Consider the following 57,671-nt stretch of genomic DNA (forward strand, 5'->3'; position numbering starts at 1 on the left):
GCCGCGCCGTCGAGGCGCCGCCCATCGCGCCGGAGGCGAGGCGCCCCCAACGCGAAAAGAGCGAAACCTATTACGACACCAAGAGCCAGGTCTTCTCGGCGCTCATCGACACGATCGACCTGTCGCAGCTGGCCAAGCTCGACCCGGAGACCGCGCGCGAGGAAATCCGCGACATCGTCAACGACATCATCGCGATCAAGAATTTCGCAATGTCGATCGCCGAGCAGGAGGAATTGCTCGAGGACATCTGCAACGACGTGCTTGGTTATGGGCCGCTCGAACCATTGCTCGCCCGCGACGACATCGCCGACATCATGGTCAACGGCTCCAAGAACGTCTACATCGAAGTCAATGGCAAGGTCGAGCAGACCGGCATTCGCTTTCGTGACAACCAGCAGCTTCTCAACATCTGCCAGCGCATCGTCAGTCAGGTCGGTCGCCGTGTCGATGAATCCAGCCCGATCTGCGACGCCCGCCTTCCCGACGGCTCCCGCGTCAACGTCATCGCTCCGCCCCTCGCCATCGACGGCACCGCGCTCACCATCCGCAAATTCAAGAAGGACAAGTTGACGCTCGATCAGCTGGTCAAGTTCGGGGCCATCTCGCCGCAGGGCGCCGAAGTCCTCAAGATCATCGGTCGTGTTCGCTGCAACATCGTCATCTCGGGCGGCACCGGTTCCGGCAAGACGACACTGCTCAACTGCCTCACCAACTACATCGACCGCGACGAGCGCGTCATCACCTGCGAGGACTCGGCCGAACTGCAACTGCAGCAGCCACATGTCGTGCGTCTGGAAACCCGACCGCCCAACCTCGAAGGCGAAGGCGAAGTGACGATGCGCGACCTGGTCAAGAACTGCCTGCGCATGCGGCCCGAGCGCATCATCGTCGGCGAGGTGCGCGGACCCGAAGTGTTCGATCTTCTGCAGGCGATGAACACCGGCCATGACGGTTCGATGGGAACGATCCACTCGAACAGCCCGCGCGAATGCCTGAACCGTATCGAATCCATGATCGCCATGGGCGGTTATTCGCTGCCGCAGAAAACCGTGCGTGAAATCGTCGTCGGTTCCATCGATGTGATCATCCAGGCGGCGCGCCTGCGCGACGGATCGCGTCGTATCACTCACATCACCGAGGTGATCGGGATGGAAGGCGACGTCATCATCACGCAGGACATCGTCCTCTACAACATCAAGGGCGAGGACGCCAACGGCAGGCTGCTGGGCGAGCATGTCTCGACCGGCATCGGCCGCCCGCATTTTTGGGATCGGGCTCGCTACTACGGCGAGGAGCAGCGCCTCGCCGTTGCGCTCGAGGCTATGGAGAAACGCGCTGACTGACGCGGCGTTGAGGGTTCTGGTCGATGTTTGGAATTGACGGCACCGTATTGGCGTTTGTCGTGCTCGCCGGCTTCAGCGCCGGCGCGGTCGCCTATGCATTCCTGTTCAACCAGATCAGCAACGAGAAACAGGCTGGCAAGCGGCTCGAGACGATCAAGGCCGCCGAGACGGACCGGTCCGTCGTCAAGGCCACCCGCGACCGCGCGACGGATGCAGCCAAGCGCCGGAAATCCGTGCAGGATTCGCTGAAGGAACTCGACGAGAAGCAGAAGACCAAGGACAGCGCCATCAAGAAGCCGCCGCTGAAGGCGCAACTCCGGCAGGCCGGGATGAAGGTCTCAATCGAGCGTTTCTACATCTATTCCGCCATATGCGGTCTCGCGCTGACGGTGGTCGCGTTCGTGGCCGGTGCGCCGATGCTTGTCTTGCCCGGTGTGTTGTTGGCTGGCGCGCTCGGCCTGCCGCGCTGGTTCGTATCGTTTCGCCGCGCGCGCCGGGTCAAGGCATTCCTCAACGAATTTCCAAACGCGCTCGACATCATCGTGCGCGCGGTCAAGTCCGGCCTGCCGCTGAACGATGCCGTACGCCTCATCGCCAACGAATCCCCCGAGCCGGTGAAGATGGAGTTTCGCCGCATCGTCGATTCGCAGCAGATGGGGCTGTCGATCCCCGATGCGACCTTGCGCATGCCCGAAACCATGCCGTGCACCGAGGCGAGTTTCTTTGGCATCGTCATCCAGATCCAGTCGCAGGCCGGCGGCAATCTGTCCGAGGCGCTGGGCAACCTTTCACGCGTGCTTCGTGATCGCAAGAAGATGAAAGCCAAGGTGCAGGCGCTGTCCATGGAGGCGAAGGCGTCCGCCGCCATCATCGGCGCGCTGCCCTTCATCGTTGCCTTTCTCGTCTATCTTTCCAGCCCCGACTATCTGATGCCGCTGTTCAACACCAGCGTTGGCAATCTGATACTGGGCTGTGCCGCTGTGTGGATGTCGATCGGCATCCTGGTCATGCGCAAGATGATGAACTTTGAAGTCTAGGGCCGCGGCATGACCGACCAAGTCATCAAATCATTGACGGATCCCAGCCTGCTGATCGCGCTGCTGGTCGCCATCGCCGTGTTCGCGACGGTCTTTACATTGCTGCCGGCATTCGGCGGAAACCAGCTCAAGTCGCGCATGAAGTCGGTCGCGCTGGAGCGCGATGAGCTTCGCGCCAAGCAGCGCGCGCGGCTCGCGAGCGAGGCCGATCGCCGCCGCAAGGGCCTGCGCGAGCAACAGTCGGTCGGCATGCGCAACATTGTCGATCGGCTCGACCTGCGGCGCGCACTGGCCGACGAGAGCACCTTGCAGAAGCTCAAGGTCGCCGGCTTTCGCGGACAGAACCCGCTGACGCGGTTTCTCTTTTTCCGCCTCGTGTTGCCTTTTGTCGGCTTCGCGCTGGGGCTGGTCTACATATTCGTGCTCGGAGGATTGCCCGACAAACCCCTGGTCATCCGGCTGTTCGTCTGCATCCTGGTCGCCTATGGTGGCTTCTATGCCCCGGTCGTCTATGTCAACAATCGCGCCACCAAGCGCAAGCAGTCGATCCAGATGGCGTGGCCAGATGCGCTGGACCTGATGCTGATCTGCGTGGAGTCGGGCATGTCGGTGGAAGCCGCGCTCCGCAAGGTCGCCGACGAGATCGGCGCGCAGTCGGTGGCTCTGGCGGAAGAATTCATCCTGACCAACGCCGAGCTCTCCTATCTGCAGGAACGCAAGCAGGCCTATGAGAATCTTGCGAACCGTACCGGTCTGGAATCGGTCAAATCGGTGTCGCAGGCGCTCGTCCAGGCCGAACGCTACGGCACGCCGGTGGCGCACGCATTGCGCGTGCTTGCCGCCGAAAGCCGGGACCAGCGCATGAATGCCGCCGAGAAGAAGGCCGCCGCCTTGCCGCCCAAGCTCACCGTGCCGATGATCCTGTTCTTCCTGCCGGTGCTTTTCGCCATCATCCTGGGTCCGGCCGGCATCCAGGTCAGCCAGCGCGGCATCTTCGGCACCGATCATCCGTCATCATCGACCAAGTAGCGGCGAGGCACGTAGGGACAAACGAAGAAGCCGCGCTGAACTCAGCGCGGCTTCTTCGTTCAATTGGGGCCTTCGTAGATCGTCGCCTCAGTTGGTTGCCGTCTTCGGCTTGTCCTGATCCTTGAGCTGCCTCCAGGCATTCTGTTGCGCAAGCATCTGCCTGAGATAAGCGACATTGGCCTGTGCCTGCTCGGGCGAGAGCTCCTGCGAGGCGATCTTCTCGGCTTCGTCGAAGCGGCCCTGCAGGCCGACGACCAGCGCCAGGTTCTGGCGCACGCGGCTATCGGCGTTGGGCTGCTGGGCGGCCGAACGCATATAGGTTTCCGCGGTGCGCAGATCCCCCTCCAGCACATAGGACATGCCGAGATTGGAGAGAACCGAGGGCTCGTTCGGCTTGAGTTCGAGCGCCTTTCGGTAAAGCTGGCGCGCATCGTCCTTCTGACCGAGCTGATCAAGGATGGCCGCTTCCGCCGACACCAGCTTCCAGTCGGGATATTCCGGTGTCTGTGCGCGGCGCACGGCGTCGAGCGCTGCCTCGAACTGGCCATTGGCGGCCAGCGCCTTGCCATAGGCGGCGAGCACGTCGCGATCCTTGGGATAGGCGATCGCCAGTTTGCGCATGACGGCAAGCGACTGGTCGGCATCGCCGTCCATCTGCAGCGCGGCCGCGAAGTTGGTTGCGATGCGCTTGTCGTTGGGATTCCTGGAGTAGGACTGGCCGAGGGCGGCCGTGGCATTGTGCACTTCTCCCGCCGACATGCTCTCCAGCGGCTTGCCGCTGGTACGAGCGATCGAGCCGGTAGTCATCCTGCTGGTTCCGCATCCGGCGACGCCCGCCGCGAGCGCCAGCATGAGGGCGGTGGTGGCGAGCCGTTTTCCTCTGGCATTCATTGTGCGGTTGGTCGGCATCGACACCTAAGCCTCCATTCATGCGCGGCCATTGCGTGGCCATCTTCCCTCCCGCAGAAATATTCTGTTAACCCTAACGGAGAGTTAAGAAACGCCGACTCGCGAAGGGTCGGCAGGAGAGAACATCGAATGCCTGTCGAACTCGTCGAGACGAAATTGCAAGGTGCGCTGCCGGTGCATCTGGTGGCCCGTGACGGCCTGGAGGCCGCGGGCCTTGCGCCATCTGCTGTCGCATGGGCCAGGGCCAACGGCTTTTCCGGCGAGGCAGGCAGGACGCTGGCCGTGCCCGGCGAGAACGGCGCACTTGCCGGCGCCCTGTTCGGCACCGGCGACGGGGAAGATTCACTCGCGCTCGGTGCACTGTCGAAAACCCTGCCGGAAGGCGACTGGCATTTCGCCTCCCTTCCTGCCGAGCCGGAACTCGCGGCAATCGCGCTGGCGCTCGGCGGCTATGTCTTCACCCGTTACGGCAAGAAGCCAGGCAAGGCGCTGCGTTTCGACGTGCCGGCCGGCGTCGACGCGGCGCGCGTTCGCCGCATCGCCGATGGCGTCTTCCTGGCCCGCGATCTGGTCAACACACCGACCAGCGACATGGGGCCGGATGATCTGGAGAAGGCGGTGCGCACCCTGGCCGCGGCTCACAAGGCCGAAGTCTCCGTCATCAAGGGCGACGAGCTGCTGACCCAGAACTTCCCGATGATCCACGCCGTCGGCCGCGCTTCATCAGGTGCGCCGCGTCTGATCGACATGATCTGGGGGCAACCGGGCGCGCCGAAGGTGACGCTGGTCGGCAAGGGCGTCTGCTTCGACACGGGCGGTCTCGACATCAAGCCGTCATCCGGCATGCTGTTGATGAAGAAGGACATGGGCGGCGCCGCCAATGTGCTTGGCCTGGCCTCGATGATCATGGCCGCCGGGTTGAAGGTGCGACTGCGCGTGCTGATCCCCGCGGTCGAGAACTCGATTGCCGGCAACGCTTTTCGACCCGGCGACGTGCTGGCGAGCCGCAAGGGCATCACTGTCGAGATCGGCAACACGGACGCCGAAGGCAGGCTCGTGCTCGGCGACGCGCTGGCGTTGGCCGATGACGAGGAGCCGCAGCTGCTGGTCGACATGGCGACGCTGACCGGAGCGGCCCGTGTCGCGCTTGGCCCTGATCTGCCGCCTTTCTATACCGGCGACGAGGCGCTGGCCTCTGACCTCGCCGCTGCATCGCTGGCGGTCGAGGATCCGCTGTGGCGGTTGCCGCTGTGGCGGCCCTACGATGCGAAGCTGTCGTCGAAGATCGCCGACGTCAACAATGTCACCACCGACGGTTTCGCCGGTTCGATCACGGCGGCGCTGTTCCTCAAGCGCTTTGTCGACAAGACGGCGAGCTGGGCGCATTTCGACATCTTTGCCTGGAACCCCGCCGATCGCCCGCATGGGCCCGCCGGTGGCGAGGCGCAAGGCATTCGCGCGCTGGAGCGGATCATCTCGACACGCTTTGGCTGATGGGGTGGCAGAGCCGGCAAATCGCTAAAAACTGAAACTGAAACGGAACCGAAACAATTTGCCGTCATGCTGGCGCGATGTCGATTGCGATGCGTCCGAGCCAGGCCTTGCGACTGTGGCAGCAAGTCATGCTGTCGCAGGTGCGCGACGATGCGCCCGACCTGACCACGCGCCAGACGGCGATCCTGTTCACCATCTATCTCGATCCGCCGCCGCACACGGTGCGCGGGCTGGCCGCCCGCCTCAACGTCACCAAGCCGGTGATCACCCGCGCGCTCGACACGATGGGCGCGCTGAAGCTGGTGTCGCGCCATCGCGACGAACTCGACAAGCGCAACGTGCTGATCAAGCGCACGGTCGAGGGCGCGCTCTTTGTCGAGCGCTTCGGCGATGGTATCATCGCCAGGGCGCTTGAACTGCCCATCTGACCATCTTGCCCATACAACAGGGTTGCCGATTTTGACTGCTCACGATGCCCGTCTCCACGCCTTCCGTTCCGACCTTGCCGACGCAAGGCTGAAAGGCGAGGTTTCCGCCGAGCGTTTTGTCGCCGGCCGGCCGGCGCGGATTTCGGCTTCGGTGGCAGACATCCGCAAGGCACCGCGCGCGGATGCCGGCATCAACACGCAAGCCCTGTTCGGCGACGATGTGCTGGTTTTCGAGGATGCCGAAGGCTGGGCCTGGATCCAGGCCGAACGCGACGGCTATGTCGGCTACGTCGCCGCAACCGAGCTGGGCGGACGGGAACACGCGCCTACCCATATCGTCTCGGTGCCCCGCACCTTTCTCTATCCCGGTCCGGATCTGCGCTTTCCGATCGCGGGACAGCTGTCGATGGGGTCGACGGTGACGGTGAGGGGAGCCGCCGAGACGCGCGGGACACACTACGCCGTCCTGCCGTCGGGCGAAGCGATCATCGCGGGTCACCTCAGGCCAATCGCAGAAATTGCCGCCGACTATGTCGCGGTTGCCGAGACGTTTCTAGGCACGCCCTATCTGTGGGGCGGCGCGTCCGGCTTCGGCATCGACTGTTCCGGCCTGGTGCAACTTGCGATGCGCATGGCGGGCAAAAACGTGCTGCGCGATTCCGACATGCAGGCGGCAAGCATTGGCGAGCCGCTCGAACCGGGTCCGGATTATGCCGGATTGCGCCGGGGCGACCTCGTCTTCTGGAAAGGCCATGTCGCTGTCATGACCGATGCCGAGACCATGATCCACGCCAACGGCCACACCATGCTGGTCTCGCGCGAAGGGCTGAAGGACGCCATCGCCCGCATCGGCTACCTCTATGGCGGCCCGACCGGGTTTCGAAGGCCGTGAGCTTCTTCCTCCTCTCGTAAACGGGGCGAGGAACGCTACGATCCCCTTTTGTTCCGATTTTCCTTGGCGATCGCCCGTAGCCGCGCTACCTCTGGCGCGTGACAGTTGAGCCGCGCCTTGCCGAGCAGAATGCCGCCATTGCCCTGCCCGAGCCATTCCTCCGATGGTTCGGCGAGAAAGGCTGGTCGCCGCGCGCCCATCAGATCGAATTGCTGGCGAAGGCTCAAAGCGGCCAATCGGTACTGTTGATCGCGCCGACCGGGGCCGGCAAGACGCTGGCCGGTTTCCTGCCCTCGCTCACTGAACTCGCCGTCAGGCCAAGGCGAAAGCCGGGGCAGGCGCATCGCGGCATCCACACGCTCTACATCTCGCCGCTCAAGGCGCTGGCCGTCGACATCGAGCGCAATCTCGGCAAGCCGGTCGAGGAGATCGGTCTGCCGATCAGCATCGAGACGCGCACCGGCGACACGCCTTCCCACAAGCGCCAGCGCCAGAAGCTGGCGCCGCCGGATATATTGCTGACCACGCCCGAGCAACTGGCGCTGCTGATCGCGGCAGGTGATGCAAAGCGCTTCTTCGCGGATTTGCGCTACGTCGTGCTCGACGAATTGCATTCGCTGGTGACGTCCAAGCGCGGACATCTCTTGGCGCTCGGCTTGGCGCGGCTGCGCAGCTTTGTGCCCGGCCTGCAGACGATCGGTCTGTCGGCAACGGTGGCCGAGCCCGACGAACTGCGGCGCTGGCTGGTCAGCCAGAATCCACCGGGCGACATGGCCGAATTGATCGTCGTCACCGGCGGTGCGAAGCCCGAAATTTCCATCCTCGATTCGGAGGCGCACGTGCCGTGGGCGGGGCATTCGGCCCGCTATGCCACGCCGGAGATCTACCGCGAGATCAAGCGCCACAAGACGACCCTGCTGTTCGTCAACACCCGCAGCCAGGCGGAGCTGCTTTTCCAGGAATTGTGGCGGGTCAACGAGGACACGTTGCCGATCGCGCTGCATCACGGCTCTCTCGACGTCGGCCAGCGGCGGCGCGTCGAGAAGGCGATGGGCGACAACGCGCTGCGCGCCATCGTCGCCACCTCGACCCTCGACCTCGGCATCGACTGGGGCGATGTCGACCTGGTTGTGCATGTCGGCGCGCCGAAGGGCGCCAGCCGGCTGGCGCAGCGCATCGGCCGGGCCAACCACCGCATGGATGAGCCATCCAAGGCGATCCTGATCCCGGCCAATCGCTTCGAGGTGCTCGAATGCCGAGCAGCGCTCGACGCCAATTATCTTGGCGCGCAAGACACGCCGCCGCTGGTCGATGGCGGCCTCGATGTGCTGGCGCAACATGTCCTCGGCTGCGCCTGCGGCGCACCGTTCCGTGCCGACGATCTCTACGAGGAAGTACGAACGGCGGCACCCTACACCAGCCTCGATAGGATTACCTTCGACCGCGTCATCGATTTCGTCGCCACCGGCGGCTATGCGCTGAAGAATTACGAGCGCTATGCTCGTATCCGCCTGAACAAAGACGGGTTGTGGCGCGTCTCCAACCCGCGCGTGGCTCAGCAATACCGGCTGAATGTCGGCACCATCATCGAAGTGCCGGCGCTCAACGTGCGTTACGTCAAAGCAGGCAGCAAAGGCTCGGCTACACGCGGCGGCGCCGTTCTCGGCAAGATCGAGGAGGCCTTCCTCGAAACGCTGACGCATGGCGACACCTTCATGTTCGCCGGCAAGGTGCTGCGTTTCGAGGGCATACGCGAGAACGAATGCTTCGTGTCGAACGCGCCCGGCAGCGACGCCAAGGTGCCCTATTATGGCGGCGGCAAGTTCCCGCTTTCGACCTACCTTGCCGAGCAGGTCCGCATCATGCTGGACGATCCGCGGCGCTGGAAGAAGCTGCCGGAGCAGGTGGCCGACTGGCTGCGATTCCAGGCCGACAAATCGGTTCTGCCCAAACGCGATGACCTGCTGATCGAGACCTTTCCACGCGGCAACCGCTATTATCTGGTCGCTTATCCCTTTGAAGGCAGGCTGGCCCACCAGACGCTCGGCATGCTGCTTACCCGGCGCCTCGACAGGGCCGGCGCCAGGCCGCTCGGCTTTGTCGCCACCGATTACGCCCTTGCCATATGGTCGCTGGGCGACATGGGCGCGATGTTCAAAGCCAGGAAACCGTCTCTCGGCGCATTGTTCGACGAGGACATGCTGGGCGACGACCTCGAAGCCTGGCTGGCCGACAGCTGGCTTCTCAAGCGCACCTTCCGCAATTGCGCGCTGATTTCGGGGCTGATCGAGAAGCGCCATCCGGGCCAGGAGAAGAGCGGCCGTCAGGTCACCGTGTCGACCGACCTGATCTACGATGTGCTGCGCAGCCATGAGCCGGACCATATTCTGCTGCAGGCGACGCGTGCGGATGCGGCGGCCGGCCTGCTCGATGTCAGCAGACTTGCCGACATGCTCTCGCGCGTCCAGGGTCGAATCATGCATAAGAATCTCGAGCAGATTTCGCCACTGGCCGTGCCGATCATGCTCGAGATCGGCAAGATGCCGGTGAACGGCGAAGCCGATGAAACACTGCTGATGGATGCGGCGACTTTGGTCGAGGAGGCCATGGGGCCGGAAATGAGCGAGGCATGAATTTTTCGCTGGCGCGCACGACGCTGATCGCCGAGGCCGACATGATAGGCATCGCCGGCGAGCGTGCGGTCTGCGATCCGCGCGGCGTGCTCTATTTTCCCGAACTCAGGCTGTTGGCGGTCTCCGACCTGCATCTGGAAAAAGGCTCGTCGCTGGCAAGGCGCGGCACGCTGATCCCGCCCTATGACACCGGCGCGACCTTGCTCAGACTGCAGGCCGTCATATCGGACTACCAGCCGTCGATCGTCATCAGCCTGGGCGACTCCTTTCACGACGGCGGCGGTGCCGAGCGCATGCATGCGAGTTTTCGCGAGCGGCTGGAAGCGCTGATGGCAGGCCGTGACTGGTTCTGGGTCGCCGGCAATCACGATCCGGAAGCGCCGGCCGATCTTCCCGGTGAAACGGTGCGGGAATTGGCCATAGGCTCGCTGCTGTTCCGGCATGAGCCGTCGAAAGCGCGCGTCGAGGGCGAGATCGCGGGCCACCTGCATCCCTGCGCGCGCATCGTCCAGCGCGGCCGTTCGGTGCGGCGGCGCTGTTTTGCCGGCGATGGCGGCCGCATGATCATGCCGGCCTTCGGCGCCTACACCGGTTCGCTTAACGTGCTCGATCGCGCCTATGCCGGGCTGTTTCGCCTGGAATCGCTGATGGCCTACATGCTTGGCAGCGACCGCATCTTCGCCATCTCCCGCTCGATGCTGCGGCCAGGCTGAGCAGCCCTATCTGCCGTAATATAGGGTGACCGTGTGCTTTGCCTCGGCGAAGAAAAGCCAGCGCTCGACCAGCATCCCGGCGAACTGGACGATCGCAGCGAGCACCGACGGGATCGCCCCAAAGGGCCACGGCAAGGCGAAAGTGGCCGCGAGCAGCAGAACGGGCAGGGCGAAGGCCAATCCCTGTGTGAGCATGCGCAGCTTCGCACCGTGCTTGCGCGCGATGCGAAAGCCCATTTCCTTGAGCAGATAGTTTTCCTCGGTATGCGGCCATTCCAGCGACCGTACCGTGCCGCCGGCCAAACCGGTCGCGGTGTTGGCGGTGGTCGGGATTTCGAGACGGTCATTGTGCCGCCAGGTCGCGAGCTTCCAGCCCCAGCCGGCAAGAGTGGCCAGCAGCGACAACGCCAGCACGGCCACCGAGCCGACGCCGAACCCCTGCAGCAGCGCGTTCAACAGAACGCTGCCGGTCATGGCCGCGAAGATCAGATAGGCCGGCAAAGTATAGCGGCTGTGCCATTGGGCGATCGGTTTCAGCGACGCGTAGATCATCCCGGTGGTGCAGACGGTGACGATTGCACCGATGGCGGCCAGCAATCCGGCAATCGCCACCCAGCCGCCAGTGCGGCCCAACAACACCCAGCCGAGCCCGAACAGTCCCGCTGGGATGAAGGTGATGACCGACGACACGCCTTCGCGCGACAGCCAGGAACTGCGCCATTGCGAGAACGCCCGCCAGGCGCGCTCCGGCCTGCCGAGATGGCCGGTCGAGGACAACAGTCCCGCCGCGATCAGGCCGAGCGCCAAACCCAGGCCGACGAAGCCGAGCCAGAAATCGGCCGGGACGATCTGCAATCCAGCCAGCACGCCGAGCAATGCCAGCAGGCCGTAGCCGGCACCTGTGGCGGTGGTGAAGAAGACGACGGAGAAGGCTGGATGCATGGTCAGTTCGAAAGCATGCGATCGACCCAGCCGAGGAAGCCGCCTTCGGCCCGCACCGGCTCCAGCGCCTTCGCCGGCACCGATGCGCCGCGCTGCGTATGGGTGCGCGGCGGCAGGTATTTGTTGGTCGGTTGATAGCCGAGTTCCGGCATCAGGTCGACGCCGCCGCGCTCCGCCACCAGTTGCGAGACGGCGGACTGGGGATCGCCGAGATCACCGAAATGCCGCGCGCTGGTCGGGCAGGCGGCGACACAGGCCGGCACGCGGTCTTCTTCGGCCAGGTTGTCGTTGTAGATGCGATCGACGCATAGCGTGCATTTCTTCATCACGCCGACATCGGTGTCGAATTCGCGCGCGCCATAGGGGCAGGCCCAGCTGCACAATTTGCAGCCGATGCACTTGTCCTCGTCGATCAGCACGATGCCGTCCGAGGCCCTCTTGTAGGAAGCGCCGGTCGGGCAGACGGTGACGCAGGCCGGCGTGTCGCAATGCAGGCAGGAGCGCGGGAAGTTCACCGTGCGCCCGCCCATCTCTGTCGTGTGCTCGTAACTGTGCACGCGGTTGAACCAGACGCCGTCGACATGGCCGCCATAGGGGTCGATGTCGGTCAGCGGCGCCATGTGACCGCCGGTGTTCCATTCCTTGCAGGCGGTGACGCAGGCCTGGCAGCCGACGCAGGTGTCGAGGTCGATGACCAGGCCGAGTTTCTTGCCGGTATGGGTAGGGAGGCAGGTCATTCGGCGGCCTCTCTTGCCTGGCGGAATTCGGCGCCGAAGCGGAGCGTGTCGGGCGAAGGCTCGAAATGCGGCGGTTGGCTGAAACGCTCGAATTGCGGCTCGGTGAACCCGGCCTCTTCCGCCCTGCATTTGACAATGCGCACGCGCAGATCGAACCATGCCGCCTGGCCGGTCACGGGATCGGAATTCGAATAGCGTTTGCCCTGCGCGTCGGCTGAGGTCTGGTCGCCGATGATATGGTTGAGCAGGAAGCCGCGATTGCTCTCGGCGGCATCATCTTTCAGCCCCCAGCTGCCGCGCCTTTTGCCGATCGCGTTCCAGGTCCAGACCGTGCTTTCATTCACCCCGTCGACCAGCTTGATCTGCCCCTTCACTTTGCCGTTGATGCTCTCGATCCACACCCAGTCGTCATCGACGAGACCGAGGCCGGCGCCGGTCCGGTGATGCACGAACAGCCGGTTCTGGCTGGTGATCTGCCGCAGCCACGCATTCTGCGAACCCCAGGAATGATACATGTGCATCGGCCGCTGCGTCAGCGCGTGCAGGGGGTATTTTTCGAGGTCGACCGCCGCTTCCTCGAATGGCATGTACCAGAACGGCAGCGGATCCATGTAGGTCTCGATGCGCTGCCGCTCGGCCTCCGGCGGCAGGACACGGCCATGGCCGCGTGCGGCGAGCCGAAAGCGCTGCAGGGGCTCGCAATAGAGCTGGAAGACGATCGGCTCGGCCTTCGGGATGAAACCCATCTGCACCGCGAAATCGAGATAGGAGCGGTTGGCCATCTTGTAGTAGCGCTGGTCGTCGGCGAAGTCGTGATGCCAGAAGCCGCCATTGTCGATGTAGCGCTGCAACTGGTTCGGATTGACCTCGCCCTTGCCGATCGATGTCCCATCCTTGCCGCGCCAGCCGGCCAGCGGTCCGATGCCCGGTGTGCGCTCGTGGTTGACGATATAGTCGGCATAATCGGCATATCTGGCCACTCCGTCCTCGCCGACGAAACCGGGTAGGCCAAGCCGCGCGCCAAGCTCGATCAGCACCGACTGGAACGGCCTGACGTCGCGATCAGGCTCGACGACGGGATGGCGGATGGCATCGCCCGGCCCGTCGGCATGGCTGATCGGCCGGTCGAGCAGGCTGATGCAATCATGGCGCTCGAGATAGGTGGTGTCCGGCAGCACGAGGTCGGCAAACGGCACTGTCTCGGAATAATAGGCGTCGGAATAGATGATGAAGGGGATCTTGTAGTTGCCCGCCTCGTCGTGGTCGGTCAGCATACGCATCGTCTCGACGGTGTTCATCGAGGAATTCCAGGCCATGTTCGACATGTACATCATCAGCGTGTCGATCGGATAGGGATCGCCGGCCCAGGCATTGCGGATGACGGTGTGCATAAGCCCATGCGCGGCGAGCGGCGCGTCCCAGGAATAGGCTTTGTCGATGCGGGTCGGCGTGCCGTCTTCGTCGACCAGCAGGTCGTCCGGCCCGCAGACGAAACCAAGCGGCATGCCGTCCAGCGGCGTCATCGGCTTGACCGTCTTGCCGGCGGGTTTCGGCCCCGGCGGCGCCGAACGGGGATAGGGCGGCTTGAAGCGAAAGCCGCCGGGAACATCCACCGTGCCCAGAAGCACTTGCAGCAGGTGGATGGCGCGGCAAGAGTGAAAGCCGTTCGAATGGGCTGATATGCCGCGCATGGCATGCATCGAAACCGGCCGGCCCTTGATCGTCTCGTGCCGGCGCCCGGCCCAGTCGGTCCATGCAATAGCCAGTTCGATCGTCTGTTCGAAGGCGACATGGGCAAGCTCGGCGGCGATCCGGCGGATCGTATCGGCCGGAATGCCGCAGCGCTGCGCCACCGCATCCGGCGCATAGCTGTCATCGAGATAGCGGTCGGCGATCAACTGGAACACCGGCGTGCAACGGCGGCCGCCGACTTCGAAGCTGCCGGTCAGCGCCGGCTTCGCTTCTGGGTCGGTTGCCTTGATGGCGGTTTTCTCCACCCTGTCCCAGGCCAGTGGATTGCCGTTGGCATCCCTGACGAACAGCCCATCGTCGGACGCGCCTGGCTCCTGCACGACGAGGACATGGGCGTTGGTGTAGCGGAGCAAATAATCGAGATCGACACGGCCGGCCTTCAGCAATTCGTGGATGAGCGCGAAGACGAACAGGCCGTCGGTACCTGGTCGGATGCCGATCCAGTCGTCGGCAATCGCGTTGTAGCCGGTCCGGCAGGGATTGATCGACACCACCTTGGCGCCGCGCGCCTTGAGCTTGCCCAGTCCGATCTTGATCGGGTTGGAATCATGGTCCTCGGCGACGCCGAACAGCATGAAATATCGTGTGTTGTCCCAGTCGGGCTCGCCGAACTCCCAGAACGAGCCGCCGATCGAATAGAGCCCGCCGGCCGCCATGTTGACCGAACAGAAGCCGCCATGGGCGGCGAAATTCGGCGTGCCGAACTGGCTCGCCCACCAACCGGTCAAGGATTGCGACTGGTCGCGGCCAGTGAAGAAGGCGAGTTTTTTTGGATCGGTGCGACGGATCGCCGAGAGCCGCTGCGTCGCGATCGAAAAAGCCTCCTCCCACTCGATCTCGCGGAACGCGCCGGAGCCGCGCGGGCCGGTGCGCAGCAGCGGCTTCTTCAGCCGGGCGGGGCTGTAATGCTGCATGATGCCGGAACTGCCCTTGCCGCAGATCACGCCGCGATTGACCGGATGGTCCTTGTTGCCGTTGATGTAGCGGACCTTGCCGTCCTTGATGTGCACGTCGATGCCGCAGCGGCAGGCGCACATATAGCAGGTCGTCTTGGCGATGCTGTCGGAAATGCCAGGCGAGGTGTCGACGCCGTCGCCTTCATCGGGCGCGCGCGTGTCGGCAAGCGGGCGTTGCGATGGTGCCGAATTCGCGCCGCGCGGCGTTGGATGCCTCATGATCCGGATGTGCCCGCGCGGCCGGCCGATTTGGCGCGTGTCTTCGGCCCGGGGCCGCGCATGTAGTGCTCTTCCGGGTGATAGCGATCGCCGGCCAGCCGTCTGCGGATGCCGCGGGTCCAATGCGCGAGAAGGGACTTGAACCGCCCGATCATTTTAGTCTCTGCCATTCTCTGGCGAATTTTTTCTAACTTCGCTTGAAAATGTAGAATGAAGCTATCGATCCGTCTAATCAGTTGTTCTTGTAAATTCGATCGATAATGGTTCTTAATGCTGACATGACCCTGGATCAGTTGCGCATTTTCGTCGCCGTCGCCGAACGCGGCCACATGACCAAGGCGGCGGAGCTTCTGGGCATCTCCCAGTCGGCGGCATCGGCCGCCATTCGCGCGCTTGAAGAGCAGCACGGCGTCCATCTGTTCAACCGGGTCGGCCGCAACATCGAGCTTGCCCAGACCGGCCACCGGTTCCTGCCGGAGGCAAAGGCCGTGTTGGAGCGGGCCGCCGCCGCGCGCAATGTGCTGGAACATGTCTCGCAGACGGTCGCCGGCAGCCTCTCCATCGCCGCCAGCCTGACCATCGCCAGCTACTGGCTGCCGCGCCGGCTGGCGTCCTTTCACGAGGCCTATCCCGCGGTGCGGCTGAGCGTCAGCATCGGTAACACGAGGCAGGTCGAGGCCAGCGTGCTGGATGGAACCGCCGATCTCGGCCTGGTCGAGGGGCGCACCGAATCCGACATATTGCGCCGGGCCAAGGTCGATACCGACCGGTTGATGCTGGTGGTTGCCGCGTCACATCCCGAAATCGTCGAAACCGCGCCGGGCCGTCCCGACATCAGGGGCCTGCGCTGGATCATCCGCGAGGGCGGGTCGGGCACGCGCGAGGTGCTGGAGGATCTGGCGCGGCGCGAGGGGATTTCGCTTGCCGATTTGCAGGTGTTCCTGGTGCTGCCAAGCAACGAGGCGGTTCGCCAGGCGGTCGAGGCGGGTGCCGGCGCCACCATCATTTCGGAGCTCGTCGTCGCACGCGCCGTCGCGGAAGGCAACCTGCGGTCCGTGCCGCTCGAACTGCCACAGCGCGACTTCGCCATGATCACCCACCGCGACCGCCAGGCAAGCCTGGCCCAGATGGCGCTGAAGGCGCATCTCGGCGCCGAGACGACCCGAAGCGGTTCAGCCTGATCAGCCGAACTTCCGGTAGTGTCTCAGTTTGAAATTTAACGGTGTGCCGCGCAGATTTCGCACTGGCAACTGTAGCCGGCGAAATGTCTCACGCCGACAGTTTTGCCTTTTGCACGATCTGCACGCGTAAAGATTTTTCTGAAAAGGCCTGTCTCGCCGTTCTCAACGTACCTTCTGAGCGCATACGAGCATAAATCAGCGATCTGCACCATGCGCGTAAGGCTGCTGTCAACGAACAATGGCGTCTCTATGATGTTGTCTATGGCGGTCCATAGCGTACCTTTGCTATGGAACTGACGCATCATTTCTGTGTGCTTTTTAGCGACGCTCTCATTGTTATCATGGACCAAAAGACCCAGCGGTTGCGACACACCCGTCTTAGCGGCAATCGATAAGTATTGCTGAAAGCGAGAAACCACCTGTTCAAGAGCCTGCTCGTCTATGGCCCGCCCGCCCGTGCGGGTAGGATCGAAATGGGTCTTATCAATGCATTCGGCGAAAAGTCTCGCATTGCCCCATGAGGCGATAGTGTCAGCTATTTGACCTAACGTTTCCAACCTTTCGTCCAGCGTGAGGTGAATATATGCCTCAGTGTGCCGGTAATTTTTTCTTGCTTGTCGATAGGCCTTCGCATTCTGAATCTTTTGCAGGTGGAGCAAATGTTTCGTTCGCTCCCGGCCTACCGACGCCCTGCGCGTAGCCCAGTCCATGCCGTCAAAATTGGGGATTTTGGCCTGTTCCAAGTACTTTCGGATCATCCAAGCAGTGTGAACTTCTTCATGCTCCAAGCCATACTTGGACAAAACCAGCGATATTTCCCGATCCGCATCGCGCCAATGCTCGATGGGAATGCTAAGACCGGCCAGTATGAAATGGCTGCTAGTTCCGGGGATATCTGACGTGCCTGACTCGTCAATGTAGCAGATGTACATCGAAGTCAGGCCACGCTAAGCAGACAAGGCGACTGAGCTATTAGGGCCTCAGCCCTAAGGGGGGACGCTTGGCGACCCTTCTCAGACGCGGGAATATATATATAGCAGCCATACAAAAGTGGCAATAGGACCTCCTAAAAAAAATGAACTTCGTAATCCTAACCCTTTGTTAACCATGCTTTTTATACGATCCACGCTTGCCCGGCTTCGGAGCAATAGCGTCCATCTTCTCGCAAATATCGTCCATTGACCAGAGCGTCTGCGAAACGCCAGCGGCCATTGCCGGGGACATTTTCAGCGTCTTGTGAATGCGAATGAAGTTGTACCAGCATGTGTACAGCGCGACCATGTGAACGTGATTTTCGAACTTCTTTGAGAACGCATTGGTCAAGCGCGTGAAGCGGCGCATCTGCATACGCATGGTGAGGTTCTGGCGTTCAACGTGCGACGTGCTGACGTGCGCCAGATCGGGCGAGCCTTCAATCCGAGTCTTGACCGCGCCAGTGCACACGGCGGGGCTGTAGCGGCGCTCCTGTGGCACTGCCTTGCCTTCCGGCTCACCATACTGCTTCACCAGCATCGCATAGTCGATGTCGGCTCCAAAGGCTTCCTCGACCGCATTGAGATAGGCGCGGTGACCATCGGTCGTGAGCTGGACGCGGTTAGCAAGGCGCTCTTTCACGTCATCCATAAAGGCCAGCGCATATTCGCCATCGCGACCGCCGACCAGCCACGAAATGATTAGCTTGCTGTCGCTGTCGAGAGCGGTCCAGGTCCATGTATCGCCAGCGCCATCGACGGGCTTTTTCATGCCGGCAACGTTCTTCTGCTTCGCGCAAGTAGCCGACCAAATTTCGTCGCACTGAACGCGCTTGGACTTCACGTTGCGGACTTCGCGGTCATGCAGTTCGGCACAGAATTTGCCGGCATCGACAAGCAGCTTGGAAACCGTGTTGATCGACACATCAGCAACCCGTGAAATCGACCGCATCGAGCCACCCTCGCAAAGCATCGAGAGGATTTGGACGCGGGTCTGGAGGGGCAGCTTGTTCATGCCCCTAATATGTGAACTTTTATGCTTAGTGTCAAGCATTAGAAGTTCATTTCAACCTTGGCTGGAAAGGGATCACGCGCGTATCGAGGTGTCCCTTTGGGAGTCCGCAAAGGCTTTCAATGTCTTCCAAATTCAATGCCAACGCGCGTTCGATTTGGTCGACTGATTGGACGCGGTGCTCCAGCAACATTCTAACAGACGCACCCAAAACGCTCGGTTCGCGAACTTTGAATCGTTCATCCAAAGGCTCGCAGTCACGTATGCTGCGAGCATTAAGTTGCCGCATAACGTAACCGTGTTGATTGGAAGTAAATATCTCCAAATCCTTACATCTATACGCCATCGCTGCAATCGATACCCCCCATTTTTCCTTTAGGAAAAGAAAATGGTCTATCGATGAGCCAAGAACTTCGCGGCTAAACGTTTCCTGCGGCATCAGCAGAGCGCTTGCAAAGCGGTGAGCCTGCCTTTCGATTTGTGGAAGATTGTCCTTCGTCAGATCCACACCCGAATGCAGCAGTATGTGGCCAAGTTCGTGGGCAATATTGAATGCATTGCGGGGGCCACTTTCAACGTCTGCGGAAAACAAGACAAATGGGCGTCCACCCTGCCAACACGACACGGCATCCATATCGGAGCAATTTACCGATTCGCGTACCAGCATGAAGCCGTGATGCTCCATTATTGCACTGAGATCACGAATCGGACCCCGGCCGAGAGACCATGCCTCTCGCAATGTATCCGCTGCGCGTTCTACCTGCTCCATGGCCGTGGATTCGGGATCAAACTCTATGACGGGAAGGTCCACCTCTGGCAGATCAACGAACTGCTCCAAGAAGTCGACTACATCTGACGCCCATTCAAGCCGACGAGCAATGCGCTTGCGGTCTGGCAGCCGCATTCGCTGAAGGCTGCGCCAAAAAGGTCTGACGCCACTAGCCGCCCGATTTCTAGACGAGACAAAAAACGCGGGGGGCTGACCCGTCACGCCAATGATCCGGCGCATCGTTTCCCCGCTGGGTGACGAAAGCCCGCTCTCAAAACGGGAGACTGCCTGCTTAGATATCTCAAGGGCGTCAGCGAAAGCCTCTAAGGAAAAGCCAGCCGCTTCGCGCGCTTCCCGAATCCGCTCGGGGATAGGTCGGGACAGATTCCTCCCGTCATCTCGCTTCAATTCTGGCATTCTACTCGCCGGTCTTTTGTTCTTTTTCGAGCGCCTGAGCGATATGTTCCTTGAGACGAACGCGCTCTTTGGGGTCCGGAACAGCGCTTACGTCTTGGGCGCGGTCGGCCTGATCGCCGACCTGCTGCAACACGTTGATATGGGCGATCCATTCATCACTATCATATGCCGGAGATGCCCAGCACAGGTGGCTAAGCCGCGCATTCCTGGCGGCCCGGAACGTCAGCCAGGAATAGAGTTTAGGCACGTCTAGAATGATCTTGCCGATTGGCTTGTCATCCGGCGACCAGCTCAAGAGGTCTTTCTGGAGCGCGAGCCGCATGTCCTGTCGGCTCTCGGATTCATGCGGAAACTTGTCGACATCCTCTGTTCGGGTGACGTGAGCTACGGCTCCAGTTGAAACGATTTCTAGCCAGTGCCAACTGCCATGGGGCATCGGCTTCATGGCAGCCAGAAACGGCAAATCGCCTCGGTCGCAATAGACCCCGATTTGGTGAGCGATACCTGCTCTGCGGATATGGCCGCGCAAATCCTTACCCACTGAATTGTTCAAAAAGGATTCACCGTCGAAGAGATGATCCGCGAGGTAAATCCCCTCTTGGACTGCACGGAATAGCGGGAGGTTAGACGAACGCGGAAACGCTAGGAGCAGACGATCTTGGATTTCGGGAATGATCGGCATCGGAAAGGTCCAATTTGTGATTCTGTAAACCAGATTCCGAAATATGCCACCTCAAGTCAACTTATTTTCACCTCTTCCACCGCTTTTCCGCAGCCTTCTTCGCGATCTCGGCGCGGCGCTCTGGCGTCATGTTCTCGGCGCGCTTCTTTCCGCCCTTGGCTCCTAGAGCCTTGGCAGCGGGATCTTTGCCGTCATCGATAACAGTGTCGTCTTCCTCGCCCGTCGCAATGCGCATGACGCGGACGGCGTTGCCGATGACATCGGCGGGGCGCTTCTGGCCTTTAGGTCCGGTCGGCATTTGTGTTCTCGGGTAGCCTTGCTGTCCATCCTCCGGTGGAGGCGGGAATCTTGTGGTAAGACGTGTCCGGTTCGCTCCCGGCAAACGTCTCAATGTGCTTGGCTTTCGGGTCGATGCGAAGGAATACGTCAATGCAACCGCGCATATCGGCGTTATTGCCCTTCGCCATATCCACGCGCCCGGTCCGCGTCTTGAAGTCGTATGAGATGCCGGTTACGTCGCACTTCATTTCAGCGTGTTGAACCATCCATTTGCCCCATGCTTTCCGCTAAGCATATAGGAGCCCGGGCCGATATGGGAAATGCATATTGCATCCCGTCAAATTTCAAACTGAGACACTACCGAACTTCCGTTGCGCATCCAGTGCCAGGCCGAGCCCGACCGAGCCGAACATGTCGCCGTCGATGACCGAAGCCTGCGGCACCAGCGCCAGGATTTCGCGTCTTGCCAGCGGGATCGCGGTCGAGCCGCCGGTCAGGAACACCGCGGTGATGTCGGACGGCTTGACCTGCGCGTCCCGCATGGTCTCAGCCACCGTTGCGGTGACCCGCCCGATGTCCCGGGCGATGGTGGCGTCCAGCCCGTCACGCGCGATTTCGGCGGTGAACTCCACGTCGGATAGCCTCACCGCGACTTCGGCCGATGACAGGCCGGTCAACTCTATCTTGGCTTTTTCCACCAATGCCGCCAAAGCGTGCCCATAACGGTGCTCGACAATGTGGATGAAGCGATCGATCAGGTCGGCGCGCGCGGCCTCGTAACGGATCTGGCGCAGATGCGTCATCGCCTTGGCGGTGTAGACCAGGTTAATGCGCTGCCATGTCGCGAGATCGATGAAGTAGCTGGCCGGCAGATTGCGCTTGCCGTCCTTGGTCTGGGTCAAATAGCCGAGCTGCGGCATCACATGGGCAATACTGAGCAGCCGGTCGAAATCCGTACCGCCGATATGGACGCCCCGGCTGGCCAGGATATCGTCCTTGCGGTCCGGCAGTCGGGCACGTTCAGGCGAGACGCGCACGACTGAAAAGTCGGACGTGCCGCCGCCCATGTCGATGATCAGCGCCAGCTCCTCGCGCGTCACCCTCTGCTCGTAGTCGAGCGCCGCGGCAATCGGCTCGAACTGGAAGGCGATGTGCTTGAAGCCCTGGGCATGCGCGGCCTTTTCCAGGTCGCTCTGCGCGTTCGCGTCGGCCTGTGGGTCGTCATCGACAAACTGCACCGGACGGCCGAGCACCACGGTCTCGACCAGATCGCCGCCATCTTCTTCAAGCTTCTTTCTGAGATGCCCGAGGAACAGGCCGATGATCTCCATGAAGCCGATCGAGCGCGCCTTGATGCGCGTCTTCTCATGCGCCAGCGAGCTGCCCAGCACGCTCTTCAGCGAGCGCATCAGCCGGCCTTCCACGCTGTCGGTGTAGTTGGCGATGGCCTGGCGGCCAAAACAGATGCGGCCGTCCTCGAAATTGAAGAACACCGCGCTGGGCAGCGTGACCTGGCCGCCTTCGAGCGCGACGAGGTGGGGCTGCCCGTTGCGGACCACGCCGACCGTGGAGTTCGAAGTGCCGAAGTCGATACCGGCGAATGCTGGTCGCAAGGCAGCCTCCTGTCATTGGCGGCAGACAGCGGATCGGCGCTCGCGGGAGAAGCGTGCGCTGTGGTTCCGGGCGACCGGACCGCTCTGCCGAATTGAATTGTGCGTGCTTGCCCGTTGGGCGGGGAGGTGCGGTCTATAGCATGACGCGGGAAAGGGAAACCCCTTTTGGCCGCTCAATCCTTGCGGAAGATCAGCCTGCCGAGCCAGCCCGTCAGCATGGCCAGCGATATGGCGAAGACGCCGTAGAGGAAGGAGTAGTCATGGGCGACCCGGAAGATCGACTGTTCGAAGCCGGACTTGCGGATTTCGAGCTGGGCTGAGCTCTCCTTGATGAACAGGCCGCTCTTGAACAGGAAAGCGCGAGCCTTATGGGTTCCGACCGGCACATTCGGTGCCAGCCTGACGGTGGCGCGGAACAGGTTCTGCGACAGGAACTGCACGCCGCCGACATTCTCGCTGTAGAGGCCGGCCGCGCCCTTGCGTTCGCGCAGCGCCGCGGTGAATTCCTCGATCGTTGCCGGGCCGTCGCCGGCGTCGGCGGGCTGCATGTAGAGGTTGGAGGCCCCGAGCGACAGTTGCTTGTAGCTGTTTGGTTCGGTGATGTCCTGCAGCGGCCGCGTCGTCGCCACCGAATAGGAGACCGGCACGTTCTCGAAGGTTTCGGAGTCCAGATTGACCCAGACGCCGAGCACCCGGTCTTTGCGGCGTACCACCACCGGCTTGGGTGGCCCTTCGAGCACGACGATGACGTCGTAGCGGCCCTGGCGGGCGACCAGCGGGTCGGGATTTTCCAGCGAGCCGAAGATGGTCAGGTCGGCGCCGGAAAAACCGGCGGTGATCGAGACATTGTCGGTGGAGAGACCGATCTGGATGCCTTCCGTCAGCGGCGTCTGTGCCTTCGCCGGCGCGGCGGCGGTAAGCAGTGACAGGAGGATGGCGGCTGCGAATGCCTTCGGGCCCGCCATCAGTTGAGGCCCGCGCTGGACAGCGAATAGAGATTGGGCGGGGTGACGAAAAGATCGATGGCCAGCCTGATCGCCACAGCCAGCACCAGCAAGGCCAGCAGCGCCCTGAGCTGCTCGCCGCGCAGCCTCTGGCCGGCCTTGGCGCCGTATTGCGCGCCGGCGACGCCGCCCGCCATCAGCAGGAAGGCCAGCACGACGTCGACCGTCTGGTTCGTGGTGGCGTGGACCAGCGTGGTGTAGGCGGACGTGAAGATGATCTGGAACAGCGAGGTGCCGATAACGACATTGGTCGGCACTTTGAGCAGATAGATCAGCGCCGGCACCATGATGAAGCCGCCACCGACACCCATGATCGACGACAAGAAGCCGATGCCGGCGCCAAGGCCGAGCACCGGGATGACGCTGACGAACAGTTTCGACGCCCTGAAGCGCATCTTCAGCGGCAGCCGGTGTATCCAGTTGTGCTGGCCGGATTTCTTCAGCACCGGCGCGGCGCCGCTGCGTGTGGCGCGCAGCGCATTGATGCTTTCGACCAGCATCAGCCCGCCGACCGTGCCGAGCAGCACGACATAGAGCAGCGAGATGAACAGGTCGAGCTGACCAAGTCGGCGCAGCAAGGCGAACACGTAGATACCGGCGGTGGAGCCGATGATGCCGCCGGCCAGAAGCACGCCGCCGAGCTTGAAGTCGAGCGTGCCCCGCTTCATGTGCGACAGCACGCCCGAGACGGACGAGGCGATGACCTGGTTGGCGCCGGTGGCGACCGCGATCGCCGGAGGGATGTTGTAGAAGATCAGGAGCGGCGTGATGAGAAACCCGCCGCCGACGCCGAACATGCCCGACAGGAAGCCCACCGCAGCGCCCATGGCCAGCAGCACGAAGACGTTGACGGAAATTTCCGCAATCGGGAGATAGATGCCCACCCGTCAGTCTCGATCAGTTTGCCTGTCGGCGAATACAGCCGTTCTGGGCAGTCTCGCACCGAAAAGCCAATTTTTCCTTGCGCCGACGCGGCGGCGGGGTCAAACCCCGTCGCCGCGTCGAAACAAAAAATATCTCAATCAGTTAACAGGCAAATGTGTGGCAAGAGCGTCGTGGAAACGACGCTTCTCTGTTATTTGCGCGCCAGCAGCGCCCGCACCAGTTTTTCATCGACGGCGCCGGTCGCCGGCAGCTTGTTGTCGGTCTGGAAAGCGATGATCGCGGTCTTGGTCTTCTCGCCCATGACGCCGTCGGCGCCGCCGGCGTCATAGCCGTTCTTGTTGAGGATGAGCTGGATGTTCTTGACCGCCTTCTTCATGTCGATGCCGGCGGTCGTCTGCGGCGTGCCTTCCTGCCAGGATTCGGGAATGTCGGCCGAATTGGTCGCCGCATTGAGCGGCTTGGCCTTCCACAGTTCGGTCGCGGCGCGTGCCCGCTCGAGCTGTTCGGGCCGCAGCGCATTGGCGATCTCGTCGCGCTTGGCGGCAGCGTCCTTGTCGCCGGTCTTGGCGACGAGAGCGAACCATTTGTAGGATTCCTCGAGGTTCTGCTTCATGCCGACGCCCTTGGCGGCCAGGATACCGAGATTGAACTGGCTGTCCTTGACGCCGAGATCGGCGGCCTCCTGGAACCAGTGCGCGGCCGATTCATTGTCGGTCACGCCATCGGCGGCCATGGCGAACAGCACGGCCAGATTGTGCATGGCGCTGGCATTGCCCTGCTCGGCGGCCAGTTGGTACCAGGTCTTCGACTTCTTGATGTCGCGGGCGACGCCGATGCCCTTCTCATAGAAATTGCCGATGCGGTATTCGGCCGGGGCGAAACCGAGTTCCGCCGATTTCTCGTACCATTTGGCGGCTGCCGCCATGTCTTCCTTGACGCCGCGAGATTCCGCGTAGCGCGAGCCGATCTCGAACAGCGCCTTGGCGTCGCCACCAGCGGCGGCATCGCGCAGCGCGGCCGGGCCGGCATCGGCCGGAATGTCGAACTTGGCCGCGGCTGCTGTCGCAGGGGCAGCCGTCGGTGCAACGGCACCGGTCGTGTCCTTGGCGATGGCGTCGTTGGCCGCCGTTGGGGCTGCGACCGGCTGGGTATCGGTATCCGTCGCTTGCGCACCGCCGGTAGCAGCGGCCGGCTCTGAAGCCGTCGCATCCATAGGGGGCGCGGCGATAGGCGCAACTGGTGCTGGAGCGGCCGAAGCCATGGGGCCGGAAGAGGCGGCAGAAGCAGCGGGCTCTGCAACCGGCGCCGTATTCGCCATTGCGTCCGTGTCCGACGGCATCGCCATGGCGGTCTGCGCCACCATGTCGTCCTTGGTCGTGGGCGCGGATTGCTCGGCCTGCCTGACGGCACGGGCCGGCTCGTCGTCCGTCGCTGCCGGCTGGGCTTCCGCCTTCGGCTGGCTCGCCGTGTCGACGGATGCAGTCTGCACCGGCTGCGCGGCAACGACCGGTGCGGCGTCGTTGTTTGCCACCTGAACGGGATCAGAGAGGAACGCCTTGCCGAGCTGCAGGCCGGCAAGCGCCAGCATGATCGCTGCCGCCGCCATCAGGATCGGCTTGCGCCGCGCCTTGAGCAGGTCGCCGATCCTGAGCGCCTTCACCGGGCCTTTCACCGTCGACTGGCGCTTCAGGGCGTCGGCCTCCGCGGCGGCGGCCTGCGCGGCGCGCCGCGCGGCTGCGATGAAATCCGATTTGGCGGCGTCGCTTTCGCCAAGCTTTGCCGGCTGGCCGCGCTCGTCGCGAACCCGCTTCATGATGGCATTGAGGTCGGGCGCGCCGGAGCCTGGCTCCAGCGGGCGGTTGGCCACTTTCGGGTCGAGCGGCTCGTCAAGATCGACCGTCGGAATATCGCTGCTCGGCGGCGAACCGGCCAGCGGCGGGACGTCCGCCGCCACCTTCTTGCCCTTGAAGGCGCGGGCCAGCCCGCCGAACATCGATTTGCGGCCTGCCGGCTGGTCCTTCTCGGCGATGGTGTCGGAACCGAGTGCGGCCATAGCGGCGGCGGCGGCGGCTTCCGCCGGCGTTCGCGTGCCCAGCTCGCCACGCGTACCCGGGTCGCCACGCGTACCCGGGTCGCCACGCGTACCCAGGTCGCTACGCGCGCCCTCGTTACGCATTATGGCGGCGGCGCGGGCATCGAGATCGGCCATGTCGCCGCTCAGCGGCATCGGCTCGTCGATATCCATCGACGGCGCTTCGACAGCCATCTTGGCGGTTCGTGTGCGGCGCTTGCCGGCCGCCTCGTCCTGGCGCGTGGCCAGGAGCTCGCTCACCGCTTCGGACGGCTCGTTGGTTTCCAGCGAACCCAGTCTGTCGACGATCTTGAGCAGCGTGTCGTGGATGGCCTCGAAAGTTCGCGAATTGCGCTCGTCGGAGCGCCGCGTCAGCGTTTCCAGCGTTTTCAGGTCCTGGGCGAGTCCGGAAACCGCCGACGCATTGGCGTTCGACCCGGCCAGCGAACGCACCGCGTTTTCGGCCGCTTCGCGTGCCGCGCCGAGGATGGAATCGCGGGTTCCGGCCAGCGCCTTCTCGATTTCGTCGAGGCGCGGGCTGATGTCCTCGAATTCCGGCAGCGGCGTGCTGGGCCTGGACAGATGGGCGGACAGGCCGGCGACCTGTGCCTCCAGGCTGCGGATCAGCGCCGGATCGATGCCGGCCACTTGGGCCGCCGAGGCGTCGAGCCGGCTGGAAATGTCCTCGAGCCGGCTTTCCAGTCCACGGATCGCCGCTTCGCCGGCGGGATCGGCGGCGCGGCTCTCCATGCGCGTGGCGAGTGCGGTGAAGCGGGCGTCGATGGCTTCCATGATGCCGGCGCTGTCGATCTGCGGCGCGAGGCGCTGGTCGAGCCGGTCGGCAACCTCGTCGAGACGGCGCTCGAGATCGCGAAACAGCATGTTGCCCTGTTCGATGGCATCGCCCTGGCGGCGTTCCATCATGCCGGACAGCACGTCGAAGCGCTGCTCGAGCCCGTGGAAGATGTAGTCGGCGTCGGGCATGGCCGGCGCCTGGTCGATCTTGTCGGCGATGAGGGTGATCTGCTTGGCCAGCCGTTCCATCGCCTGTTCGGGCAAATTAGCGCGGCCGGCGAGTTCGTCGACGCGGCTCGACAGGGTGCTCAGGCGATCCATGACCGCGTTGCCGGGGCGATCCTGCGCCACCTCCTCGATCTGCCGGGCGAGCGAGTCGATGCGCTTCTCGATACGGTCGAAGGCTTCGTGGTCGACGGAATTGGCCTGTGCCGCGACGGTCGAGGCAACGATGGCGCGGGAAATCTCGTCCAGCCGCTCATCGATCATGGCAAGCGTGTCGCCGCCGCGATTGTCCTGCTGGCCCGCGAAGTGTTCGACGGCGCCGGCCAGCGTGCGCACCTTTTCCTCGAGCGAGCGCAGCGACAGCGATTCAGGCAGATTGTTGACGGCGTTGCTGATCTGCTCCAGCCGGTCGGTCAGGGCCGCAAGGGCGGGGTCGTCGGAGCGCTTGCGCTGGTCGGCGTCGACGCGGTCCTCGAAAGCCGTCCAGCGGCGGTCGAAATCGTCCCAGCGGCGGTCGACCTTCTGCACGCTCTCCTCGCGCGCCAGCGTGTCGAGCGCGGCCTTCACCTGCTCGAGTTCCAGCCGCAGCATGTTGACGCTTCTGTCGTCGCTTTTCTCCGACAGCGACTTGATGGCGCCGGAAAGCCGTTCGAATTCGACGCCGAGTTCGGCACTGCCCTTGCCCGCTGTGCCGGACCTGGCGTTGGCCTGGAAGGCGCGGTCGATATCCTTGCGCAGCGCATCGAATTCGCGCTGCAGGCCCGCCGTCATCTGGTGGCGCAGTTCCTCGCGCATGCCGCGCAATTCGCCGGCAATCTTGCCGACCATGGCGACGCTGTCTTCCTGGCTGCGCACGCGGTCGATGTCACGGGCGATGGCCTGGTAGTTCTGGTCGAAGGCGGGGGCTGGCGCCGGGGTCTGCGGGCGCGCCGCCGGCCGCGGTTCCTCATACCAGCGCTGCTGACCGGTTGGCTGGGCGGCTGGATAACGCGGGTCGACGGCGGGATAGCGCGGGTCCGCGCCGTATTGGCGCGGAGCGGGACGTGCCGTCACCTCCTCGCGGGTCTGCCCCAGCCGCTGTTCCAGCGTCTCCAGCGAGCGGTTCAGTTGCTCGAGCGTGGTCTGCGGCTTGCGCTGCCTGCCGGCGTTGAGTGTGTCGAGATAGGACCGCTTGCTGTTCATCGGTGCGTCCGTCTTTCAGATTGGCCGGCTTGCGACCAGCTCCCCAAGTCCCTGCCGGAACGAAGGCGACCGCGCTTCCACGGTGGAAGACAAGCTTCCCGGGGTTTCACCCGCGCTCCGAAAACCGTGAAAAATTCGATACAGGATAAACACGGGTAGCCGACGCGCCCACATTTCCCCCAACGTGGTAAACAACGCGTTAACCAAGCTTAAGAAGTTGGAAGGAAGTTCGCTCTCGCTGCCACGGTGCGGCATAAAGCACCTTCACAGAACGCCCCTTGCGTCATGAGGCGGCTATCGGTATAGAATTGACGTAAACGTAAAAGGCGCATTTGAGTGTGCTGTTTGCGATTTTGTTTGTCGAAACCACGACTGGAAGCACGCCCCCGCTTCCAGTCAGGCGACGCATGGTCCAGGACCGCGACGCCACCAGACGGGGAAAGCCAGTGACCATGAAGCTTATCTCGGCCGGCGAGACCGCGGCCAATACCAATAATGTATCTGTCGAAGCCGGCGAGGACCTCGCCCGCATCGGCGAAATGGCCAAGAAATACGGCGTGACGCTGCGCACGCTGCGTTTCTACGAAGACAAGGGCCTGCTCAACCCGCAGCGCGACGGCTCCACCCGTCTCTACACGCGCCGCGACAAGGCCCGCCTGAAGCTGATCCTGCTCGGCCGCAAGGTCGGGTTCTCGCTGCGCGACGTCAAGCAGATGATGGATCTCTACGATCCGACCGGTTCCAACACCAAGCAGCTGCGGCTGGCGCTGGACAAGTCGGAGAAGCAGCTCGCCCGCCTGCAGAAGCAGCGGGCGCTGATCGATGACGCCATCAACGAGCTCTCCGGCTCGATGTCCGCGGTGCGCCAGATGTTGGCCGAACGCACGGCTCCACATGCAAGCGTCGCGAGCTGAAGCAATCTACCGGTTCCGACTTCGTCGGAGTCTCGACCATCAAAGCCGCGTTGGCTCTGCCGCGCGGCTTTTTCGTTGCCTGCATCCGCCTGACTGGTTCCTTCGGCGCTGGCCTGCTTGACGTCGCGCCGCTAGAGCAATTCCAGGAAAAGTGTGAGCGGTTTTCCGTCCGGACTTGCGTTAAAACAATGAGATAGAGCGTTTCGCCGTTTCCGTGAAACGGTGAAACACTCTAGCTTCCCCAAGCTGGGTGGTCGGGAAATCTTGTCGCATCAAAAAATTGACGTTTACGCAAACGTCAATTTTTGCTATCCCGGCTTCAACACGGGTCTGCATGCTGCCCTGACATTAATTCGGGGGCTTTCGGACCAGGTCCGCAGGGTGGAGAAAAAGCATGCCGACATACAGGGCGCCGGTCCAGGATACGCTGTTCGTACTCAACGAGGTGCTGGGCTATCAGCGCTATTCGAACCTTCCCGGATTTGCCGACGCGACGCCAGACGTGCTGGAAGCGATCCTGGCCGAAGGTGCCAAGCTCGCCGAAAACGTCATGCATCCGCTCAACCGCGTCGGCGACATGGAAGGCTGCGTGCGTCACGACGACGGCTCGGTGACCACGCCCAAAGGCTTCAAGGAGGCCTTCGGCCAGTATCGCGAAGGCGGCTGGATGGGGCTGGCGGCGCCGGTCGAGTTTGGCGGCCAGGGCCTGCCCTATGCCGTGCACACCGCCGTCGCCGAATACATGGTCTCGGCCAACATGTCGCTGATGATGTATCCGGGCCTGACCCAGGGCGCCATCGCGGCGATCATCACCCACGGCACCGACGAGCAGAAGGCCAAATGGCTGCCGAAGATGGTCGAGGGCTCCTGGACCGGCACCATGAACCTGACCGAACCGCATTGCGGCACCGATCTCGGCCTGCTGCGCACCAAGGCGGTGCCGAACGGCGACGGTACCTACAAGATCTCGGGCCAAAAGATTTTCATTTCAGCCGGCGAGCACGACATGTCGGACAACATCGTCCATCTGGTGCTGGCCCGCATCGAAGGCGCGCCGGAAGGCGTCAAGGGTATCTCGCTGTTCATCGTGCCGAAGCTCAAGCTCGATGCTGCGGGCAATCCGGGCGAACGCAACACGCTCTCCTGTGGCTCGATCGAGGAGAAGATGGGCATCCACGGCAATTCGACTTGCGTCATGAACTATGACGAGGCCGAAGGCACGCTGCTCGGTGAGGAGAATGGCGGCCTCAAGGCGATGTTCACGATGATGAACGAGGCCCGCCTCGGCGTCGGCCTGCAAGGGCTTTCGCTGTCGGAGATCGCCTACCAGAACGCCGTTGCCTACGCCAAGGACCGCTTGCAGGGCCGTTCGCTCTCAGGCGCCAAGGCGCCGGACAAGAAGGCCGACCCGATCATAGTCCATCCCGACATCCGCCGCTCGCTGATGACCATGAAGGCCTTCAACGAGGCCGGCCGTGCGCTGGCGCTGTGGACGGCGATCAAGTCCGACGTCGCGCATCGCTCCGCCGACGACAAGGACCGCCAGGCGGCGGACGACTACACCGGCCTGATGACGCCGGTGGTCAAGGGCGTGCTCACCGACAAGGGCTTCGACCACGCCGTCATGGCGCAGCAGGTGTTCGGCGGTCACGGCTATATCGAAGAGCACGGCATGAGCCAGTTCGTGCGCGATGCCCGCATCGCCATGATCTATGAAGGCGCCAACGGCATCCAGGCGCTCGACCTCGTCGGCCGCAAGCTCGGCCTCAATGGCGGCCGCGCCATCCAGGCCTTCTTCAAGGAGGTCGGCGAATTCTGCGAGGAGAACCGCGCCGACGAGAAGATGGCGCCCTTCACCAAGGGGTTGAAGAAGGGCCTGAACGACCTGCAGGCGGCGACCATGTGGCTGGTGCAGAACGGCATGGCCAAGCCCGACAATGCCGGCGCGGCCTCGACCGACTATATGCACCTCTTCGGCCTTGTTGCTCTGGGCTACATGTGGGCGCAGATGGCCAAGGCAGCTCAGGGCAAGACCGGCGCCAACGGCACCCAGTCCTTCTACGACAACAAGGTGGTGACGGCGCGCTTCTTCATGGAGCGGATCATGCCGGAGACGTCGGCGCATCTCGCCCGTATTTCGAGCGGCGCTGACACGCTGATGGCCCTGCCTGCGGAAGCGTTCTAAAGATGGTTGCCCTCTCCCTCGGGGGAGGGCGGTTGAGGCCAGCGTGACGTGCGCCGGCCTCAACACTGACGATGCGCTCTGGGAGGAGTACCATATCCACATGACCAGCCCCGCCGAAATACTTGGCCTTCCCAAGCCCGCCTGGGCGGCGGACGAGGTCGGCATGCTCTACGACATGGCAACCCGCTTCATGTCGGAGGAGATCGCGCCGCGCTACGACGAGTTCGAGAAGAACGAGATGGTCGACCGCGAGAGCTGGCGCAAGGCCGGCGCCGCCGGCCTGCTCTGCGCCTCGATGCCGGAGGAATATGGCGGTTCCGGCGGCACCTTCGCCCATGAGAGCGCCATCATCGAGGCGATCGGCCATGTCGGCGTCGATGGTTTTGGCATCGGCCTGCACAATTCGATCGTCGCCCCTTACATCCTCCACTACGGTTCCGAGGAGCAGAAGAAGAAGTGGCTGCCGAAGCTCGCCACCGGCGAGCTGATCGGCGCCATCGCCATGACCGAACCGGGCGCCGGCTCCGACCTGCAAGGCGTCAAGACGCGGGCCGAGAAGGACGGCAACCAGTACAGGATCAATGGTTCCAAGACCTTCATCACCAACGGCCAGCTGGCCAACTTCATCATCGTCGTCACCAAGACCGATCCGGAAAAGGGTGCCAAGGGCACCTCGCTGATTGTCGTCGAGACCGACGAGGTCGAAGGTTTTGAGCGCGGCCGCAACCTCGACAAGATCGGCCTGAAGGCCAACGACACGTCGGAACTGTTCTTCAACGACGTGCGCGTCCCGACCTCCAATTTGCTCGGCCACGAAGAAGGGCAGGGCTTCATCCAGCTGATGCAGCAATTGCCGCAGGAGCGGCTGCAGATCGGCACAGGCGCCATTGCCATGATCGAGCGGGCGCTGGCGTTGACCATCGACTATGTCAAGGAACGCAAGGCCTTCGGCAAGGCGATCATCGATTTCCAGAACACCCAGTTCAAGCTGGCCGAGCTCAAGACCGAGGCGACGATCGGCCGCGTCTTCTACAATGACTGCGTCACCCGCCACATCAATGGCGGCCTCGATCCCGTGACGGCCTCGATGGCCAAGTACTGGCTGAGCGACCTGCAGGGAAAAGTCGTCGACGAATGCCTTCAACTGCACGGCGGCTATGGCTACATGAATGAATATCCGATCGCCCGCATGTTCCGCGACGCTCGCGTCCAGCGCATCTACGGCGGCACCAACGAGATCATGAAATTGCTGATCGGCCGCTCGCTCTGAGAGCGGCGACCGGCAAACCCAAGGAGCACGAAAATGGCCGAAGCTTACGTCTATGACGCCGTGCGCACGCCGCGCGGCAAGGGTAAGAAGGATGGATCGCTGCACGAAGTGCCGGCGGTGCGGCTTGCCGCCAAGACGCTGGAAGCGCTGCGCGACCGCAACGGGCTGGACACCGGCACCGTCGACGACATCATCTTCGGCTGCGTCGATCCGGTCGGCGAGGCCGGCTCGGTCATTCCGCGCGCCGCCGCCTTCGAGGCCGGCTACGACACCAAGGCGCCTGGCATGCAGATCTCGCGCTTCTGCGCCTCGGGTCTCGACGCCATCAATTTCGGCGCCGCCAAGATCGCGCAGGGCGCCGACGAGATCGTCATCGCCGGTGGTGTCGAATCCATGTCGCGCGTCGGCATGGGTGCCTCTGGCGGCGCCTGGTTCATGGATCCTTCGGTCGGCCTGCCCGGCTGGTTCGTGCCGCAAGGCATCTCGGCCGACCTGATCGCCACCAAATACGGTTTCTCCCGTGACGACGTCGACGCCTATGCGGTCGAAAGCCAGAAGCGGGCCGCCAAGTCCTGGTCTGACGGCCGCTTCAAGAATTCGGTCATTCCGATCAAGGACCAGAACGGCCTGACCATCCTCGACCATGACGAGCACATGCGGCCTTCGACCGACATGCAGTCGCTGGCATCGCTCAACCCATCCTTCGTCATGCCCGGCGAAATGGGCGGCTTCGATGCGGTCGCGGTGCAGAAGCACCCCGAGGTGGAAGAGGTCAACCACGTCCACCACGCCGGCAACTCGTCCGGTATCGTCGACGGCGCGGCGGCCGTGCTGCTCGGCTCGAAGAAGGCCGGCAAGGCGATGGGCCTCAAGCCCCGCGCGCGCATCCGCACCTTCGCCAATATCGGCTCCGAGCCGGTGCTGATGCTCACCGGCCCGGTCGATGTCACCGAGAAGCTCCTGAAGCGCGCCAAGATGAAGCTGTCGGACATCGACCTGTTCGAGCTCAACGAGGCCTTCGCCTCGGTGGTGCTGCGCTACATGCAGGCTTTCGAGATCCCGCACGACAAGATCAACGTCAATGGCGGCGCCATCGCCATGGGCCATCCGCTCGGCGCCACCGGCGCGATGATCTTCGGCACGGTGCTGGACGAACTCGAGCGCCGCGATCTGAACACCGCGCTGGTGACGCTGTGCATCGGCGCCGGCATGGGCACCGCAACGATCATCGAACGCGTCTGACGGGGAGAGAAACAATGAGCTACATCAATTTCACCCTCGATACCGACGCTGACGGCATTGTGCTCGTCACCTGGAACATGCCGGATCGCTCGATGAACGTGTTCACCGAGGAGGTGATGGGCGAACTCGACAAGATCATCGACCAGGTGGTGGCCGACGCCGGCATCAAGGGTGCGGTGATCACCTCGGGCAAGGACAGCTTCTCCGGCGGCGCTGATCTGACCATGCTGCAGAAGATGCTTGCCGTGTTCGCCAGGGAAAAGACCAAGGACCCGGAGAAGGCGGCAAAGCTGCTGTTCGACAATGCCGGTCGCATGAGCGGTCTGTGGCGCAAGCTCGAAACATCGGGCAAGCCCTGGGTATCGGCGATCAACGGCACCTGCATGGGCGGCGCCTTCGAATTGTCGCTGGCCTGCCACGGTCGCGTCGCCGCCGATTCAGACAAGGTCAAGATGGCCCTGCCGGAAGTCAAGGTCGGCATCTTCCCCGGCGCCGGCGGCACCCAGCGCGTGCCGCGGCTGACCGATCAGCAGCAGGCGCTGCAGATGCTGACCTCCGGCCAGAATCTGTCGCCGCAGAAGGCGAAGGCCATGGGCCTGATCCACGAGATCGCCGAGCCGGCCAAGCTGGTCGAGACTGCAAAGGCCATGATCAGGAACGGACTGAAAGCCGTCCAGCCCTGGGACGAGAAGGGCTTCAAGCTGCCCGGCGGTCAGATCTATACGCCGGCCGGCTTCAATCTGTGGCCGCCGGCCATCGCCATCCTTCGTCGCGAGACCTATGGCAATTATCCGGCCGCCGCCGCCATCCTGAAATGCGTCTATGAAGGCCTGCTGGTGCCGTTCGACACCGCTCTGAGAATCGAACAGCGCTATTTCACCGAGATCATGCAGACGAGGGAAGCGGCGGCGATGATCCGCTCGCTGTTCGTGTCACTGCAGGAACTGAACAAGGGCGCCCGCCGCCCGGACGGCGTGCCGGAAACCAAGTTCAAGAAGATCGGCATTCTCGGCGCCGGCTTCATGGGCGCCGGTATCGCCTATGTCACGGCCAAGGCCGGCATTCCGGTGGTGCTGCTCGACCGCGACATGGAGTCGGCCGAAAAGGGCAAGGCGCATTCGGACAGCCTGGTCTCGGATCAGGTCAGGAAGGGCCGCGCCAAGCCGGAGGAGAAGGACAAGCTCCTGTCGCTGATCACGCCGACAGCCGATTATGCCGATCTTGCCGGCTGCGACCTCGTGGTCGAGGCGGTGTTCGAGGATTCGGCCGTCAAGAAGGCCGCCACAGAACAGGCGGAAGCCGTGCTTAAGTCGTCCGCGATCTTCGCGTCGAACACCTCGACCATTCCGATCACCTCGCTGGCGAAGAATTCGGCTCGGCCGAAGAATTTTGTCGGCATCCACTTCTTCTCGCCGGTCGACAAGATGATGCTGGTCGAGATCATTTTGGGCAAGAAGACCGGCGACAAGGCGCTCGCCACCGCGATCGACTTTGTCCGAGCCATCAAGAAGACACCGATCGTCGTCAACGACACGCGCGGCTTCTACGTCAACCGCTGCGTGCTGCGCTACATGTCGGAAGCCTACAAGATGCTGATCGAGGGCGTTCCCGCGCCGATGATCGAGAATGCGGCGAAGGCCGCCGGCATGCCGGTCGGTCCCTTGGCGCTGACCGACGAGACGGCGATCGACCTTGCCCAGAAGATCATGAAGCAGACCATCAGGGATCTCGGTGACAAGGCCGTCGACCCCAAGCAGATGGCGCTGATCAACACCATGGTCGACGACCAAGGCCGCTTCGGCCGCAAGAACGGCAAGGGTTTCTACGATTATCCCGCCAAGCCGGCCAAGAAGAAGCTGTGGCCGGGACTGAGGGACCTCTATCCGCAGCTCGCGCCCGAGAAGGTCGATTACGAGGAACTGCAGCAACGGCTGTTGGTCACCATCGCGCTGGAAGCGGCGCGGGTGATGGAGGAAGGCATCGTCACCGATCCGCGCGAGGCCGATGTGGGCTCGATCCTGGCCTTCGGCTTCGCGCCCTACACTGGCGGCGCGCTGTCCTATATCGACGGCATCGGCGCCAAGGAATTCGTCAAGATCGCCAAGGGACTTCAGAAGAAATACGGCGCCGAGTTCAAGGCGCCCAAGCTGCTCCTCGACATGGCCGAAAAGGGCGACACTTTCTACCAGCGCTTCGATCCCTACGCCAAGGGCGACGTGAAACAGGCCGCCTGACGCCGGCCGAAACACAAAGGCTGGCCGACACACAAGGGACGCCATAGCACGTTCATTTTGCGCATGATGGCCACGGCACGCAGCCGTGGCCGAGCGGATGTTCATAACCTCCCATCAGGGCCTGCGCCCGGATAGGCTGATCTCCGACCATCGACCGCTGAAACCGCGCTCTTCGCGCGGCCAAGGGCGCGCCGTCTGGGCGTGGCAGCACGCAGTTTTGTTAGCGATCCGCCAGCTGCGCCCGGGTAGTGTCTCAGTTTGAAATCCGGCGGCCTTTACGCGCTGCTCTCGCTCTTGCCCTTCCGATGCGGTATGATTTTGTTTGGGAAAGCCAAATTTGATGGGCACTGGAATGTTGTCCTCCGACCTCACGAATGTCATCGAACAGGATCATTTGGCTGTGGGTGCTTTTGTTAAGGGCGATCCTGAGCCCCTGAAAAGCCTGTATTCGCGACGCGATGACGTGATAATCGCGAACCCGTTCGGTCCACCGGCCAGGGGATGGACAAAGGCTGCTGAGACCATGGATCGAGCTGCCACCAACTACCGGGATGGCGAGGTCATCGGCTTTGAGCGAATTGCCGAGTACGCGACGGCAGACTTGGGCTATATCATGGAGATCGAGCGGGTCCGATCCAAGGTTGGCGGCGCCGATAAACTGGCGCCGATTGCGCTTCGGACCACCACTATTTTCCGGCGGGAGGATGGCGTGTGGAGGATCGTTCTACGTCACGCCGATCCTATCACGTCGGGACGGCCAGCGGCGTCGGTGGTTGGTCAGTAGAAGATACCAACCGGACCGAAAGGTCAAAAGCGCCCTGCCGATGTGATCGGCAATGCCGTCCGCACCATGCGCATTGCTACCGGCGAGGAAGCTGACGATCTGCAGGTCGACGGCAAGAGCGCCGCCGCCAAAGAGCTTGATTCGAAGGGTGGCAAGAAGCGCGCCGAGAATATGCGCCAGAACGGCGCGCCGAGATCGCGAAGAAGGAGGCGGAAAGCCGCTGGAAGCGCTAGGCGCGCGCCTCTCGCCATTGCCGCTCCGCAAACTAAGACACTACTTGCGCCCGGTGGACATGGCGGCGAATGCGCGCTAGACAGGAAGAGGCATTTTTTCCTGTTTCGAGGAGAGCGAGATTGCTCTCGCATGAGCGTGTCTGGGCTGCCATCGATGCTCTTGCCGAGCGCTATTCGCTTTCGGCGTCAGGTCTGGCGAGGCGCGCAGGCCTCGATTCGACCGCCTTCAACAAGTCGAAGCGCCTGTCCTCGGATGGCCGGCCGCGCTGGCCCTCGACCGAATCACTGGCCAAGATCATCGAGGCGACGGGTGCCTCGCTCGACGAATTCACCGGGCTGATCGAAGGCCGCATAGGCGCTGCGCCCGCCTACAGGCGCTCCGTGCCGCTGCTCGGCTTTGCCCAGGCCGGTGCCGGTGGCTTCTTCGACGATGCCGGGTTTCCGGCCGGGCAGGGCTGGGATTTGGTCGAACTGCCGGCGCAATCGACCGAAAGCTCCTATGCGCTGCAGGTGCAGGGCGATTCCATGCTGCCGCTCTATCGCAATGGCGACGTCCTCATCGTCGAGCCGGGAGCCATCACCCGCAAGGGCGATCGCGTCGTCGTCAAGACCATATCGGGCGAGGTGATGGCCAAGGTGCTCGAGCGCCAGACCGTCAAGTCGATCGCGCTGGTCTCACTCAATCCCGATCATCCCGACCGCGACATTCCCATGCGCGAGGTCGAATGGGTGGCGCGGATTGTCTGGGCAAGCCAGTAGGTCGGGCTGGTGCGGGTACCTCATCTCATTGTGGCGGTTCTGATGATCCCGGTGATGGCGGCCCTGGTCGTCGCCGGCGGCCGCACGCTGAAAGGAAGCCAAGGCACCGTCGCGGTGGATCAGATCGATCCCGGCGCGGACACGATCTCTCAGGCCGGCACCGATGCCGGGTCTGACGAGCCGGCCACCTCAGCCATTCCCGCGCCGGCCGTTCCGCCACCGCCAAAGGCGGCGGTGCATTCGCGGACGATCGATCCGGACGTCGTCGCGCCGCCGGAACTGCGCGTTGGGGAACTCGAGCGGGTCGAGCCGCGCCAGCCGCTGAGCAAGCTGGCGCTGGCCATGCCGCCCAAGCCGAAGATGCCCGATGACTGGAATGGCACCAAGCTGTTCCAGCCGGTCGCGACCGCCGCCGGCCTGATCGAGGCGAAAGGCTATTCGGTCGCGATCTCCGGCATCCATGCCGTCGGGCAGGACGAGACCTGCACCACCGACGGCAAGTCCTGGCCGTGCGGCATTCGTGCGCGCACGGCGTTCCGCGCTTTCCTGCGCGGCCGCGCCGTGGTCTGCACGGTGCCGCCCGAAGGCGGCCGCGACCGCATCGCGGCGGAGTGCCGGATCGGCAAGCAGGACGTCGGCCAATGGCTGGTCGACAATGGCTGGGCGCGTGCCGCCAAGGGCGGACCCTATGTCGCGGCCGGTGAAAAGGCGCAAAGCGCGAAGAAGGGCATTTTCGGGTCGGCGCCGAACCTGGCCGGCATGTCAGCGGTTCCGCCCGCGCCAGCCCCGGCGCCTCAGGCGCCGGGCTCGATCCTGGAAGAGGTCGACGGCGCCCTCAAGCCAGCTGACCAGCCAGCGCCTGCTGAATGAGCGCGCGGGTCTCGGCGACGCCGTAGAGCGCGGCGAACGAGCCGAAGCGCGGACCGCGCTCCTGGCCGATGAGCACCTGGTAGATCATCTGGAAGAAGGCGCCCGAAACGCCCGGGCCGCCCTCCGGGCTCTGCTTGGAATGATCCTGATAGCGTTCGATCTTGCGCGCCACATTGAGCGAAGCGTTCTGAATCGCTTCGCCGCCGGCATCCGCCGGCAATGCACCAAGTGCCGCGTCCAGGGCCTCGAGCGCCTCGCGTTCGACCTCGTCGGCCGCACGGAAGGTCTTCGTCGGCCGCACGAAATCGTCGAAATAGCGGATGGCGTGGCCGACCAGCTGGTCGAGATCGGGATGCGTCTTTGGCGTCACGCCTTGCGTATGGCGCGAGATGAAGCCCCACAGCACGTCCTTGTTCTGCGCATTGGAGGCGCTGACCAGGTTGAGCAGCAGCGAGAACGGCACCGGCATGTCGATATCAGGCGGATTGCCGTCATGCATGTGCCAGACCGGATTGCCCAGCCGCTCCTTCCAGTCCTGCCTGGGGTAGGCGCCCAGGAAGGTGTAATACTCATCCACCGCCCTCGGAATGACGTCGAAATAGAGCTTCTTGGCCTGCCGCGGCCGCTGGTACATGTAGAGCCCGAGACTTTCGGTCGGCGCATAGGTCAGCCACTCGTCGATGGTCAGGCCGTTGCCCTTCGACTTCGAGATCTTCTGGCCGTTTTCGTCGAGGAACAGCTCGTAGACGAAATGCTCCGGCGCGCGCCCGCCCAGGATGTTGCAGATGCGGTCATAGACCACCGCGTTGGTCTGATGGTCCTTGCCGAACATTTCGAAATCGACGCCGAGCGCTGCCCAGCGCATGCCGAAATCCGGCTTCCACTGCAGCTTCACCCGGCCGCCGGTGATCGAAAGCGTGGTCTCGGTGCCTTCATCGTCGAAGGTGATGGTGCCGGCCTTGGCGTCGACATGCTTCATCGGCACGTAAAGCACACGGCCGCTCTTAGGAGAAATCGGCAGGAACGGGCTGTAGGTCGCCTGCCGTTCCGACCCGAGCGTCGGCAGCATCACCGCCATGATCTTGTCGTAGCGCTCGGCGGCGCGCAGCAGCATGGCGTCGAAACGGCCTGACTTGTAGTACTGCGTCGCGCTGGCGAATTCGTAGTCGAAGCCGAACGTGTCGAGGAAGCGGCAGAGCATCGCATTGTTGTGGTCGGCGAAGCTCGCATAGTCGCCGCCGAACGGATTGGGGACCGAAGACAGCGGCTTGTGCAGATGCGGCTCGAGTGCCGCGCGATCCGGCACGTTGTCGGGTATCTTGCGCATCCCGTCCATGTCGTCGGAGAAGCACAGCAGCTTGGTGGCGACCTTGTCCTGTGTCAGCACGCGGAATGCATGGCGCACCATCGAGGTGCGCGCCACCTCGCCGAACGTGCCGATGTGCGGCAGGCCCGACGGGCCATAGCCGGTCTCGAACAGGATCGTCTCGGGGAAGTCGCTGCCTTTGTAGCGCTCGATGATCTTTTTGGCTTCCTCGAACGGCCATGCCTTGCTCTCGGCCGCTGCCGCCAGCAGTTCGGGGTTGAGATCGATTGTGTTTGATCCCGCCATGGTCGCGTTTTCCAAATTGTTCGCCGGCCAGATCATTCGCCGGTATGGTCGCAGTGTCGATTTTCAACGGTCCTCTAGGCGCGCATGGCCGGAGCGTCAACGCGTGGGGCGCTTTTTCCTTGCGACCTTCGACCCCCGTTCCTACCTTCGAAACCCGTTCAAGGAGTAAAGAATGCCGTCGCCGACCCCGCATGAAGCCCTGATCTACCTGATGGTCATCACCTCGGCCTCCGACCGCGACATGACCGATGTCGAACTGGCCCGGATCGGCGACGTTGTCCGCTCATGGCCGGTGTTCGAGGATTTCAAGCAGGACCGCCTGGTTCCCGTCGCCCAGGCTTGCCAGAAGCTGCTGCAGGAAAAGGATGGCCTCGAGGGTGTCCTGGCCCAAATTGCCGACGCCCTGCCGGAGCGCCTGCGCGACACCGCCTACGCCGCCGCCTTCGAAGTGGCCGCCGTCGATCTCGAAATGCGCATGGAGGAAGTCCGGGTGCTGCAGTTGATCCGCCGCAAGCTCGATCTCGACACGCTGACCGTCGCCGCCATCGGCCGCGCGGCCAAGGCGCGGCTGCGCACCCTGACCTGAATCTCAACAACCCTGGGCCGTGCTCTGAATCAGAAAAAACTGACCGGGAAATAGCGCAGGTAGAATTCGGCGAAGGTGCCTTTCATCGAGATCTCCTGCAGCGCGTAATCGATCGCTGCGGCCAGCGCCGGATTGTCCGCCCGTGTGGCGATAGCCATGCCCGTGCCCAGATATTCGGGCGCCAGATAGGGACCGCCGGCAAAACGGCAGCACCGGGCAGCATCCGAGCCGCCCAGCCAGAAGGCGAAACGCATGCCGTCACCGAAGGCGGCATCGATCTTGCCCGCCTTGAGATCGCTGTAGAGGGCTTCCGGTCCGTCGAAGGAGACGATTTGGACCGTGCTGAAATAGTCGCGCAGCATGCGCTCATGCGCCGAGCCGGCGAGAACGCCGACGCGCTTGCTGCGCAGCTTGTCGAAGACCGGTTCGGCAAGTGCCTTGTTCTTCGGCGTGATGAAGCGCGCCGGAAACTGCAGATAGGAGCGCGAGAAGGCGTATGTCTGGCGCGATTGCGGCGTCGCGGCGATGCCGGCGATGATTGCTTCGCCTTCGCCTTTCTCGAGGGCCCCTTCAAGCTCGCCCCAGGGCAATGCCTGGATCTGGCATTTGTCGGCAATGCCGAGTTCGGCGCAGATGGCGCGCGCCAGGTCGATGTGGAAACCGGACAGCTTTCCCGCGCCATCGAGGAAATTGAAAGGCGGAAAATCCGTGGTCGTCAGGAATCGCAGCCGTGGTAGTGCCAAGAGGTCGGGCTTCGGCAACCGCTCCTTGGCGTCCCACAATACCGGTACCTGCGGTTCGGCCGCGCGCGCCGCAGGAGCCGATGGCAGTGCCGCGATCAGCAGCGACGCCAGGACCAGGAACCTCCATTGGAACGCCACGATAGAACTCCGCGCCCTCGATTAGCACCGGTTTTGGTACGAAAATGGTACAGGCACAATGGTTTTTGATTTCAACGCGCCAATTTCAGGCTATGCTTTAGCACGTTTGCAAACAGCGGTGGCTGCCCTGGTTGGGGGACCCGGGTCGAGAACCACAACCGAGAATGTGCGTGTTGCAATCCGTGGTCGGTGGCCAAATGCAGACAACGCATGGACCATTGATCTCAATGCATGAGGCAACATGGGGTTATGTTGCGATGGGTCAATTCGATCGCACGCTGGAATACATAGACCAACTGCAGCACGCCGGAACGGCGGCGGCGGTCTGCGAGAAACTTTTGGGCATAACCTCGGATTTCGGCCTGACCGCGCTGATGGCGGGAACCGTTCCGCAGCCAGGCACACCGACAGGGCAGCAAAAGCAGCATGTGCTGCTTTGCGACTGGCCTGTCGAATGGCTGGAGCGCTACGTGGCGCGCAACTATGTCGATCACGATCCGGTGGTCAGCCACATGAAGCAGCTGCAGGCGCCGTTCCAGTGGCGCGAAGCCGCCCAGGGCATTAGCTTCGACAAGAGCAGCGATGAGGTGATGGGCGATGCCGGCGCCTTCAAGCTGCGCGACGGGCTGGCCTTCCCGCTGATCACGCTCGATGGCCAGATCGTCATGGTGTCGCTGGGTGGCGAGGCCGTGCAGCTGTCGGCGGCCGAGTTCGGCCTTGTGTCGCTGGTCTCGACCTATGCCGTTGGCCGCGCCATGCAAATCCACACCATGGCGACCAAGACCATCGACCACATAGAACTGACCCCGCGCGAGCGCGAATGCCTGCAATGGGCCGCCGTCGGCAAGTCGGAATGGGAGATTTCGCAAATCCTCGGCATCTCCGAACACACGTCGGAGAAACATCTTCTTAACGCCAAAAGCAAACTCGGTGCCGTCAACCGGGTCCAGGCCGTCGCCGAAGCGATAAGGCGCGGCTACATTAGTTAGGTCGGCCGTGCCGACCTGGAATTTCTTGCCTACGTGATCACGCAATTTTCTCGTTGAGGCACGGCCGTATCTTCCTCTTAAACCCAGGAGACGACGGCATGCTTTTTTGTCTTACAACTCAGGAATTGATGGAACGTCCCGACCTTTGGGAGGCCGTCCATCGTCTGCGCTACCAGATATTTGTCGAGGAGATGGGGTGGGAGGACCTGCGGCGGCCGGACGGATTCGAGGTCGACCAGTTCGACCATGACGAGGCGGTGCATCAGATCGTCATCAGAGGCAATGAAGTCGCGGGCTATCAACGGATGTTGCCGACCACGCGGCCCCATCTGCTGACCGAGGTCTTGGCAGACCTTTCCGAAGGAACGCCACCATCGGGCCCCAACATCTGGGAATTGACCCGCTATGCGGTGGCTCCCGGCTTTCGCGATGGTCGTCGCGGCGTCTCGACCGTCGGAACCGAATTGATCGCCGGCTTCGTCGAGTGGGGGCTGAAGCGCGGTGTCGACAAGGTGATCATCGAGTTCGAGCCGATGTGGGTGCTGCGCGCCCTGCAGCTGCATTTCCTGGCGACGCCGTTGGGCTATCAGCGCACCTATGGCAATCAGCAGGTCGTGGCGACCCTGCTCTCCTTCAATGAGCACACGCTGGACGTTGTGCGTTCGCGCCGCAACCACCACGCTCCCGTCCTGGCCCGGGGATATCCCGACATGTTCGGCCAAAGGAGGGCGTCATGAGGTTGGAGACCGCCATGAACCCGCACCCGCAGCCGGAACTGCGCAACCACACGCTGATCGTCTCCGTGTCGTCGAATGACGGCCGGCCGGTGCTCGACAGAAGGGCCTATGAAAGCCTTGCCAGGACGTTCCATGAAGCCGCCGACAATGACGAGGTCCGTGTCGTCGTGCTGCGTGGCCTGGCAGGCTGCTTCTGCCTCGGCGGCGACTTTTCCGAATTCCTCGACGCCACCAAGCACCAGAAGCTGATCGCCGCCGTTACCGACATGTTCCGCACGCTGGCGACATTCCCCAAGCCCATCCTCGCCTGCGTCGACGGCGATGCCGTCGGTGTCGGCTGCACCATCCTGTTCCACTGCGACATGGTGATCGCCTCGAATGAAAGCACGTTCCGCGTGCCGTTCGTCGATTTCGGCCTTGTGCCGGATGCGGCGACCAGCATCCTGGCGCCGCAGAAGCTCGGCTATGCCGGCGCCTTCCGCTTCTTCTGTCTCGGCGACACGCTTCACGCCGAGGACGCCAGGGCACTCGGCCTCGTCGCCGAAATCGTGCATGACGGCGTGGAGGAGGCGACACTTGGCCGCGCCCGGCAGCTCGCCAAGAAGCCGGTTGCCGCCCTGCTGCAGACCCGCGGCCTGCTCAAGGGCAACACCGGCGCGCTGTGCGACCGCATCGACCAGGAGATATCGCTGTTCCAGCAGGCGTTGCAGGACGACGCCACGCTGCGGCGCCTGCAGCGGATCGCCCGGCTCGCGGCCTGAGCAACCGCGTCAAGAGCCACGCGCCGCGCTGCCAGGTGGCCGCGCGGCGCGGGAAGGCCTAGCCTTCCTTGCCGAGGAATGACGGCCCTTCGCCGATGATCTTCTTGTCTTCCTTGCCGATGATATCGAGATCGCGCCCCTCATAGGGTACCGACAACAGGATGCGCCGCATCACCGCCAACCGCGCGCGGCGCTTGTCATTGGCCCGCACGATGATCCATGGCGCGAATGCCTTGTGGGTGCGCTCGAACATGGTGTCGCGCGCCTTGGTGTAATCGTCCCATTTCGTGATGCCGGCGACATCGATCGGCGAGAACTTCCAGCTCTTCAGCGGGCTGTAGCGGCGATCGTGAAAACGCTCGAGCTGCGTTTCCCGGCCGATGTTCAGCCAGAATTTGAAGAAATGGATGTCGTCGTTGACGATCATTCGTTCGAAATGCGGCGTCTCGTCGAGAAACTTCTCGTGCTGCTCGGGCGTGCAGAAGCCCATCACCGGCTCGACGCCGGCGCGGTTGTACCAGGAACGGTCGAAGGTGACGAATTCGCCTGCCGTCGGGAAATGATCGACATAACGCTGGTAGTACCATTGTCCCAGTTCGGTGGGGGTTGGCTTGGTCAGCGCCACGTTGCGCGCCGTGCGCGGGTTGAGATACTGGTGCACCACGAAGATCGTGCCGCCCTTGCCGGCGGCGTCGCGGCCCTCGAACAGCGCCATCACCCGCTTCCCGGTCGCCTGCAGCCAAGCCTGCGCCTTCACCAGCTCGATCTGCAATTTCTCGAGCGTCTCGTCATAGTCGTCGCTTTTCATCTTCTTGTCGTAGGGGTAGCCGCCCGCGGTCAGCTTGTTGTCCTCGACCCAGTCCGGGAGCTCGGGATTCTCGATGTCGAACTCCCGCTCCTTGCCTCCGATCCTGATCTTCAGCGGACTTGACGTCGCTGTTGCGGGATTTTCCTTGGCCTTTTTCATCGAGACGAACCCTTTCCAGCTTACGGACTCATGCTATTGGGAGCCTCCATGCCGGTCTAGCAGGAAGTTGCCATACGGCCGGACAGCGCCCGAGAGGGCTATAGGATGCGCGGATGGCTGAGCAAAGCGCAGAGCAGGCAAGTGTGGCGCAAGCCATGGCCATCCGGCTGTGGAACAGCCGCTGGCTGCTTGCGGCCGGTGTCGTCGCGGTTCTGACAGCTTTTGCCTTTGCCAATATTTCCGCCTACGTGCTGGTGCCGGCGCTGCTCCTGTTGCTTGTCGCTGCGATGCTGCCAGCCGCAGGCCTGCGCCAGTCCGGCGAGAATGCCGCCGCGATCGAGGCGATCGGCCTGCAACGCCTGTCAGGCGAATATCTTGCGGCCGCCGTCGCCGATCCGCTGATCATTTTCGACCGCTCCGCCACCATCGTCCATGCCAACGCCGCGGCCTTTGCCGCTTTCGGCGGCATCGCACCGGGCCTGTCGCTACCGCTGAAATTCCGGGCGCCGGAAATGCAGACGCTGCTCGACAGCGTGCTGTCGGGCACGATCGCCTCCGATGTGGTCGACTATACCGAAAAGCTCCCGGTCGAACGGGCCTACCGGGTCAGCGCGTCCTCGGTCGGGCACGGCACCGACCTGTATGTGCTGGTGTTCAAGGACCAGAGCGAAACGCGCAGGATCGACCGCATGCGCGCCGATTTCATCGCCAATGCCAGCCACGAATTGCGCACCCCGCTCGCCTCGATCGCCGGTTTCATCGAAACGCTGCGCGGACCGGCCCGCAACGATCCGGCGGCGCGCGAGCAGTTCCTGCAGATCATGCAGAACCAGACCGGCCGCATGGCGCGTCTGATCGATGACCTGCTGTCATTGTCCCGGCTGGAGATGAAGCCCTATCTGAAGCCCGGAACCGAGGTCGACCTGCGCCAGACCGTCGACAGCGTCATCGATTCACTGGCCCCGCTTGCCCGCGAAAATAGCGTCGTCATCGAGCGTGATTTCGCCAAGGGAGCACTCAATGTGCCGGGCGATCGCGACGAGCTGTTCCAGGTTTTCGAGAACTTGCTGGAAAACGCCTGCAAATACGGCCAGTCCGGCGGCCGTGTCGTGGTCTCGATCGCGGGCGCCGATGACGGTTCCGAACCCGGCATCGACGTCACCATCCGGGATTTCGGTCCCGGCATTCCCGAGGAGCACATTCCGCGCATCACCGAGCGCTTCTATCGCATCGATGTCGAGACCAGCCGGACCCAGAAAGGCACCGGCCTTGGCCTGTCTATCGTCAAGCACATCCTGACGCGCCACAATGCCAGGCTGACGATCAAATCCGAGGTCGGTAAGGGCGCCGCCTTCTCGGTTCATTTGCCGACGCACTGATAGTGCCCTAGTTTCCCCTGGAAGCGTTTCTTTTTTCTGTCATCCGGCTAGCGTATCAGCGGGGATTCGAGGAAACGACTCAAGAACCCGTGGGAAGGCATTTCATCCATGCAGTCCGTGCACATAATGAGCGCCTTTGACGAGGAGCTGAAATATCTGTCGAAGCGCATCGCGGCGATGGGCGGCCATGCCGAGCGCATGGTCGAGCAGGCGGTCGCCGCTCTCGTCAATGCCGATCCTGGGCTGGCCCAGAAGGTCATTAACGACGATGCAGTGCTGGATGAGGGGCAGCGCGAGATCGACGACAAGGCGATCATCATCATCGCCAAGCGCCAGCCGATGGCGACCGACCTGCGCGAGATCGTCGGCGCCATCCGCATTTCGGCCGACCTCGAACGCGTCGGCGACCTCGGCAAGAACGTCGCCAAGCGGGTGGTCGCCGTCACCGACGGCCGCCAGCCGACCAGCCTGTTTCGCGGTCTGGAGGCCCTGGCCAATCTGGCGCTGACCCAGCTCAAGGAAGTTCTCGACGTCTACGCATCGCGCTCGGTCGACAAGATCGGCTTCGTGCGCGACCGTGACGATCAGATCGATGCCATGTACACGTCGCTGTTTCGCGAATTGCTGACCTACATGATGGAAGATCCTCGCAACATCACGCCCTGCACGCATCTTCTGTTCTGCGCCAAGAACATCGAGCGCATCGGCGATCATGCCACCAACATCGCCGAGACCATCTATTACATTGTCACCGGCGACCAGATGCCGGCCGAGCGGCCGAAAGGCGACAAGACGGACAAGATCAGCCTTTCGGCGCCGCTTCCGGCGAAATGAACGTTCATCCTCTCGAACGCCAGATCATATTGCGCTAAACTATCCCGGCGTTAAGCTTCTCAGGCCTTGATAAGGGTCCTGCTTTCAGGAGGCTGCGATGGAATATGTCCGAGAGTTCAAGCCCGCGGCGCCGACATCAGGCATCATCGCCTCCAGTGTCTACATGGCCGGGCGGCGCATCGCGGACATTCCGATCGAGGAAGCCGGCGAATGGGCCAAGAAATCGGGACATGTCGTCTGGATCGGGCTGCTCGAACCGGATCGCGAGCTTCTGTTGCGCGTCCAGGCCCAGTTCCATCTGCATGAGCTGGCGATCGAGGATGCAGAGCATCCGCACCAGCGGCCGAAGATCGAGCAATATGGCGATGCGCTGTTCATCGTCGCCCGCACCGCGCAATTGATCGAAGGACGGGTGACTTTCGGCGAGACGCATCTATTCGTCGGCTCGGGCTACATCGTCAGCGTCAGGCACGGCCCGTCGACCTCCTACGCCGCCGTGCGCCAGCACTGGGAAAGCTGCCCGCATTCGCTGGCCAAGGGCGAGGATTTCGTTCTCTACGCCATTCTCGATTTCATCGTCGACAACTACATGCCGGTGCTCGAACAGATCGAGGACGAGGTCGAGGTGATCGAGGACCGGGTGCTTTTGAAGCCGATGACCGGCCCCGATATCGAGCGGCTCTACATGCTGCGCCGCGATCTGCTGCGCCTGCGCAATGCGGCGCTTCCGCTGGTGGAGGTCTGCCGCCGCCTGACCAGCGCCGACCTGCCGCAGATCCATTCAGCCATGCACCCGCTCTTTCGCGACGTGACGGATCACATCCGCACCGTCCAGGAAAAGATCGACAGCCTGCGCGAGGTGCTGGCCTTCGCCTTCGAGGCGAGCCTGCTGGTCGGTCAGAGTCAGGAAACGGCGATTTCCAAGAAACTCGCCTCATGGGCGGCCATATTGGCGGTGCCGACGGCGTTCGCCGGCATTTACGGCATGAACTTCACCGACATGCCGGAACTGAAGATGGAATATGGCTACCCCATCGTGCTGGCCACCATCGCGGCGATCTGCGCGTTTCTCTACTGGCGGTTTCGCAAGAATGGGTGGCTGTGAAAGGAAGTCAGTAGAAATTAGTGAGGAGTGAACAGTGCTCCACGCGCCCCATTTCACTACTCACTACTCACTACTCACCGACTCCGCCGCCGCTCCGCCGCTGGCTGGAAGGCCACGCGGGCGTGGTACTTGCAATAAGGACCGGTTTCGGCGGCCTCGTTGCCGCAGAAGTTGAAGTCCTCCGATAGCGGATCGCCGTTCGGCCATTTGCAGGTGCGCTCGGTCAGCTCGACGAGTTGCAGATGCCGTGAGATCGGTACCACGACATTCTCGACTGGGCGGATATAGTGCCGCGCCACCGGCTCGGCGTCGAATTGCGTCTGAAGGGCGGTCGCGCCGATCGATGTCGTGACGTGGCGAGCCGTGCTCGCGGCGCGCGCCACCGATTTCTGAACGGTCGAGCCCTGTGTCGTCTTCTTCTGGCGTGCCGGCGTCGCCGTTGCGCGGCCGCGGCCCGACAGCTTCAGACGGTGCACCTTGCCGATGACGGCATTTCGGCTCACCCCTCCAAGCTGGGCAGCAATCTGGCTTGCGCTCAGACCCTCCGACCACAATTTTCTGAGAAGTTCGACCCGCTCGTCAGTCCAGTTCATGAGACCGCGCTCCTGCTAAGCGTGCGGCAATCAGAATCCTTTCCCGACCCAGCACCACTGCTGGGGCAGACACCACATATATCTGGTGATTAGGTCCGCCGCACGAAATCTAGTTATTTCTCGACTACAATTACCTTATGCGCAGACTCGGTGACAAGAGTCCCAAGTGCAACACGAATCGGTTTTTTCGGTTTTCCCCAACTTGCCGGTCGCTTATGAGCCGGCGTCTCGTCAGGGGGCTTGCCGCGTGCCACTACGCGACCTTTTCGTTGACTTCATGGCCGAAAAACACGATAAGCCGCACAAGGCCGCCGCTTTGGCGGCTTTTTTGATTTTCCGGTACCGGAGACGCATATAATGAGCGGTTCGGCGCTTTACGAGACCTTTGCTCGCGCTCCCCTGGCTTTCGACCACGGGGAAGGCACTTGGCTGGTTACCGACAAGGGCGAGCGATATCTCGATTTCGCCGGCGGCATCGCGGTCAATTCGCTCGGCCATGGCCATCCGCATCTGGTCGCTGCGCTGACCGAGCAGGCGGCAAAGCTATGGCACGTCTCCAATCTCTACGAGATTCCCGGGCAGAGCCGGCTTGGCGAGCGCCTGGCCGATGCCACATTCGCCGACAAGGTGTTCTTCACCAATTCCGGCGCCGAGGCGCTGGAATGCGCGATCAAGACGGCGCGGCGCTACCATTTCGTCAAGGGGCATCCCGAGCGCTTCCGCGTCATCACCTTCGAAGGCGCCTTCCATGGCCGCACGCTGGCGACCATCGCGGCCGGCGGCCAGTACAAATACCTCGAAGGCTTCGGCCCCAAGGTCGAAGGCTTCGACCAGGTCGGCTTCGACGACATCGATGCCGCCGAGAAGGCGATTACGCCGGAAACCGCCGCGATCCTGATCGAACCGGTGCAGGGCGAGGGCGGCATCCGCCCGGTCCCGACGCAGTCCCTGAAGCGACTGCGGCAGCTTTGCGACCAGCACGGCCTGTTGTTGATCTATGACGAGGTCCAGTGCGGCATCGGCCGCACCGGAAAGCTGTTCGCGCATGAATGGTCAGGTGTTGCGCCCGACATCATGGCGATCGCCAAAGGCATTGGCGGCGGCTTCCCGATGGGCGCTTGCCTTGCAACCGACGAAGCAGCTGTCGGCATGACGGCTGGCGTGCACGGCACCACATTCGGCGGCAATCCGTTGGCCATGGCGGTCGGCAACGCCGTGCTCGACGTGGTGCTGGAAGAGGGCTTCCTCGAAGACGTCCAGCGCAAGGCATTGCTGATCAAGCAGGGCCTGGCGGCGATCGCCGACGAGTTTCCCGATGTCATCGAAGACATCCGGGGCACCGGCCTCATGCTTGGCCTCAAATGCGCCATGCCCAACACCAAAGTGAACATGGCGCTGCGCGACCAGCATTTGCTGGCGGTTCCGGCCGGCGACAACGTCATTCGCCTGCTGCCGCCGCTCACCGTCACCGACGCCGAGATCCACGAAGCGCTCAACCGCATCCGCGCCGGTGCCAAAGGCCTGGCGGATGCCATCGCCGTGGCCGCCGCGAAGTAATTCCGGAAAATTGCCGATGTCAGTTCGCCATTTCACCGATCTTTCCACCGTTTCCGAAGGCGACCTGCGCTTCATGCTGGACGACGCGGTGGTGCGAAAGGCGCGCCTCAAGGCCGGCGAGCGGACCCGGCCGCTCGAAGGCAAGGTGCTGGCGATGATCTTCGACAAGCCGTCGACGCGCACGCGCGTCTCCTTCGATGTCGGCATGCGCCAGCTCGGCGGCGAGACCATCATGCTGACCGGCACCGAAATGCAGCTTGGCCGCTCCGAAACCATCGCCGACACCGCCAAGGTTCTGTCGCGCTATGTCGACGCGATCATGATCCGCACCACCTCGCATGAACGGTTGCTGGAGCTGACCGAGAACGCCACGGTTCCGGTGATCAACGGGCTGACGGATGACACCCATCCTTGCCAGCTGATGGCAGACATCATGACTTTCGAGGAGCATCGCGGTCCGGTGGCCGGCAAGACCATCGCCTGGACCGGCGACGGCAACAATGTGCTGCATTCGCTGCTCGAGGCCTCGGCACGGTTCCGCTTCAACCTCAACGTCGCCGTGCCCGAAGGCAGCGAGCCGGCGCAGAAGCATATCGACTGGTCCAAGGCGCATGGCGGCAAGCTGCACTTCACCCGTTCGCCCGAGGAAGCCGTCGACCAGGCCGACTGCGTCGTCACCGATTGCTGGGTGTCGATGGGTCAGGAGCATCGCGCCCGCGGCCACAACGTCTTCTCGCCCTACCAGGTCAATGCCAAGCTGATGGCGCATGCCAAGCCGGACGCGCTGTTCATGCACTGCCTGCCGGCGCATCGCGGCGAGGAAGTCACCGACGAGGTCATCGACGGACCCCATTCGGTGGTCTTCGACGAAGCCGAGAACCGGCTCCACGCTCAGAAGGCGGTGCTTGCCTGGTGTCTTGGGGCATGAAGTATCTTGGGGCTTGAAGTGGCTTGGGGTTTGAAAGGTCCGGACGCTTGATCTGCGGGGGCGCGATGCCTATCTGCGCCGCATCACGCAAATCAAGCGCGTTTGGACGCATGCACCCCAAGGGGGCGGCATGGCCGCGCCCTGGAGCTTTGTCATGTTGGAAACGCATCAAGTGACTGAACATCACCCCAAACTCGGCGAGTTCGGCTATGCCGGCGACGACCATGTAGTGCCGTTCGAGGTCGGCCCGCTCGACGTACGCGGCCGTACCGTGCAACTCGGGCCGATGCTCGACGCCATTCTCAGCCGCCACGATTATCCCGAGCCGGTCGCCCGCCTTCTGGCGGAAGCCTGTGTGCTGACGGTGCTGCTCGGCACCTCGCTCAAATTCGAGGGCAAGTTCATCCTGCAGACCCGCACCGATGGGCCGGTCGACATGCTGGTGGCGGATTTCACCACGCCGTCGGCGCTGCGTGCCTATGCGCGCTTCGATGCCGATCGCCTCGAGGCACTGGTCGCCGCAGGCGAAACGTCCCAGCAGACACTGCTCGGCGGCGGCGTGCTGGCACTGACCATCGACCAGGGCGCCCATACGCAGCGCTATCAGGGTATCGTCCAGCTCGACGGCGAAACGCTGGAAGACGCGGCGCGCACCTATTTCCGCCAGTCGGAGCAGATCCCGACGGATATCAGGCTGTCCGTGGCCAAGCTGTTGACGCCCGGCGTCGGCGGCGCGCGCGAACAATGGCGCGCCGGCGGTATCCTGGCGCAGTTCCTGCCGCAGGCGTCCGATCGCATGCGCGTTCCGGACCTGCACGGCGGCGATGGCGATCCGCGCGAGGAGATCCATGATCCCACCGACAATTCCTGGCAGGAATTGCTGGCGCTGCTCGGCACCATCGAGCCGACTGAGCTGATCGATCCGACGATCGGTACCGAACGGCTGCTCTATCGCCTGTTCCACGAGCATGGCGTGCGGGTTTTCGGCGGCGTTCCCGTCGCCGACCAGTGCTCATGCTCGCGCGACAAGATCCGCGGCATCCTCGAGGGCTTCTCCGCGCAGGAGATCAAGGACAGCACCGAGGATGGCGGCATCCACGTCGCCTGCGAATTCTGCTCGACACAGTACGACTTCGATCCGGCGGAATTTGCCGCGCAATAAAGCCAGGCCTTCTCCTCGTAAAACGGGGAGAAGGACACTAATTCACCGTACGCCTGGTCCCCGGCAGATCCAGCGAAAATGCCGGGATGGCGATGTCGAAAGTCTCGCCGCGCTTGTTGCGCATCGTGTAGTGCCCGACCATGATGCCTGATGGCGTCGAGAGCGGGCAGCCGGACGTGTATTGATAGCTGTCGCCGGGATTGAGTTCGGGCTGGTCGCCGACGACGCCCGGGCCACGCACTTCCTCGACCCGGCCGGCACCGTCGGTGATGTGCCAATAACGCGACAGAAGCTGCACGAATTCGTCCGACTGGTTGTCGATCGTTATCTGATAACCCCAGACATAGCGGTTCTCGGAAGGATCGGAGCGGTCCTCGAGGTAGAACGGCCTGACCTGCACTTCGATGTTGCGCGTGACGGCGCGGTACATAAGCGGCTCCAAAACGATCCGATACCTTTCGGCGCTCCCGGCGAGCAGATCAACGAGCGCGTCTTGTCGCGCCTCGTCTTGAAACGCAGGTGCCGGCAAAGAATGTCATTTAAGTGACACATGACAATGATGGGGTGCGCCGACCAATGCCGGGCGACTCGGGCGCTCTGTCGAACTGTCGAAAACGGCCGCCACACCGGCCGGTTTTTCTGGAGTGACCGGATCTCGATGGAACTCACTCTCATAACCGCCTCGCTGTCGTCCGCTCTCATTGCCTCAAACCTCGCCAGTATCCTGCTCGCCGCCTCACAGCTGAGACGGCGCACCACGATCGCACCGCCGGCCGGCAAATCGCCGCCGGTATCGATCGTCATACCCTCGCGCGGCGTCGAGCCGTTCACGCAGGAGACGCTGGAGCGCGCTTTCTCGCTCGACTGGCCGCGCTACGAGCTGATCTTCTGCGTTGCCCATGGCGACGATCCGGTGGTCAGGTTGATCCGCGCCGCCCTTGGCCGCTTTCCAAAAGTGCCGGCCCGGCTGTTGATCGGTGACGACCGCGTCAGCGCCAATCCCAAGCTCAACAATTGCGTCAAGGGTTGGGAAGCCGCGCGGCACAACTGGGTCGTCCTCGCCGACTCCAACGTGCTGATGCCGAGAGACTACATCCAGCATCTGATGGCGGCGTGGCAGCCGGATACCGGCCTTGTCTGCTCGACACCGATCGGCTCGCGGCCGGAGGGCTTCTGGGCCGAGGTCGAATGCGCCTTCCTCAACACGCTGCAGGCCCGCTGGCAATATGCCGGCGAGGCGCTCGGCCTTGGCTTTGCCCAGGGCAAGAGCATGCTGTGGAACAAGCCGATGCTGGATGCCAATGGCGGCATCCGCGCGCTGGCCGCCGAAATCTCCGAGGACGCCGCCGCGACCAAGCTGGTCAATGGGCTTGGCCTATGCGTCAATCTCGTCGCGGCACCCTTCGAGCAGCCGCTTGGCAGGCGCACGCTTGGCACGATCTGGTCACGCCAGGCCCGCTGGGCGCGCCTGCGCCGCGTAACCTTCCCGCGGTTCTTCGCGCCGGAAATCCTGACGGGCGCGGTGGTGCCGCTGGCGCTTGCGCTGGTTGCGGCGGCAAGCGCCGGGTTCAGCCTGCCGCTGACGGCCATCGCCGTGCTGGCGGCCTTTTATCTACCGGAATGCGCCCTGGCCTGGTCCAAGGGCTGGCACCTGTCGCCGCGCACGGTCGCGGCGATGATTGCGCGGGACTTGATGCTTCCAACCATGTGGGCGCGCGGCTGGCTCGGCGGCGCCGTCGACTGGCGCGGCAATGCGATGATCATCGGCACCAAGGCCGCCGAACTGGAAGAGGCGTCGTCGCGCGCCTGATCGCGGCGCGGACGACGCTGCCTCGACGGCTCCCTATTTGGCGCCCTTCAGCGCCTGCGCGATGTCTTCCAGAAGGTCGTCGGTATCCTCAAGGCCGACCGACAGCCTGAGCGTTCCTGGCCCGATGCCGAGTTCGGCGCGCGCCTCTTCGCTTAAATTCTTGTGCGTGGTCGTCGCCGGATGGGTGATCAGGCTCTTGGCGTCGCCGAGATTGTTCGAGATCAGCACGATGTCGAGCGCGTTCTGCAGGGCGAAAGCCGCCTGCTTGCCGCCCTTGACGTCGAGGCAAATCAGCGTCGAGCCGCCCGACATCTGCTTCTTGACGATCTCGGCCTGCGGATGGTCGGCGCGGCCGGGATAGATGACGCGGGCAATCTGCGGCTGCTCGGCGAGGAAATCCGCGATCTTGCCGGCGCTCTCCGTCTGCTGGCGCACACGCAGCGGCAGCGTCTCCAGGCCCTTCAGCAGCGTCCAGGCGTTGAAGGGCGACAGGCTGGGGCCGGTGTGGCGGAAATAGTCATGCAAATTCTCGTCGATCCACTTCTTGTCCGACAGGATCACGCCGCCGAGACAGCGGCCCTGGCCATCGATGTGCTTGGTGGCCGAATAGACGACGATATGCGCGCCGAGCTGCAACGGCTTCTGCTGGAGAGGCGTGGCAAAGACATTGTCGACGACAAGCCGCGCGCCGATCGAATTGGCGAGCGCAGCCACAGCGGCGATGTCGACCACTTCCAATGTCGGGTTGGTCGGGCTTTCCAGGAAGAACAGCTTGGTGTTGGGCCTGACCGCCTTTTCCCAGTTGGCGATATCGGTGCCGTCGACCAGCGTCGCCTCGATGCCGTAGCGCGGTGCCAGCGTCTCGACCACCCAACGGCAGGAGCCGAACAGCGCGCGCGCCGCCACGATGTGGTCACCGGCCTTGACGCTGCAAAGAAGCGCCGCCGTTACTGCCGCCATGCCCGATGCCGTGGCGCGCGCATCCTCGGCGCCTTCGAGCGCACACATGCGCTTTTCAAACATGTCGACGGTCGGATTGGCGTAGCGCGAATAGATGAAGCCCGGCTCCTCGCCCTTGAAGCGGGCTTCGGCGGCTTGCGCCGTTTGATAGACATAGCCCTGGGTCAGGTACATCGCCTCGGAGGTCTCGCCGAAGCCGGAACGCAGGGTTCCGCCATGCACGAGGGCTGTTTGAGGCTTCCAGTTGCGCTTCTTGCTGCTCATTGCTTTTGTTCCAGACACAAAAAAACCGGTCGCGAAAGTCGCAACCGGTCCATACAGCCTCGCGGCCAACGGTCCTTTAGCGACTTGTTTAACGTGGCTGCAAGCCGACCGGCCAAATCACCACGGGATAACGACCCTTTAGACCCGTACCACGCTTGCGTCAATTGCCGGCTTCATTAAGAGGTTTGTACCAAGCAGGTTCCGCAAAAGTGTTTCACGGTTTTGCGGCGAGAACCTGCAGCAGGAAAATCGTCTGGCCTAGGAGCGGAGCCTTGCGGCAGACAGGCATTCTTCCCGATCAGGATATCTCGGCGCTGTTCCAGTCCGGCGCGCTGAAGTCGCCGCGCGCGCTCGATGCCGACCAGATCCAGCCGGCCAGCCTCGATCTCAGGCTCGGCGACAAGGCCTGGCGGGTGCGGGCGTCCTTCCTGCCGGGTCCGGATCATCGGGTTGCCGACAAACTCGATCGGCTGAAGCTGCATGAGTTCAGCCTCGCCGATGGCGCCGTGCTGGAAACGGGCTGTGTTTACATCGTGCCGCTGCTGGAAAGCCTTGCGCTGCCCCCAACCGTGTCCGCCTCGGCCAATCCGAAGAGTTCGACCGGGCGGCTCGACATTTTCACCCGCGTCATGACCGACCGTGGCCACGAGTTCGACAAGATCGCCGCCGGCTACAACGGTCCGCTTTACCTGGAAGTCAGCCCGCGCACCTTCCCGATCGTCGTGCGCACCGGCTCGCGCCTGTCGCAGATCCGCTTCCGCACCGGCAACGCGCTGCTCTCGGAAGCCGAATTGCATGAATTGCACCGCGCGCAGATGCTGGTCGCCACCGAGCCGCCGAATATTTCGGGCGGCGGCATCGCGCTGTCGATCGATCTCAAGGGCGACGGTGACGGGCTGGTCGGCTATCGCGGCAAGCATCACACCGGCCTTGTCGATGTCGACAAGCGCGCCGCGCAGGACGTCGTCGATTTCTGGGAACCCATCCACAAGAGCGGTGCCGGCGAACTGGTGCTCGATCCGGACGAATTCTACATTCTCGTCAGCCAGGAGGCGGTGCATGTGCCGCCGCTCTATGCTGCCGAGATGACGCCCTTCGACCCGCTGGTCGGCGAATTTCGCGTCCATTATGCCGGCTTCTTCGATCCGGGCTTCGGCCATTCGGCGGCCGGTGGCACCGGCAGCCGGGCGGTGCTTGAAGTGCGCAGCCACGAAGTGCCGTTCATCCTCGACCATGGCCAGATCGTCGGCCGGCTGGTCTACGAGCACATGCTGAAGCGGCCGCAGGCGCTCTACGGCACCGATCTCGGCTCCAACTACCAGGCACAGGGCCTGAAGCTCTCCAAGCATTTCCGCGCCGCGCGCTGAACCCCGATTGCCGCCAGGCAAGATACTTGCCTGCCGGCACATCATGCGTGGCTGGCCTGTCGGTCGCCGGTATGGCGGCGCTCAAGGCGAACAAGAAAATGCAGATCTCGAAATGGATCCTGTCGGCGGCAGGCGCCGCCCGGCGCTGTAAGCCACGGAGGAAGAACAGGCGAGGGATAGGGCCAAGCCCGCTAAGATGAAACCAAGCCCCATCCCGTTCATTTTCTCTCCCAGGATATTGGCGCTATCTCAAAGCGCCTTCACCGCCACCTTCACTGGTTTTTCGATCTCGAGCGGGTTGCGCAGCGGCAGGCCGAAATCCCCGGCCTCAATCTCGAACACATCGCCGGCCTCGGTCTTGACGCCGTCGGCGAAGGACAGTGTCGCGGTGCCGAACATATGCACATGCACGTCGCCCGGCTGGCGGAACGCCGAATATTTGAAGTGATGGTGTTCCAGATTGGCGATGGTGTGCGACATGTTCGCTTCGCCCGACAGGAACGGCTTTTCCCATAGCG

At 63.0% G+C, this 57,671-nt stretch carries 50 protein-coding genes and 1 riboswitch (2 of these 51 cut by a window edge); of the genes, 29 read left to right on the plus strand and 21 right to left on the minus strand.

The window, feature by feature from the left end; genetic code table 11:
- The 3 genes in view from CK227_RS05285 to CK227_RS05295 are tightly spaced (at most 23 nt apart) and all read left to right on the plus strand, a layout consistent with a single transcriptional unit that may run on beyond the window.
- Positions 1–1,343, plus strand: partial view of a CpaF family protein gene (locus CK227_RS05285; protein WP_095771851.1) — the 3' portion only. The gene continues 166 nt to the left of window position 1, outside the view; the window shows 1,343 of its 1,509 coding nt (coding positions 167–1,509); the start codon falls outside the window, past its left edge; its stop codon occupies positions 1,341–1,343.
- Between the two features lie 23 nt (positions 1,344–1,366).
- Complete coding sequence (locus tag CK227_RS05290) at positions 1,367–2,380, plus strand: type II secretion system F family protein (protein ID WP_095771852.1); 1,014 nt, start codon at positions 1,367–1,369, stop codon at positions 2,378–2,380.
- A gap of 9 nt (positions 2,381–2,389) precedes the next feature.
- Positions 2,390–3,409, plus strand: coding sequence for a type II secretion system F family protein (locus tag CK227_RS05295; RefSeq protein WP_095771853.1), 1,020 nt, complete (start codon positions 2,390–2,392; stop codon positions 3,407–3,409).
- Between the two features lie 87 nt (positions 3,410–3,496).
- Here the strand turns inward: CK227_RS05295 and CK227_RS05300 are convergent, their stop codons facing one another.
- Positions 3,497–4,318 carry a tetratricopeptide repeat protein gene (locus CK227_RS05300; protein WP_095771854.1) on the minus strand — a complete coding sequence of 274 codons (822 nt, stop codon included), beginning with the start codon at positions 4,316–4,318 and terminating at the stop codon, positions 3,497–3,499.
- A 129-nt stretch (positions 4,319–4,447) separates the two neighbouring features.
- On the opposite strand from CK227_RS05300, the gene CK227_RS05305 reads away from it, so the two are divergent.
- From CK227_RS05305 to pdeM, 5 genes are all read left to right on the plus strand, one after another.
- Positions 4,448–5,812: a leucyl aminopeptidase family protein gene (locus CK227_RS05305; RefSeq protein ID WP_095771855.1), complete on the plus strand. Its 1,365-nt coding sequence runs from the start codon at positions 4,448–4,450 to the stop codon at positions 5,810–5,812.
- A gap of 77 nt (positions 5,813–5,889) precedes the next feature.
- Complete coding sequence (locus CK227_RS05310; protein WP_095771856.1) at positions 5,890–6,240, plus strand: MarR family winged helix-turn-helix transcriptional regulator; 351 nt, start codon at positions 5,890–5,892, stop codon at positions 6,238–6,240.
- Positions 6,241–6,271: 31 nt separating this feature from the next.
- On the plus strand, positions 6,272–7,132 hold the full coding sequence (locus CK227_RS05315; RefSeq protein WP_095771971.1) for an NlpC/P60 family protein: 861 nt from the start codon (positions 6,272–6,274) through the stop codon (positions 7,130–7,132).
- Positions 7,133–7,230: 98 nt separating this feature from the next.
- Positions 7,231–9,765 carry a ligase-associated DNA damage response DEXH box helicase gene (locus tag CK227_RS05320; RefSeq protein WP_095771857.1) on the plus strand — a complete coding sequence of 845 codons (2,535 nt, stop codon included), beginning with the start codon at positions 7,231–7,233 and terminating at the stop codon, positions 9,763–9,765.
- Positions 9,762–10,478, plus strand: a complete 717-nt coding sequence (pdeM, locus tag CK227_RS05325; protein WP_095771858.1) for a ligase-associated DNA damage response endonuclease PdeM — start codon at positions 9,762–9,764, stop codon at positions 10,476–10,478. Before CK227_RS05320 ends, pdeM begins: the two co-directional genes overlap by 4 nt.
- Before the next feature lie 6 nt (positions 10,479–10,484).
- Here pdeM and CK227_RS05330 read toward each other — a convergent pair whose 3' ends face one another.
- Genes CK227_RS05330 through CK227_RS36630 form a run of 4 tightly spaced genes read right to left on the minus strand, consistent with a single transcriptional unit; the run spans position 10,485 to position 15,239 of the window.
- Positions 10,485–11,420 carry a dimethyl sulfoxide reductase anchor subunit family protein gene (locus CK227_RS05330; protein ID WP_095771859.1) on the minus strand — a complete coding sequence of 312 codons (936 nt, stop codon included), beginning with the start codon at positions 11,418–11,420 and terminating at the stop codon, positions 10,485–10,487.
- Between the two features lie 2 nt (positions 11,421–11,422).
- Positions 11,423–12,157, minus strand: a complete 735-nt coding sequence (locus tag CK227_RS05335; protein WP_095771860.1) for a 4Fe-4S dicluster domain-containing protein — start codon at positions 12,155–12,157, stop codon at positions 11,423–11,425.
- On the minus strand, positions 12,154–15,084 hold the full coding sequence (locus CK227_RS05340) for a molybdopterin-dependent oxidoreductase (protein ID WP_095771861.1): 2,931 nt from the start codon (positions 15,082–15,084) through the stop codon (positions 12,154–12,156). Before CK227_RS05340 ends, CK227_RS05335 begins: the two co-directional genes overlap by 4 nt.
- Complete coding sequence (locus CK227_RS36630; protein ID WP_010913368.1) at positions 15,081–15,239, minus strand: hypothetical protein; 159 nt, start codon at positions 15,237–15,239, stop codon at positions 15,081–15,083. Before CK227_RS36630 ends, CK227_RS05340 begins: the two co-directional genes overlap by 4 nt.
- 123 nt (positions 15,240–15,362) lie before the next feature.
- Between CK227_RS36630 and CK227_RS05345 the strand changes: the two genes are divergently transcribed.
- Positions 15,363–16,265 carry a LysR family transcriptional regulator gene (locus tag CK227_RS05345; RefSeq protein WP_095771862.1) on the plus strand — a complete coding sequence of 301 codons (903 nt, stop codon included), beginning with the start codon at positions 15,363–15,365 and terminating at the stop codon, positions 16,263–16,265.
- A 35-nt stretch (positions 16,266–16,300) separates the two neighbouring features.
- Here CK227_RS05345 and CK227_RS05350 read toward each other — a convergent pair whose 3' ends face one another.
- The 9 genes from CK227_RS05350 to CK227_RS05395 form a co-directional block, all read right to left on the minus strand.
- Positions 16,301–17,197 carry a DUF3800 domain-containing protein gene (locus CK227_RS05350; protein ID WP_095771863.1) on the minus strand — a complete coding sequence of 299 codons (897 nt, stop codon included), beginning with the start codon at positions 17,195–17,197 and terminating at the stop codon, positions 16,301–16,303.
- Between the two features lie 169 nt (positions 17,198–17,366).
- Positions 17,367–18,251: a DDE-type integrase/transposase/recombinase gene (locus tag CK227_RS05355; RefSeq protein WP_210421429.1), complete on the minus strand. Its 885-nt coding sequence runs from the start codon at positions 18,249–18,251 to the stop codon at positions 17,367–17,369.
- Between the two features lie 46 nt (positions 18,252–18,297).
- On the minus strand, positions 18,298–19,434 hold the full coding sequence (locus CK227_RS05360; RefSeq protein WP_095771865.1) for an XRE family transcriptional regulator: 1,137 nt from the start codon (positions 19,432–19,434) through the stop codon (positions 18,298–18,300).
- 1 nt (position 19,435) lies between these two features.
- On the minus strand, positions 19,436–20,116 hold the full coding sequence (locus CK227_RS05365; RefSeq protein WP_095771866.1) for a hypothetical protein: 681 nt from the start codon (positions 20,114–20,116) through the stop codon (positions 19,436–19,438).
- A gap of 67 nt (positions 20,117–20,183) precedes the next feature.
- Positions 20,184–20,414 (minus strand): RNA-binding protein, encoded by a 231-nt coding sequence (locus CK227_RS05370; RefSeq protein ID WP_095771867.1) that lies wholly within the window; start codon positions 20,412–20,414, stop codon positions 20,184–20,186.
- A 325-nt stretch (positions 20,415–20,739) separates the two neighbouring features.
- Complete coding sequence (locus CK227_RS05380; RefSeq protein WP_095771869.1) at positions 20,740–22,008, minus strand: Hsp70 family protein; 1,269 nt, start codon at positions 22,006–22,008, stop codon at positions 20,740–20,742.
- A gap of 173 nt (positions 22,009–22,181) precedes the next feature.
- Complete coding sequence (locus CK227_RS05385) at positions 22,182–22,973, minus strand: TIGR02186 family protein (protein ID WP_095771870.1); 792 nt, start codon at positions 22,971–22,973, stop codon at positions 22,182–22,184.
- Positions 22,973–23,896 carry a sulfite exporter TauE/SafE family protein gene (locus CK227_RS05390; RefSeq protein ID WP_095771871.1) on the minus strand — a complete coding sequence of 308 codons (924 nt, stop codon included), beginning with the start codon at positions 23,894–23,896 and terminating at the stop codon, positions 22,973–22,975. The genes CK227_RS05385 and CK227_RS05390 overlap by 1 nt, the downstream gene beginning before the upstream one ends.
- A gap of 191 nt (positions 23,897–24,087) precedes the next feature.
- Positions 24,088–28,170, minus strand: coding sequence for a peptidoglycan-binding protein (locus CK227_RS05395; protein WP_095771872.1), 4,083 nt, complete (start codon positions 28,168–28,170; stop codon positions 24,088–24,090).
- Between the two features lie 452 nt (positions 28,171–28,622).
- On the opposite strand from CK227_RS05395, the gene CK227_RS05400 reads away from it, so the two are divergent.
- From CK227_RS05400 to CK227_RS05440, 8 genes are all read left to right on the plus strand, one after another.
- Positions 28,623–29,084, plus strand: a complete 462-nt coding sequence (locus CK227_RS05400) for a MerR family DNA-binding transcriptional regulator (RefSeq protein WP_095771972.1) — start codon at positions 28,623–28,625, stop codon at positions 29,082–29,084.
- Between the two features lie 394 nt (positions 29,085–29,478).
- Positions 29,479–31,269 carry an acyl-CoA dehydrogenase gene (locus CK227_RS05405; protein WP_095771873.1) on the plus strand — a complete coding sequence of 597 codons (1,791 nt, stop codon included), beginning with the start codon at positions 29,479–29,481 and terminating at the stop codon, positions 31,267–31,269.
- 100 nt (positions 31,270–31,369) lie between these two features.
- Positions 31,370–32,539, plus strand: a complete 1,170-nt coding sequence (locus tag CK227_RS05410) for an acyl-CoA dehydrogenase family protein (RefSeq protein WP_095771874.1) — start codon at positions 31,370–31,372, stop codon at positions 32,537–32,539.
- A gap of 33 nt (positions 32,540–32,572) precedes the next feature.
- The gene (locus tag CK227_RS05415; RefSeq protein ID WP_095771875.1) at positions 32,573–33,781 is read left to right on the plus strand and encodes an acetyl-CoA C-acetyltransferase; all 1,209 of its coding nucleotides are present in this window, start codon (positions 32,573–32,575) and stop codon (positions 33,779–33,781) included.
- 14 nt (positions 33,782–33,795) lie between these two features.
- Positions 33,796–36,015, plus strand: a complete 2,220-nt coding sequence (locus CK227_RS05420; RefSeq protein ID WP_095771876.1) for a 3-hydroxyacyl-CoA dehydrogenase NAD-binding domain-containing protein — start codon at positions 33,796–33,798, stop codon at positions 36,013–36,015.
- A gap of 340 nt (positions 36,016–36,355) precedes the next feature.
- Positions 36,356–36,799, plus strand: a complete 444-nt coding sequence (locus tag CK227_RS05425) for a nuclear transport factor 2 family protein (RefSeq protein WP_095771877.1) — start codon at positions 36,356–36,358, stop codon at positions 36,797–36,799.
- Positions 36,800–37,152: 353 nt separating this feature from the next.
- A complete protein-coding gene (locus CK227_RS05435) occupies positions 37,153–37,791 on the plus strand; it encodes a helix-turn-helix transcriptional regulator (protein ID WP_095771878.1) in 639 nt (212 codons plus the stop codon).
- Between the two features lie 9 nt (positions 37,792–37,800).
- Positions 37,801–38,661, plus strand: a complete 861-nt coding sequence (locus CK227_RS05440) for a thermonuclease family protein (protein WP_348628960.1) — start codon at positions 37,801–37,803, stop codon at positions 38,659–38,661.
- Here CK227_RS05440 and CK227_RS05445 read toward each other — a convergent pair.
- Positions 38,627–40,273: a lysine--tRNA ligase gene (locus CK227_RS05445; RefSeq protein WP_095771973.1), complete on the minus strand. Its 1,647-nt coding sequence runs from the start codon at positions 40,271–40,273 to the stop codon at positions 38,627–38,629. The genes CK227_RS05440 and CK227_RS05445 overlap by 35 nt on opposite strands.
- 172 nt (positions 40,274–40,445) lie before the next feature.
- On the opposite strand from CK227_RS05445, the gene CK227_RS05450 reads away from it, so the two are divergent.
- Entirely contained in the window at positions 40,446–40,859 is a 414-nt protein-coding gene (locus tag CK227_RS05450; protein WP_095771880.1) for a tellurite resistance TerB family protein, read from the plus strand.
- A gap of 29 nt (positions 40,860–40,888) precedes the next feature.
- Here CK227_RS05450 and CK227_RS05455 read toward each other — a convergent pair whose 3' ends face one another.
- On the minus strand, positions 40,889–41,740 hold the full coding sequence (locus CK227_RS05455; RefSeq protein WP_095771881.1) for a transporter substrate-binding domain-containing protein: 852 nt from the start codon (positions 41,738–41,740) through the stop codon (positions 40,889–40,891).
- Between the two features lie 257 nt (positions 41,741–41,997).
- Here CK227_RS05455 and CK227_RS05460 point away from each other — a divergent pair, with 257 nt between their 5' ends.
- From CK227_RS05460 to CK227_RS05470, 3 genes are all read left to right on the plus strand, one after another.
- Positions 41,998–42,729: a LuxR family transcriptional regulator gene (locus tag CK227_RS05460; RefSeq protein ID WP_095771882.1), complete on the plus strand. Its 732-nt coding sequence runs from the start codon at positions 41,998–42,000 to the stop codon at positions 42,727–42,729.
- Between the two features lie 98 nt (positions 42,730–42,827).
- Positions 42,828–43,466 (plus strand): acyl-homoserine-lactone synthase, encoded by a 639-nt coding sequence (locus tag CK227_RS05465; RefSeq protein WP_095771883.1) that lies wholly within the window; start codon positions 42,828–42,830, stop codon positions 43,464–43,466.
- Positions 43,463–44,227: an enoyl-CoA hydratase-related protein gene (locus CK227_RS05470; RefSeq protein ID WP_245318076.1), complete on the plus strand. Its 765-nt coding sequence runs from the start codon at positions 43,463–43,465 to the stop codon at positions 44,225–44,227. Before CK227_RS05465 ends, CK227_RS05470 begins: the two co-directional genes overlap by 4 nt.
- Positions 44,228–44,285: 58 nt before the next feature.
- Here CK227_RS05470 and ppk2 read toward each other — a convergent pair whose 3' ends face one another.
- Positions 44,286–45,194: a polyphosphate kinase 2 gene (gene ppk2, locus CK227_RS05475; RefSeq protein ID WP_095771884.1), complete on the minus strand. Its 909-nt coding sequence runs from the start codon at positions 45,192–45,194 to the stop codon at positions 44,286–44,288.
- 113 nt (positions 45,195–45,307) lie between these two features.
- On the opposite strand from ppk2, the gene CK227_RS05480 reads away from it, so the two are divergent.
- The 3 genes from CK227_RS05480 to CK227_RS05490 all read left to right on the plus strand — a co-directional run bounded on the left by CK227_RS05480 (position 45,308) and on the right by CK227_RS05490 (position 48,512).
- Positions 45,308–46,573, plus strand: a complete 1,266-nt coding sequence (locus CK227_RS05480; RefSeq protein ID WP_095771885.1) for an ATP-binding protein — start codon at positions 45,308–45,310, stop codon at positions 46,571–46,573.
- 108 nt (positions 46,574–46,681) lie between these two features.
- A complete protein-coding gene (gene phoU, locus CK227_RS05485; protein WP_095771886.1) occupies positions 46,682–47,407 on the plus strand; it encodes a phosphate signaling complex protein PhoU in 726 nt (241 codons plus the stop codon).
- A gap of 97 nt (positions 47,408–47,504) precedes the next feature.
- Complete coding sequence (locus CK227_RS05490; protein ID WP_095771887.1) at positions 47,505–48,512, plus strand: magnesium and cobalt transport protein CorA; 1,008 nt, start codon at positions 47,505–47,507, stop codon at positions 48,510–48,512.
- 74 nt (positions 48,513–48,586) lie between these two features.
- On the opposite strand, the gene CK227_RS05495 is transcribed toward CK227_RS05490, so the two are convergent.
- On the minus strand, positions 48,587–49,105 hold the full coding sequence (locus tag CK227_RS05495; protein ID WP_095771888.1) for a GcrA family cell cycle regulator: 519 nt from the start codon (positions 49,103–49,105) through the stop codon (positions 48,587–48,589).
- Positions 49,106–49,462: 357 nt separating this feature from the next.
- Between CK227_RS05495 and CK227_RS05500 the strand changes: the two genes are divergently transcribed.
- The 3 genes from CK227_RS05500 (at position 49,463) to CK227_RS05510 (ending at position 52,752) form a co-directional block, all read left to right on the plus strand.
- Positions 49,463–50,662, plus strand: coding sequence for an aspartate aminotransferase family protein (locus CK227_RS05500; RefSeq protein ID WP_095771889.1), 1,200 nt, complete (start codon positions 49,463–49,465; stop codon positions 50,660–50,662).
- Positions 50,663–50,678: 16 nt separating this feature from the next.
- Entirely contained in the window at positions 50,679–51,590 is a 912-nt protein-coding gene (gene argF / locus CK227_RS05505; RefSeq protein ID WP_095198318.1) for an ornithine carbamoyltransferase, read from the plus strand.
- A gap of 130 nt (positions 51,591–51,720) precedes the next feature.
- Positions 51,721–52,752 (plus strand): Hsp33 family molecular chaperone, encoded by a 1,032-nt coding sequence (locus tag CK227_RS05510; protein ID WP_095771890.1) that lies wholly within the window; start codon positions 51,721–51,723, stop codon positions 52,750–52,752.
- Between the two features lie 37 nt (positions 52,753–52,789).
- On the opposite strand, the gene apaG is transcribed toward CK227_RS05510, so the two are convergent.
- A complete protein-coding gene (gene apaG / locus CK227_RS05515; RefSeq protein ID WP_010913396.1) occupies positions 52,790–53,182 on the minus strand; it encodes a Co2+/Mg2+ efflux protein ApaG in 393 nt (130 codons plus the stop codon).
- 228 nt (positions 53,183–53,410) lie between these two features.
- Here apaG and CK227_RS05520 point away from each other — a divergent pair, with 228 nt between their 5' ends.
- Positions 53,411–54,562, plus strand: coding sequence for a ceramide glucosyltransferase (locus CK227_RS05520; RefSeq protein WP_095771891.1), 1,152 nt, complete (start codon positions 53,411–53,413; stop codon positions 54,560–54,562).
- Between the two features lie 33 nt (positions 54,563–54,595).
- On the opposite strand, the gene CK227_RS05525 is transcribed toward CK227_RS05520, so the two are convergent.
- Positions 54,596–55,786: an O-succinylhomoserine sulfhydrylase gene (locus tag CK227_RS05525; protein WP_095771892.1), complete on the minus strand. Its 1,191-nt coding sequence runs from the start codon at positions 55,784–55,786 to the stop codon at positions 54,596–54,598.
- 56 nt (positions 55,787–55,842) lie between these two features.
- Positions 55,843–55,920, minus strand: a riboswitch (SAM riboswitch).
- A gap of 138 nt (positions 55,921–56,058) precedes the next feature.
- On the opposite strand from CK227_RS05525, the gene CK227_RS05530 reads away from it, so the two are divergent.
- Complete coding sequence (locus CK227_RS05530; RefSeq protein ID WP_095771893.1) at positions 56,059–57,153, plus strand: 2'-deoxycytidine 5'-triphosphate deaminase; 1,095 nt, start codon at positions 56,059–56,061, stop codon at positions 57,151–57,153.
- 249 nt (positions 57,154–57,402) lie between these two features.
- Here CK227_RS05530 and araD1 read toward each other — a convergent pair whose 3' ends face one another.
- Positions 57,403–57,671, minus strand: the final stretch of a protein-coding gene (gene araD1, locus CK227_RS05535) for an AraD1 family protein (RefSeq protein WP_095771975.1). Its footprint extends 724 nt past the window's final position; 269 of the gene's 993 nt are visible here — the last part of the coding sequence; its start codon lies off the right edge, out of view — the gene reads right to left on this strand; it ends in the stop codon at positions 57,403–57,405.

This window comes from Mesorhizobium sp. WSM4308, assembly GCF_002294905.1.
GTDB lineage: Bacteria > Pseudomonadota > Alphaproteobacteria > Rhizobiales > Rhizobiaceae > Mesorhizobium.

Excerpts from the sequence above, each read along its gene's own strand:
- CK227_RS05330 (WP_095771859.1), bottom strand. The coding sequence starts at position 11,420 with ATGCATCCAGCCTTCTCCGTCGTCTTCTTCACCACCGCCACAGGTGCC.
- CK227_RS05405 (WP_095771873.1), top strand. The coding sequence starts at position 29,479 with ATGCCGACATACAGGGCGCCGGTCCAGGATACGCTGTTCGTACTCAAC.
- CK227_RS05340 (WP_095771861.1), bottom strand. The coding sequence starts at position 15,084 with ATGAGGCATCCAACGCCGCGCGGCGCGAATTCGGCACCATCGCAACGC.
- CK227_RS05520 (WP_095771891.1), top strand. The coding sequence starts at position 53,411 with ATGGAACTCACTCTCATAACCGCCTCGCTGTCGTCCGCTCTCATTGCC.
- CK227_RS05465 (WP_095771883.1), top strand. The coding sequence starts at position 42,828 with ATGCTTTTTTGTCTTACAACTCAGGAATTGATGGAACGTCCCGACCTT.
- CK227_RS05335 (WP_095771860.1), bottom strand. The coding sequence starts at position 12,157 with ATGACCTGCCTCCCTACCCATACCGGCAAGAAACTCGGCCTGGTCATC.
- CK227_RS05420 (WP_095771876.1), top strand. The coding sequence starts at position 33,796 with ATGAGCTACATCAATTTCACCCTCGATACCGACGCTGACGGCATTGTG.
- CK227_RS05360 (WP_095771865.1), bottom strand. The coding sequence starts at position 19,434 with ATGCCAGAATTGAAGCGAGATGACGGGAGGAATCTGTCCCGACCTATC.
- CK227_RS05400 (WP_095771972.1), top strand. The coding sequence starts at position 28,623 with ATGAAGCTTATCTCGGCCGGCGAGACCGCGGCCAATACCAATAATGTA.
- CK227_RS05450 (WP_095771880.1), top strand. The coding sequence starts at position 40,446 with ATGCCGTCGCCGACCCCGCATGAAGCCCTGATCTACCTGATGGTCATC.
- CK227_RS05345 (WP_095771862.1), top strand. The coding sequence starts at position 15,363 with ATGACCCTGGATCAGTTGCGCATTTTCGTCGCCGTCGCCGAACGCGGC.
- apaG (WP_010913396.1), bottom strand. The coding sequence starts at position 53,182 with ATGTACCGCGCCGTCACGCGCAACATCGAAGTGCAGGTCAGGCCGTTC.
- phoU (WP_095771886.1), top strand. The coding sequence starts at position 46,682 with ATGCAGTCCGTGCACATAATGAGCGCCTTTGACGAGGAGCTGAAATAT.
- CK227_RS05350 (WP_095771863.1), bottom strand. The coding sequence starts at position 17,197 with ATGTACATCTGCTACATTGACGAGTCAGGCACGTCAGATATCCCCGGA.
- CK227_RS05365 (WP_095771866.1), bottom strand. The coding sequence starts at position 20,116 with ATGCCGATCATTCCCGAAATCCAAGATCGTCTGCTCCTAGCGTTTCCG.
- CK227_RS05410 (WP_095771874.1), top strand. The coding sequence starts at position 31,370 with ATGACCAGCCCCGCCGAAATACTTGGCCTTCCCAAGCCCGCCTGGGCG.
- CK227_RS05480 (WP_095771885.1), top strand. The coding sequence starts at position 45,308 with ATGGCTGAGCAAAGCGCAGAGCAGGCAAGTGTGGCGCAAGCCATGGCC.
- CK227_RS05310 (WP_095771856.1), top strand. The coding sequence starts at position 5,890 with ATGTCGATTGCGATGCGTCCGAGCCAGGCCTTGCGACTGTGGCAGCAA.
- CK227_RS05425 (WP_095771877.1), top strand. The coding sequence starts at position 36,356 with ATGGGCACTGGAATGTTGTCCTCCGACCTCACGAATGTCATCGAACAG.
- CK227_RS05500 (WP_095771889.1), top strand. The coding sequence starts at position 49,463 with ATGAGCGGTTCGGCGCTTTACGAGACCTTTGCTCGCGCTCCCCTGGCT.
- CK227_RS36630 (WP_010913368.1), bottom strand. The coding sequence starts at position 15,239 with ATGATCGGGCGGTTCAAGTCCCTTCTCGCGCATTGGACCCGCGGCATC.
- CK227_RS05510 (WP_095771890.1), top strand. The coding sequence starts at position 51,721 with ATGGCCGCGCCCTGGAGCTTTGTCATGTTGGAAACGCATCAAGTGACT.
- CK227_RS05490 (WP_095771887.1), top strand. The coding sequence starts at position 47,505 with ATGGAATATGTCCGAGAGTTCAAGCCCGCGGCGCCGACATCAGGCATC.
- ppk2 (WP_095771884.1), bottom strand. The coding sequence starts at position 45,194 with ATGAAAAAGGCCAAGGAAAATCCCGCAACAGCGACGTCAAGTCCGCTG.
- CK227_RS05395 (WP_095771872.1), bottom strand. The coding sequence starts at position 28,170 with ATGAACAGCAAGCGGTCCTATCTCGACACACTCAACGCCGGCAGGCAG.
- CK227_RS05300 (WP_095771854.1), bottom strand. The coding sequence starts at position 4,318 with ATGCCGACCAACCGCACAATGAATGCCAGAGGAAAACGGCTCGCCACC.
- CK227_RS05460 (WP_095771882.1), top strand. The coding sequence starts at position 41,998 with ATGGGTCAATTCGATCGCACGCTGGAATACATAGACCAACTGCAGCAC.
- pdeM (WP_095771858.1), top strand. The coding sequence starts at position 9,762 with ATGAATTTTTCGCTGGCGCGCACGACGCTGATCGCCGAGGCCGACATG.
- CK227_RS05385 (WP_095771870.1), bottom strand. The coding sequence starts at position 22,973 with ATGGCGGGCCCGAAGGCATTCGCAGCCGCCATCCTCCTGTCACTGCTT.
- CK227_RS05525 (WP_095771892.1), bottom strand. The coding sequence starts at position 55,786 with ATGAGCAGCAAGAAGCGCAACTGGAAGCCTCAAACAGCCCTCGTGCAT.
- CK227_RS05495 (WP_095771888.1), bottom strand. The coding sequence starts at position 49,105 with ATGAACTGGACTGACGAGCGGGTCGAACTTCTCAGAAAATTGTGGTCG.
- CK227_RS05470 (WP_245318076.1), top strand. The coding sequence starts at position 43,463 with ATGAGGTTGGAGACCGCCATGAACCCGCACCCGCAGCCGGAACTGCGC.
- CK227_RS05295 (WP_095771853.1), top strand. The coding sequence starts at position 2,390 with ATGACCGACCAAGTCATCAAATCATTGACGGATCCCAGCCTGCTGATC.
- CK227_RS05355 (WP_210421429.1), bottom strand. The coding sequence starts at position 18,251 with ATGAACAAGCTGCCCCTCCAGACCCGCGTCCAAATCCTCTCGATGCTT.
- CK227_RS05290 (WP_095771852.1), top strand. The coding sequence starts at position 1,367 with ATGTTTGGAATTGACGGCACCGTATTGGCGTTTGTCGTGCTCGCCGGC.
- argF (WP_095198318.1), top strand. The coding sequence starts at position 50,679 with ATGTCAGTTCGCCATTTCACCGATCTTTCCACCGTTTCCGAAGGCGAC.
- CK227_RS05445 (WP_095771973.1), bottom strand. The coding sequence starts at position 40,273 with ATGGCGGGATCAAACACAATCGATCTCAACCCCGAACTGCTGGCGGCA.
- CK227_RS05415 (WP_095771875.1), top strand. The coding sequence starts at position 32,573 with ATGGCCGAAGCTTACGTCTATGACGCCGTGCGCACGCCGCGCGGCAAG.
- CK227_RS05305 (WP_095771855.1), top strand. The coding sequence starts at position 4,448 with ATGCCTGTCGAACTCGTCGAGACGAAATTGCAAGGTGCGCTGCCGGTG.
- CK227_RS05370 (WP_095771867.1), bottom strand. The coding sequence starts at position 20,414 with ATGCCGACCGGACCTAAAGGCCAGAAGCGCCCCGCCGATGTCATCGGC.